54 protein-coding genes (2 of these 54 running past the window's edge) are annotated in these 56,028 nt (G+C 63.7%); 24 read left to right on the plus strand and 30 right to left on the minus strand.

All coding sequences use genetic code 11. The features are described from left to right. The 6 genes from M3I56_RS20950 to M3I56_RS20975 form a co-directional block, all read left to right on the plus strand. Positions 1-578, plus strand: the 3' portion of a protein-coding gene (locus M3I56_RS20950) for a hypothetical protein (RefSeq protein ID WP_254355639.1). Its footprint begins 13 nt before the window's first position; the window shows 578 of its 591 coding nt (coding positions 14-591); the start codon falls outside the window, past its left edge; the stop codon is at positions 576-578. Then, positions 579-2,828, plus strand: coding sequence for a type IV pilus secretin PilQ (locus M3I56_RS20955; protein WP_254355640.1), 2,250 nt, complete (start codon positions 579-581; stop codon positions 2,826-2,828). Between the two features lie 24 nt (positions 2,829-2,852). Continuing rightward, positions 2,853-3,380 (plus strand): type II secretion system protein, encoded by a 528-nt coding sequence (locus M3I56_RS20960; RefSeq protein WP_254355641.1) that lies wholly within the window; start codon positions 2,853-2,855, stop codon positions 3,378-3,380. A gap of 9 nt (positions 3,381-3,389) precedes the next feature. Then, on the plus strand, positions 3,390-3,779 hold the full coding sequence (locus tag M3I56_RS20965) for a type IV pilin protein (protein WP_254355642.1): 390 nt from the start codon (positions 3,390-3,392) through the stop codon (positions 3,777-3,779). Between the two features lie 95 nt (positions 3,780-3,874). Beyond that, positions 3,875-4,414: a type II secretion system protein gene (locus M3I56_RS20970; protein ID WP_254355688.1), complete on the plus strand. Its 540-nt coding sequence runs from the start codon at positions 3,875-3,877 to the stop codon at positions 4,412-4,414. Positions 4,415-4,580: 166 nt separating this feature from the next. Then, entirely contained in the window at positions 4,581-4,745 is a 165-nt protein-coding gene (locus M3I56_RS20975) for a hypothetical protein (RefSeq protein ID WP_254355643.1), read from the plus strand. A gap of 71 nt (positions 4,746-4,816) precedes the next feature. Here M3I56_RS20975 and M3I56_RS20980 read toward each other — a convergent pair whose 3' ends face one another. Then, entirely contained in the window at positions 4,817-5,659 is an 843-nt protein-coding gene (locus M3I56_RS20980) for an alpha/beta fold hydrolase (RefSeq protein ID WP_254355644.1), read from the minus strand. A gap of 164 nt (positions 5,660-5,823) precedes the next feature. On the opposite strand from M3I56_RS20980, the gene M3I56_RS20985 reads away from it, so the two are divergent. Further along, positions 5,824-6,195 carry a helix-turn-helix domain-containing protein gene (locus M3I56_RS20985; RefSeq protein WP_254355645.1) on the plus strand — a complete coding sequence of 124 codons (372 nt, stop codon included), beginning with the start codon at positions 5,824-5,826 and terminating at the stop codon, positions 6,193-6,195. A gap of 19 nt (positions 6,196-6,214) precedes the next feature. On the opposite strand, the gene M3I56_RS20990 is transcribed toward M3I56_RS20985, so the two are convergent. Further along, positions 6,215-7,081, minus strand: coding sequence for a LysR family transcriptional regulator (locus M3I56_RS20990; protein WP_254355646.1), 867 nt, complete (start codon positions 7,079-7,081; stop codon positions 6,215-6,217). A gap of 116 nt (positions 7,082-7,197) precedes the next feature. Between M3I56_RS20990 and M3I56_RS20995 the strand changes: the two genes are divergently transcribed. Continuing rightward, entirely contained in the window at positions 7,198-7,809 is a 612-nt protein-coding gene (locus M3I56_RS20995) for an NIPSNAP family protein (protein WP_254355647.1), read from the plus strand. A 51-nt stretch (positions 7,810-7,860) separates the two neighbouring features. Here the strand turns inward: M3I56_RS20995 and M3I56_RS21000 are convergent, their stop codons facing one another. From M3I56_RS21000 to M3I56_RS21010, 3 genes are all read right to left on the minus strand, one after another. After that, positions 7,861-9,138, minus strand: a complete 1,278-nt coding sequence (locus tag M3I56_RS21000; RefSeq protein ID WP_254355648.1) for an SUMF1/EgtB/PvdO family nonheme iron enzyme — start codon at positions 9,136-9,138, stop codon at positions 7,861-7,863. Positions 9,139-9,272: 134 nt separating this feature from the next. Further along, positions 9,273-10,031 (minus strand): helix-turn-helix domain-containing protein, encoded by a 759-nt coding sequence (locus tag M3I56_RS21005; RefSeq protein ID WP_254355649.1) that lies wholly within the window; start codon positions 10,029-10,031, stop codon positions 9,273-9,275. Positions 10,032-10,213: 182 nt separating this feature from the next. Beyond that, entirely contained in the window at positions 10,214-10,675 is a 462-nt protein-coding gene (locus M3I56_RS21010) for a universal stress protein (protein WP_028206374.1), read from the minus strand. 327 nt (positions 10,676-11,002) lie between these two features. On the opposite strand from M3I56_RS21010, the gene M3I56_RS21015 reads away from it, so the two are divergent. Further along, positions 11,003-12,565: an MFS transporter gene (locus M3I56_RS21015; RefSeq protein ID WP_254355689.1), complete on the plus strand. Its 1,563-nt coding sequence runs from the start codon at positions 11,003-11,005 to the stop codon at positions 12,563-12,565. A gap of 125 nt (positions 12,566-12,690) precedes the next feature. Here M3I56_RS21015 and M3I56_RS21020 read toward each other — a convergent pair whose 3' ends face one another. Then, complete coding sequence (locus M3I56_RS21020; RefSeq protein ID WP_028206373.1) at positions 12,691-13,281, minus strand: acyl-homoserine-lactone synthase; 591 nt, start codon at positions 13,279-13,281, stop codon at positions 12,691-12,693. Between the two features lie 168 nt (positions 13,282-13,449). Between M3I56_RS21020 and M3I56_RS21025 the strand changes: the two genes are divergently transcribed. Then, a complete protein-coding gene (locus M3I56_RS21025) occupies positions 13,450-13,764 on the plus strand; it encodes a helix-turn-helix transcriptional regulator (RefSeq protein ID WP_035514098.1) in 315 nt (104 codons plus the stop codon). Here M3I56_RS21025 and M3I56_RS21030 read toward each other — a convergent pair. Together M3I56_RS21030 and M3I56_RS21035 are read right to left on the minus strand one after the other, a co-directional pair. Beyond that, positions 13,748-14,452, minus strand: a complete 705-nt coding sequence (locus tag M3I56_RS21030; protein ID WP_028206371.1) for a LuxR family transcriptional regulator — start codon at positions 14,450-14,452, stop codon at positions 13,748-13,750. The genes M3I56_RS21025 and M3I56_RS21030 overlap by 17 nt on opposite strands. A 465-nt stretch (positions 14,453-14,917) precedes the next feature. After that, positions 14,918-15,358 (minus strand): DUF3005 domain-containing protein, encoded by a 441-nt coding sequence (locus M3I56_RS21035; protein ID WP_254355690.1) that lies wholly within the window; start codon positions 15,356-15,358, stop codon positions 14,918-14,920. A 325-nt stretch (positions 15,359-15,683) separates the two neighbouring features. On the opposite strand from M3I56_RS21035, the gene M3I56_RS21040 reads away from it, so the two are divergent. After that, positions 15,684-15,917 (plus strand): hypothetical protein, encoded by a 234-nt coding sequence (locus M3I56_RS21040; protein ID WP_028206369.1) that lies wholly within the window; start codon positions 15,684-15,686, stop codon positions 15,915-15,917. Between the two features lie 124 nt (positions 15,918-16,041). Next, a complete protein-coding gene (gene epsC, locus M3I56_RS21045; RefSeq protein ID WP_254355650.1) occupies positions 16,042-16,971 on the plus strand; it encodes a serine O-acetyltransferase EpsC in 930 nt (309 codons plus the stop codon). Between the two features lie 47 nt (positions 16,972-17,018). Here the strand turns inward: epsC and folE are convergent, their stop codons facing one another. Together folE and M3I56_RS21055 are read right to left on the minus strand one after the other, a co-directional pair. Continuing rightward, positions 17,019-17,711, minus strand: coding sequence for a GTP cyclohydrolase I FolE (gene folE / locus M3I56_RS21050; RefSeq protein WP_254355651.1), 693 nt, complete (start codon positions 17,709-17,711; stop codon positions 17,019-17,021). Between the two features lie 90 nt (positions 17,712-17,801). After that, positions 17,802-18,725: a LysR family transcriptional regulator gene (locus M3I56_RS21055; protein WP_254355652.1), complete on the minus strand. Its 924-nt coding sequence runs from the start codon at positions 18,723-18,725 to the stop codon at positions 17,802-17,804. Between the two features lie 305 nt (positions 18,726-19,030). Between M3I56_RS21055 and M3I56_RS21060 the strand changes: the two genes are divergently transcribed. The 5 genes from M3I56_RS21060 to pcaC all read left to right on the plus strand — a co-directional run bounded on the left by M3I56_RS21060 (position 19,031) and on the right by pcaC (position 23,119). Continuing rightward, on the plus strand, positions 19,031-19,738 hold the full coding sequence (locus tag M3I56_RS21060; protein WP_254355653.1) for a 3-oxoacid CoA-transferase subunit A: 708 nt from the start codon (positions 19,031-19,033) through the stop codon (positions 19,736-19,738). A 17-nt stretch (positions 19,739-19,755) separates the two neighbouring features. Next, complete coding sequence (locus tag M3I56_RS21065) at positions 19,756-20,415, plus strand: 3-oxoacid CoA-transferase subunit B (RefSeq protein ID WP_042260188.1); 660 nt, start codon at positions 19,756-19,758, stop codon at positions 20,413-20,415. Positions 20,416-20,544: 129 nt separating this feature from the next. Further along, a complete protein-coding gene (locus M3I56_RS21070) occupies positions 20,545-21,912 on the plus strand; it encodes a 3-carboxy-cis,cis-muconate cycloisomerase (protein ID WP_254355654.1) in 1,368 nt (455 codons plus the stop codon). Positions 21,913-21,941: 29 nt separating this feature from the next. After that, complete coding sequence (gene pcaD, locus M3I56_RS21075; protein WP_254355655.1) at positions 21,942-22,730, plus strand: 3-oxoadipate enol-lactonase; 789 nt, start codon at positions 21,942-21,944, stop codon at positions 22,728-22,730. After that, entirely contained in the window at positions 22,730-23,119 is a 390-nt protein-coding gene (gene pcaC, locus M3I56_RS21080; RefSeq protein ID WP_028206361.1) for a 4-carboxymuconolactone decarboxylase, read from the plus strand. The genes pcaD and pcaC overlap by 1 nt, the downstream gene beginning before the upstream one ends. Positions 23,120-23,156: 37 nt before the next feature. Here the strand turns inward: pcaC and M3I56_RS21085 are convergent, their stop codons facing one another. From M3I56_RS21085 to M3I56_RS21095, 3 genes are all read right to left on the minus strand, one after another. Further along, positions 23,157-24,224 (minus strand): NAD(P)/FAD-dependent oxidoreductase, encoded by a 1,068-nt coding sequence (locus M3I56_RS21085; protein WP_254355656.1) that lies wholly within the window; start codon positions 24,222-24,224, stop codon positions 23,157-23,159. Between the two features lie 44 nt (positions 24,225-24,268). Next, a complete protein-coding gene (locus tag M3I56_RS21090) occupies positions 24,269-24,517 on the minus strand; it encodes a hypothetical protein (protein WP_254355657.1) in 249 nt (82 codons plus the stop codon). Positions 24,518-24,781: 264 nt separating this feature from the next. Beyond that, positions 24,782-26,110: an aspartate aminotransferase family protein gene (locus M3I56_RS21095; RefSeq protein ID WP_254355658.1), complete on the minus strand. Its 1,329-nt coding sequence runs from the start codon at positions 26,108-26,110 to the stop codon at positions 24,782-24,784. 171 nt (positions 26,111-26,281) lie between these two features. On the opposite strand from M3I56_RS21095, the gene M3I56_RS21100 reads away from it, so the two are divergent. Further along, positions 26,282-27,685 carry a PLP-dependent aminotransferase family protein gene (locus M3I56_RS21100; RefSeq protein WP_254355659.1) on the plus strand — a complete coding sequence of 468 codons (1,404 nt, stop codon included), beginning with the start codon at positions 26,282-26,284 and terminating at the stop codon, positions 27,683-27,685. 21 nt (positions 27,686-27,706) lie between these two features. Here the strand turns inward: M3I56_RS21100 and M3I56_RS21105 are convergent, their stop codons facing one another. The 8 genes from M3I56_RS21105 to M3I56_RS21140 form a co-directional block, all read right to left on the minus strand. Further along, positions 27,707-30,082, minus strand: a complete 2,376-nt coding sequence (locus tag M3I56_RS21105; protein WP_254355660.1) for a DNA polymerase II — start codon at positions 30,080-30,082, stop codon at positions 27,707-27,709. Between the two features lie 72 nt (positions 30,083-30,154). Further along, a complete protein-coding gene (locus tag M3I56_RS21110; protein ID WP_254355661.1) occupies positions 30,155-30,772 on the minus strand; it encodes a LysE family translocator in 618 nt (205 codons plus the stop codon). Positions 30,773-30,950: 178 nt separating this feature from the next. Further along, positions 30,951-32,504 carry a phospholipase D family protein gene (locus M3I56_RS21115; protein WP_254355662.1) on the minus strand — a complete coding sequence of 518 codons (1,554 nt, stop codon included), beginning with the start codon at positions 32,502-32,504 and terminating at the stop codon, positions 30,951-30,953. Between the two features lie 61 nt (positions 32,505-32,565). Further along, positions 32,566-34,020, minus strand: coding sequence for a DUF2252 domain-containing protein (locus M3I56_RS21120; protein WP_254355663.1), 1,455 nt, complete (start codon positions 34,018-34,020; stop codon positions 32,566-32,568). 57 nt (positions 34,021-34,077) lie between these two features. After that, positions 34,078-35,811, minus strand: coding sequence for a SulP family inorganic anion transporter (locus M3I56_RS21125; protein ID WP_254355664.1), 1,734 nt, complete (start codon positions 35,809-35,811; stop codon positions 34,078-34,080). Continuing rightward, positions 35,808-36,608 carry a TrkA family potassium uptake protein gene (locus tag M3I56_RS21130; protein ID WP_028206351.1) on the minus strand — a complete coding sequence of 267 codons (801 nt, stop codon included), beginning with the start codon at positions 36,606-36,608 and terminating at the stop codon, positions 35,808-35,810. The genes M3I56_RS21125 and M3I56_RS21130 overlap by 4 nt, the downstream gene beginning before the upstream one ends. Before the next feature lie 472 nt (positions 36,609-37,080). Continuing rightward, a complete protein-coding gene (locus M3I56_RS21135; RefSeq protein WP_028206350.1) occupies positions 37,081-38,037 on the minus strand; it encodes a cation diffusion facilitator family transporter in 957 nt (318 codons plus the stop codon). A gap of 98 nt (positions 38,038-38,135) precedes the next feature. Next, positions 38,136-39,551 carry a basic amino acid/polyamine antiporter gene (locus M3I56_RS21140; protein ID WP_254355665.1) on the minus strand — a complete coding sequence of 472 codons (1,416 nt, stop codon included), beginning with the start codon at positions 39,549-39,551 and terminating at the stop codon, positions 38,136-38,138. Positions 39,552-39,844: 293 nt separating this feature from the next. On the opposite strand from M3I56_RS21140, the gene M3I56_RS21145 reads away from it, so the two are divergent. The 3 genes from M3I56_RS21145 to M3I56_RS21155 all read left to right on the plus strand — a co-directional run bounded on the left by M3I56_RS21145 (position 39,845) and on the right by M3I56_RS21155 (position 43,183). After that, positions 39,845-40,306, plus strand: a complete 462-nt coding sequence (locus M3I56_RS21145) for a membrane protein (RefSeq protein WP_028206348.1) — start codon at positions 39,845-39,847, stop codon at positions 40,304-40,306. An 87-nt stretch (positions 40,307-40,393) separates the two neighbouring features. Next, a complete protein-coding gene (locus tag M3I56_RS21150) occupies positions 40,394-41,818 on the plus strand; it encodes a basic amino acid/polyamine antiporter (protein WP_254355666.1) in 1,425 nt (474 codons plus the stop codon). A gap of 174 nt (positions 41,819-41,992) precedes the next feature. Then, a complete protein-coding gene (locus M3I56_RS21155) occupies positions 41,993-43,183 on the plus strand; it encodes an arginine deiminase (RefSeq protein ID WP_254355691.1) in 1,191 nt (396 codons plus the stop codon). A gap of 195 nt (positions 43,184-43,378) precedes the next feature. Here the strand turns inward: M3I56_RS21155 and M3I56_RS21160 are convergent, their stop codons facing one another. Further along, the gene (locus M3I56_RS21160; RefSeq protein ID WP_254355667.1) at positions 43,379-44,149 is read right to left on the minus strand and encodes an IclR family transcriptional regulator C-terminal domain-containing protein; all 771 of its coding nucleotides are present in this window, start codon (positions 44,147-44,149) and stop codon (positions 43,379-43,381) included. 97 nt (positions 44,150-44,246) lie between these two features. Continuing rightward, positions 44,247-45,560: a shikimate transporter gene (shiA, locus tag M3I56_RS21165; protein WP_254355668.1), complete on the minus strand. Its 1,314-nt coding sequence runs from the start codon at positions 45,558-45,560 to the stop codon at positions 44,247-44,249. 305 nt (positions 45,561-45,865) lie between these two features. On the opposite strand from shiA, the gene M3I56_RS21170 reads away from it, so the two are divergent. Continuing rightward, positions 45,866-46,993 carry a 4-hydroxyphenylpyruvate dioxygenase family protein gene (locus tag M3I56_RS21170; RefSeq protein WP_254355669.1) on the plus strand — a complete coding sequence of 376 codons (1,128 nt, stop codon included), beginning with the start codon at positions 45,866-45,868 and terminating at the stop codon, positions 46,991-46,993. A 31-nt stretch (positions 46,994-47,024) separates the two neighbouring features. Here M3I56_RS21170 and M3I56_RS21175 read toward each other — a convergent pair whose 3' ends face one another. From M3I56_RS21175 to M3I56_RS21205, 7 genes are all read right to left on the minus strand, one after another. Next, positions 47,025-47,999 (minus strand): LysR substrate-binding domain-containing protein, encoded by a 975-nt coding sequence (locus M3I56_RS21175; protein WP_254355670.1) that lies wholly within the window; start codon positions 47,997-47,999, stop codon positions 47,025-47,027. An 84-nt stretch (positions 48,000-48,083) separates the two neighbouring features. Further along, a complete protein-coding gene (gene hutC, locus M3I56_RS21180; RefSeq protein ID WP_254355671.1) occupies positions 48,084-48,833 on the minus strand; it encodes a histidine utilization repressor in 750 nt (249 codons plus the stop codon). Between the two features lie 13 nt (positions 48,834-48,846). Beyond that, the gene (gene hutH, locus M3I56_RS21185; RefSeq protein ID WP_254355672.1) at positions 48,847-50,460 is read right to left on the minus strand and encodes a histidine ammonia-lyase; all 1,614 of its coding nucleotides are present in this window, start codon (positions 50,458-50,460) and stop codon (positions 48,847-48,849) included. A 25-nt stretch (positions 50,461-50,485) separates the two neighbouring features. After that, the gene (locus M3I56_RS21190; RefSeq protein ID WP_028206340.1) at positions 50,486-51,277 is read right to left on the minus strand and encodes an ABC transporter ATP-binding protein; all 792 of its coding nucleotides are present in this window, start codon (positions 51,275-51,277) and stop codon (positions 50,486-50,488) included. Between the two features lie 25 nt (positions 51,278-51,302). Beyond that, positions 51,303-52,049 (minus strand): ABC transporter permease, encoded by a 747-nt coding sequence (locus M3I56_RS21195; protein ID WP_254355673.1) that lies wholly within the window; start codon positions 52,047-52,049, stop codon positions 51,303-51,305. 17 nt (positions 52,050-52,066) lie between these two features. Then, positions 52,067-52,798 (minus strand): ABC transporter permease, encoded by a 732-nt coding sequence (locus tag M3I56_RS21200; RefSeq protein ID WP_254355674.1) that lies wholly within the window; start codon positions 52,796-52,798, stop codon positions 52,067-52,069. Positions 52,799-52,869: 71 nt separating this feature from the next. After that, a complete protein-coding gene (locus M3I56_RS21205; RefSeq protein WP_254355675.1) occupies positions 52,870-53,721 on the minus strand; it encodes a transporter substrate-binding domain-containing protein in 852 nt (283 codons plus the stop codon). Between the two features lie 436 nt (positions 53,722-54,157). Between M3I56_RS21205 and M3I56_RS21210 the strand changes: the two genes are divergently transcribed. Together M3I56_RS21210 and M3I56_RS21215 are read left to right on the plus strand one after the other, a co-directional pair. Next, positions 54,158-55,453, plus strand: coding sequence for an MFS transporter (locus tag M3I56_RS21210; RefSeq protein ID WP_254355676.1), 1,296 nt, complete (start codon positions 54,158-54,160; stop codon positions 55,451-55,453). 58 nt (positions 55,454-55,511) lie between these two features. After that, positions 55,512-56,028, plus strand: partial view of a M20 aminoacylase family protein gene (locus M3I56_RS21215; protein ID WP_254355677.1) — the 5' portion only. Its footprint extends 695 nt past the window's final position; only the first 517 of its 1,212 coding nucleotides appear in the window; its start codon is at positions 55,512-55,514; its stop codon lies off the right edge, out of view.

The raw sequence follows: 56,028 nt of genomic DNA on the forward strand, positions 1-56,028 counted from the left end.
TGCCCATGCGTGTGCTGCTGGTGTTTTGCGCAATCGCGGCCGCCGGGGCAGGGTATCGCGTGCTGGTCGCGGCACGCCAGATGCCGGCGCAAGTCGCCGCGCTCGACAGCCAGCATCGCAACGACGCGCACGCGCGGCCAGATGCCAGGCGCCGCACGCACTCGTCCGAGGCGGCCGCGAAGGCTGCGCCAGCGTCTGCGGCGCAGGCCTCAGCGTCTGCGGCGGCCCATGCCAGGCTACTTTCGTTGCGCGCGCCGCTTTCCCTCGAATCGGCCCACGATCCCTTCACGGCGTCTTCGTGGCTTCCGCCGCCGCCCGTCGAAGTGCCGGCCGCGCCGGTGCGGCCCGCGCCGCCCACCGCGCCGCCCGTGCCTTTCGCCTACGTGGGGCAGCTCGATGCAAAGGCGGCGAAGCCGCAAGTCTTTCTCAGCAGCGGAGACCAGTTGCTGATCGTGTCGCCGGGCGACGTGATCGACAACCAGTACCGCGTCGAGTCGGTGTCGGAGTCGGACGTCGTGTTGACCTATTTGCCGCTGCACGAAAGACAGGTGGTCGCCATTCCACGAGAGGACAAGTAAATGAAAACCTCACGCACACGGGGTGCGGGCCGCGATGGAGACGGCGGCCCAGCAGCACGCCTCTCGCCTGTCATCCGGTTGCCCGCTCCGTGCCCGGACGCGATACAGGCCGCGAGAAGACGGGCGCTGGCCATTGCCGTGTCGGTGCTCGCCTTTAGCGGCTGCATGCACGTCCCGAACGTTCATGACGATCCGACCGATGCCCAGGCGAAAGTCGACTATTTGAACCAGCGCAACGCTCAGGTCAACACGCTGCTCGACCAGGCCGATCAGTACCGCAAGAACTACCAGTTCGACGAAGCGATCCGCAATCTCTTCCAGGCGTACGACATCGATCCGACCAATGAGCGCATACGCAAGATCGGCTTGCAGATCGATCAGGACCGCAAGGATCTGGCCATCCTGCAGGAGGCCGAACGCATGATGAAGCGCGGCGCGTATGCGCAGGCGGCCGAGCGGGTGCACCGTGTGCTGGTGGAGAACCCGACCAACACCCTTGCGCAGCAGATGCAGACGGAACTCAACGCCCAACTCAGTCAGCAGCGGGCGGATCGCGATGACAAGCTTGCGGCTTCGTCGATCATGCAGAAGCCCGTGACGCTGCAGTTTCGCGACGCGAACGTGCGCATGGTGTTCGAAGCGCTGTCGCGCACCACGGGATTGAACGTGATCTTCGACCGCGACGTCCGCGCCGATCTGAAGACGACGATCTTCGTGACGAACGCGTCGGTGCAGGACACGGTCGACATGATCCTCATGCAGAATCAGCTCGACAAGAAGCAGCTCAACGCGAACACGCTTTTCATTTATCCCGCCACGCCCGCCAAGCAGCTCGAATATCAGGAACTCAAGGTGCGCACGTTCCAGTTGTCGAACGTCGACGCCAAGCAGATCCAGCAGTTGCTCAAGAGCATTCTGAAGGTCAAGGAAGTCGTGATCGACGAGCGTGCGAATACCGTGACGGTTCGCGGCACACCCGACACGATCAAGGTGGCCGAGGAGATGATCGCCGCGCAGGATTTGCCGGATCCCGAGGTGATGATGGAGGTCGAGGTGCTGGAGGTGTCGCACGAGCGCCTCACCGATCTGGGTATCGACTGGCCTAATTCGTTCACGATGTCGACCCCGAGCACCGCGACGACATGGGGCCTGCTGCATCATCTGACGATCAATGAACTGAATGTCAGCAGCCTCTCGGCCACGGCGAACTTCAAGCTCACCGATACCGACGCGAATCTCCTTGCGAGCCCGCGCATCAGGACGCGCAACAACGAGAAGGCGCGCATCATGATTGGCGATAAGGTACCGGTGATTTCGAGTTCCAGCACGCCGAGCACGAGCGGCCCGTCTTATACGCAAATGATTCAGTACCTCGATGTCGGCATCAAGCTCGAGGTGCAGCCACGGGTCTATCGCGATGGCGACGTCGGCATCCAGCTGAATCTCGAAGTCAGCAACATCACGAATACGATTTCGAGCAGCAATTCAAACGGCCTGAATTCTCTCGCCTATCAGATCGGAACGCGCAGCGCCTCGACGAGTCTGCGCTTGCGCGATGGCGAAACGCAGATTCTCGGCGGCCTCATCTCGGACGAAGACCGTAGGAATGCCAACAAGGTGCCCGGTCTTGGCCAGTTGCCGGTGCTGGGGAGGTTGTTCTCCAACCACCAGGGCGACCACGTCAAGACGGAGATCGTCTTGCAGATCACACCGCACATCGTCCGGCCGCAGCTTGCCGCCGATGCGGATACGCAGGAATTGTGGTCGGGCACCGATGTCAATGTGCACGCCGATCAGCTTCGGCTCGACCCCGTCGTGGCGAACGCGGCGACGTCCGTGGCGCCTCCGGTGAAGCCGATGCCAGGCATGGTCGGCGGCGGCACGGTTGGAGGGGCGTCTTCGCGAGGAGGCGCCGAGGCGTACCCCGCACTGCCGTCGCCTTCGAATGGCGCGTTCGGGCAGATGGCCCCGCCGCCGCGCACGACGCCGCCGCCCGAACCGTACGGTGGACGCTTCTCGCGAACGCCCACACCGCAAGCGGTTCCCGCGCCGCAGTCCGGCCAGAGCGCGGCGCCGGCGCCAGCCGAACCATCGGCAGCGGAGCAGGCGGGCGGCGAAGCTGCGGCCGCAGCGCCGCCGCCTGCGCCCGCAGCGCCTGCAACGTCCGCCGCACCGCCGCCGATGTTGACGATGCCGCCAGGCACCATGCCGAGCGATAACCCGCTTCGCCCGGTCGAGGGTGGGTACTGAGCCGTGGCTACCGGAAATAGCACGATGCGCTTGCGCGTCACACGCCAGCTCGATCAACGTGGATTTACGCTGATCGAGCTGGTGGTCACGCTCGCGCTCGTCGGCATTCTCGCGCTCGCGATCATGCCGTTTTCGGAACTGATGGTGCAGCGTCAGAAGGAGCAGCAGCTGAGCGACGCATTGCGCGAGATCCGTACCGCGCTCGACGCCTACAAGGAGGCGAGCGATACCGGTCTCATCGACAAGGATGCGGAAGCGTCCGGCTATCCGCCGACGTTGAGCGTGCTCGTGACGGGCGTAAAGAACGCCAGGGATCCGAAAGGCGGACTGCTGATGTTCCTGCGTCACGTGCCGCGCGATCCTTTCTTTAGCGGCGACCCGGACACGCTTGCCGAAGAGACGTGGAACGTGCGCTCTTATGGAGAGCCGCCGGATCAGGCAGCAGGCGGCGACCCGGGCATGAGCGGCGAACAGGCTGGCAAGGATGTGTTCGACGTGTCGTCGAAATCCGATCGCGTCGGCATTAACGGCATCCCGTACAAACAATGGTGACGATGCATCATGAAATCCGCTTGCACGCACAAGGCCCGCGGCTTCACGCTGATCGAACTCGTCGTCGTGATGGCCATCATCGGCCTGCTTCTGACAATAGCGGTGCCGCGCTATATGCACAGCATCGAACGCGGCAAGGAGCAGGTCAGGCAGCAGAACGTCGCGGTGATGCGCAACGCGATCGATCAGTACTACGGAGATAACGGCCAGTATCCTGAGACGCTCGACGAACTGGTGGCGAAGCATTACTTGCGCGCCGTCCCGGTAGATCCGGTCAATGGCGATGACAAATGGGCGGTGATTGCTTCGCCGGACGAAACCAGGCCGGGCGTCTACGACGTGGCGCCGGCGAGTGCTCCTCAGGGAGCGCCACCGCGCGCGGACGGGAGCGCCAAATGAGCCACTCGGCAGGCACGCGGCGCGTCGGCTCGCGCGCAAAAGCGCGGGCGCGGCGACGCTCGCGGCGGCGTGCCGCGCGTGAGGGCGGCCTCGTGCTGCTGACGCTCCTGATTGCGCTGATGCTGATGTCGATCGCATTGGCGGGCGCACTCGACGTGTGGTCGCTGCAACGCCGCCGCGAACAGGAGAAGCAACTGCTGTTCGCTGGCAACCAGTACCGGCTGGCGATTCTGCGGTATTACCGCGTCGGCCGCGCTTATCCCGCATCGGTCGACGAACTGCTCGACGACAAGCGGTTTCCCAAGTCCTTGCATCATCTGCGTTTTGCGTATCCGGATCCGATTACGGGCAAGAATGACTGGGTACCCATGCTGCAGGGCGATCGATTCTACGGCGTCTTCAGCCGGTCAGACGAGGCCACGATCAAGCGCGCAGGATTTCCGCGGCAATACGAGGATTTCGAGGGCGCGGAGACCTATGACGGGTGGAAGTTCCTGTTTCTGGCCCCGGGCCTGCGAACCGCACAGAGCAATGCTGGCGGCCTCGCCGCGCCTGGCAAATCGACCGGTTTTCCTGCGCTGTCTGGCTTCGATGGCGGTTTCCTGCCGGGGCAGCGGATGCCCGGGTCGCGGTAACCCGATCCTGCTCGCTAACGCGTTGCGATGGCGGCAACGAGCGAACATGCCGAGAACGTAAATCGCACCGCCTGACAGCGTGGAAAGCGCACCGGGCTGACCCAAGCGGAACAAGGCGAGAATCACGAGCGCGGCCGCGGTGAGCGTAGTACCGAAGAAGACCGCCATGAACGGCGACTTCACGATCTGCGTGTTGATCGTGTTCATCGCCGCTATGCCGGCTGCCGGTGGTGTGCGTGCGAACGACGCCATGAGTCCACGGGACGCACGTCGGCTCCTCACGCTGTTCAAAAGAACGCTTTCGACCGACCTGTCGATTCTGGGTGCATAGCGACGGCCGTCCAGAATCCGGGATCGCGCCAAAGCAGGGCGCGCCTGGCGAAGTCAAATGGCGGCGTTCGGCTAAAGCGAATCTATCCATGAAGCCACGGCGGCGTTCACGTCGTCCGGGCGGTCCTGCATGATCCAGTGACCCGCGTTGGGCCATGCTTGCACTTTCGATTTTGGGTGGGAGAACCACGGCCGCATGGCGTCGGCCTGGACTGGGTCGACACACAGGTGATAGAAGGGGACCTGCAAGCCTGCACAGAATCTTGCGCTCGCGTCTCCGATGCCTATCTGATCGTCGCCGAAGAACAAAGGGGCGAAGGATTCGCGAATGACGTGCAGCGGCATGCCTTGCAGCCGGATCGCGTGCCGACGCTTGTGAGCCGGATCGGTCGCGGGCCCGTAGACGCGCTGGAATAACGCGGCGGCGACGGCGCGAGGGTCGCCTGCGTTCAGTTCATGGGCCGTTTTGTCGAAGACTTCAGCGGCATCGCCCGAAAATCCAATTGCCCCGTCAACGGAGACGACGGCGCTGACCAGATCGGGCCGGCGCGCCGCGAGACGGGCTGCGATCTGGCCGCCCATCGAATGTCCCACGACGATGAATCGCTCGTTCGGGTAGCGCGTCACAATCAGCGCCTCGATGTCGGCAACATAGTCCTTGGGCGAATAAGCGCCGGACGGCGGAACCTCGGACGCACCGTGCCCGCGCAGGTCAACGGCGACGACGTGATACCTGCTCTCGAAGAAGGGCAATTGCCCACTCCAGTCCTGGGAATCGCAGGTCCAGCCGTGCAAAAACATCACGTTCTTCCCGGTGCCGCGGTCCGATGCAGAAAGTCGTGCAGTGGAGACGTTCGTTGGAACAGCGAAATCGGCTACATTGAGTAATGCCGAACTGCTCTGGACTGCTTCCATTCTGTATTCTCCGTGGTGATCGAGCCGATCGGGCGCTTTGCGCCCAGGCAGAGCCGTTCAGGCGCCAGGGCTCGAAGCAATATGCGTGATACTCATGGTATACGTTGGAGATCTACGGTCAATTACGCACCACGAAGTGCGTAGATATACAGGAGGATATCTGCATGGCTTGCGAGGTTGACGCAGTATTCTTTGCGGACTGTGCCGCGCGTTCGTTTTTCGATCAGGTGGCCAACAAGTGGTCGGTAATGATCCTGACGCTGCTCACGGAGAAGCCGACACGGTTCAATGAAATCAAGCGGCGGCTGGAAGGCATCACCCACAAGGCGCTCACGCAGGCCCTGCGGCGTCTCGAGCGCAATGGTCTGATTGCGCGCGAAGTGATCCATGCCTCGCCGGTGGCGGTCGAATATTCGATTACCGAATTAGGGCGCACGCTGCAAGTGCCGTTTGGCGCCGTATATGATTGGTCGATCAAGCATCTGGACGAGATTGAGCACGCCCGGGATGCCTACGACCGAAGGGAAGGTCAGTAACATCGATTAAACAGGATCTCTAAGAATCTGAGAAATGCGGTTCGCGGCCAACACATTCCACCAGAAATGCCATGACGGCCTTGACGGCCGGCGTGCGACGGAGGTCGGGATAGGTCACGAGCCAAAGCGGCGTTTCCTGCGGCGCCGCTGCGCCGCCGACCCTGACGAGTGCCGTGTCGCCATCGCCGATCATCGTCGGCAGGAGTGCGACGCCGACACCGTTTCGAGCCGCCGCCTGCTGGCCGATCACATCGCCTGTTTCGAATACGATGGGGCGCCCGTCGAGATAAGCGCGCAGCCAGCGCTGATGACTCACATGGTCCAGTGACGCGTCATAAGCGATGAACTCCCATTGCGGCGCGGGGCGCGAGGCGTAGTCATGGCTGGCATACAAGCCGAAGCGGATCGCCCCGATCCGCCGCGTGACCAGACTGCCTTCCTTGGGCTCGACCATCCGGATGGCAATGTCGGCGACACCGCGATCCAGTGGTGCGATGCCGGCGGCGCCTTCCATGACGATCTTCACAGTTGGGTTGGCTTCGCGGAACGCGCGCATGTGCTGCGCGATGCAATGGCTGCCGAGAGTAGGCGGCACGCTGATACGTACCGTGCCGGACAACGAGGAGGAAGCACGCAACGCATAGGCCTCGACCGCCAGCGCGCCTTCGACCATCGGTGCTGCCAGCGCGGCGATCGCTTTGCCGTCCTCGGTCAGGCGAACGCTGCGAGGCAGGCGATAAACAAGCTTCAACCCGAGTGCCGTCTCCAGCGACGCGACACGTCGCCCGATAGTCGCATGTTCGACCGACAGCGTGCCCGCGGCGCCGGAGAGCGTCCCCACGCGCGCGAGCACGACAAAGTAGCGTAGATCCTGCCAGTCGAACATGGCTATTTCCAGACAGAGTGTGTGAGCAAAGAGGGAATTCTCTTCTGAATGGGACCAGTCTAAGCTCGTTCGTCAAGGACGTCCGAAGGGGCGTTCATGGACTCAGGAGATTCGCTATGCATTACGAACTGACTACGCTGTCGTCGCACATTTTGAAGCTTCCGCAGGTGATCGCGAATGCGCAGACGTGGCTCGATCGTCCGGTGGCCACGGGACGCAGGCTCGGGGTCTGGACCTCGGAAAACGGCCGGCTCGGAAGCGTGCGCGTTCTGCGCGGCTTTGCCGATGCGGAAGAACTGGCGCGCGAACGGTACCGCGAGTTGCACCATCCCGATCCGTTCGGGGCCGCCAGCAGCGCGTGTACATTCGAGAGCGAGAGCTACGCCGGTTTTCCGTTCCTCCCGATTGTCGAGCCGGGAGTCTTCGGCAAGTATTACGAGTTCCGCACCTACTGGCTCAAGCCAGGCGGACTGACGCCGACCATCGAGGCATGGGAGGCCGCGATGCCCGAGCGCTCAAAGCGGTCGCCGCTGACACTCAACATGTATGCGCTCGATGGCGCGCCACGCATCACGCACATCTGGCCTTGGAACAGCCTCGATGAGCGCATCGCGATTCGCGCCAAATCGTTTGCCGACGGCATCTGGCCGCCGAAAGGCGGACCGGAGCAATTCCACGAAGCGACTTCCACGATCTGGATTCCGACCGTCGACTCGCCGCTTCGTTGACTTCGCCCGGTAGCTTGCCGATCGCGCTCTGTGTCGGGTTCGATTGGCGAGTCAGTTGCGAACGCAACGAAATCCCGCATAAACATACTGATAACGCGGCTGAAACCAGTTGCGGAACGTTGGCCGCAACATGCACTGGGCGGTGCGCGGCGAGCCGCCTTTCATTGCGTAGTGCTGACCGTCGAAGAAGTTTGCCGAATACCCTTCGTAGAACGGGAACGCCTTGAAGCCCGGCAGTGGACCGAAGAGCGTGGAGGTCCATTCCCAGCCGTTGCCGTACAGGCCTTCCACGCCCCACGTGCTGGCGCTGTCCGGTGTGGCGTCGACGGCCACCGGGTTCCAGTCGCGGAAGTCGAAGTTGTCGCTGCGGCCGGGCAGCGCGCCATGCGCCGCGCGCTGCCACTGCGCCTCGCTCGGCAGCGCCATGCCGCGCCAGCGCGCAAAGGCGCTGGCTTCGGCGTGGCTCACATACACGGGCCATGCAAGCGGCAATGCGATGTCTTCGAACATCGTGCGCAGCGTCCAGCCTTCGGCGCCGCGCGACCAGAATACGGGGTGCGCCACGAGTGCGCTTTCCTTCCAGGCCCAGTCCGCGTCGTTCCAGAGTTCGCGCTTCTGGTAGCCGCCGTCCTCGATAAATTCGAGAAACGCGGCATTCGTCACCATGTAGCGGTCGATCTCGAAGGCCGGCACGTCGACCTGCTGCTCGCCGAACTCGTTGTCCCAGCCGAACAGGCCTCGCTCGGCGCTCATGCCGAGTTCCGTGCGGCCCGCGGGCACCGGCACCGTTCCGGCCTTGACCGTATAGAGCGGGTCGGCGCGCGCGCCCGTAGCGGCGGGCGCCTGCTTTTGCGCGAACGGCAACTGGTGGAGCATGTAGGCGAGCGTTTCGACGTGCATGAGCCGATGTTCGATCGCGACGTTCAGCAACTGCCCTGGCGTGTCGTGATTCGAGGCATCGGGCGGCAGGTCGAGCGTCGAGAGCTGTGCGTCGATGCGGCTGCGTGCGTCGCGTCCGTAGGCCAGGACTTCGGCGAGGTCGGGCCAGTCGGCAGGCACATCGGTCGGCAGGCCGCCATCGACCGGATCGATGCCGAACGCGAACAGCTGGTCGAGGCGCGCATCGGCGGAGGGCACGTCGAACAGGCGCTTGTCGAAGAGGTTGCGGTCAAATGCTTCCAGATGACCGATATAGAACACGATGCGGTGCCGCTCGCGAATGGGCCGCTCGTACAGAAACTCGGGCTTGACGACGTTGAAGAGCGCGTCGCTGGCGGTGCGCGCCGCTTCGAGGCGGGCCGCGAGCGTGGGGGATTGCGCGAGATGCATTTCGGCGATTCTCCTTGCGTGGGCGTAGTACGAAACTTTAACCCTGCGCAGGAGTTGTGCCAACGGTGTTGCCGCGCCAGCGAGGCGCGGCGCCGGCACCCCGGGCGGGCCGCCCACCCGGGGTTTGCCGCGAATTACAGATGCCGCAGACCTTCGATATCGATGATACGGATCAGCTTGCCCTGTGCGTCGATCAGGCCGCGCTTTTGAAATCGCGACAGGGTGCGGCTCACCGTTTCGAGCGTCATGCCGAGATAGCTGCCCATGTCCTCACGCGTCATGCGCAGGTTGAACTCCGCATGCGAATAGCCGCGCTGGCCGTTGCGTTCGGAAACGTCCAGCAGGAACGCGGCGACGCGTTCGTCGGCAGAGAGCGAGCCGAGCACCATCATTTGCGACGATTCGCGGATGAGTTGCTCGCTCATGAGGCGGAGCAGCCGGTCTTGCATAGCGCCGGTTTCGCGGCACAAATGCTTGAGGGCCGAGTAGGGAATGAGGCAGACCGAGCTGTCTTCGAGCGCCACGGCACTGCAGGTGTGGAAGCCGGTGCTGATGCCGTCGAGGCCGAGCGGGTCGCCGGCCAGACGCAGGCCGGTGACCTGCTCGCGGCCGTCGCGGTGCGCCATGACCGTCTTGAGCGAGCCAGAACGCGCAACGTAGAGATTGTCGAATGCGTCGCCGGCGCGATACACGGCTTCGCCGCGCCGCACACTGCGCGCGGAGCAAATCAATGCTTCGAGTTTCGGCAGGTCGTCGAGCGTGAGGCCCTGAGGCATGCACAGGTGCCGCATGGCGCAAACCGAACAGCGCGTGGACGTGCGCGGCGCCGTCGTCAGGGGCGTGCGATTGCTGCGGCGCACGGTGGCTTGAGAAGCGACGGTATGGTTCAGCATGGACAATGCTCCTTTGATTTCTGTCCAGGCATTGTCCACCGGGGTCGAATCTCAGATTAGTGACAAAGCGACGCGCATTTAAGATGAATCGTTTTGAGCCTTGTCAGAAGCCGCTCGCGCGGCGTCTGACGGCGCGCAAGCGACTCTCCAATAACAGGCAAAACGGCCTGTGCTCAATGCGACTACTGCCCGGCATTTCCGGCGGCAGACGGGATGAGGAGGACGGGCAGCGTGGACTGCCGCACGCAGCGTTCGGCAACGCTGCCGAGGATGAGGCGCTGGAAGCCCCGGCGGCCGTGTGTGCCCATTACGATCAGGTCGGAGCCTGCGGTTTTCGCGGCGCTGAGCACGAGTGTCGGCACGTCGTCGAGCGAGGAGGCTTCGCCCGTGAGCATGGCGCCCTGCACGCCATGCTCTCCCATGGCCTTGTTCATTTCTTCCGCGAGTTCGTTGCCCTGCGCGATCATCTGGTTGCGCAGGATCGACGGGTCGTAGCCGGGCGCGTCGAAATACATGGGCGTGTTCTCGATCACGTAATACGGCTGCAGCGTCGCGCCCATCGCCTTCGCCAGATCGAGCGCGGCTTCGAAGGCGCGGCGCGAGGTGGCACTGCCGTCGACGGCGACAAGGATGCGTGTGTACATAAGACCTCCTCTTTGAGTGGGATCGAGAATCGCGCGGCCCCGGGCGATGCTGCGACGAGGCGGGCGCGGCGTGTCGTGACTGGCGAGAAGCTTAATGGATCGCCAGTAAACACGCAGCCGGACTGTATGAAATGTGGAAGGTGCAGGAAGGAAGATCAAGTGGGTTGCGTCGGAATATCGCAGCGCCGCCTGGTTTCATTTGCTATGTCGTTATGTTGCACGCGCACCGGCATACCGCTATCGTTGCCTCTTTTTCGCTCCGCGCAGTCTTCCCCTCCCGTGAAACCTTCCTCCGCTAACCTGCCGTTTCGCGACGCGTTGCTGGCCATGCTCGGCATCGGCCTCGTCAACATGCTCGTCGCACTCGATCAAACCGTCGTCAGCACCGCTTTGCCCTCGATCGTCGCCGAACTGCACGGTTTCGAGTTCTACGCGTGGATCGCGAGCGCCTACCTGCTGGCCTCGGTCGTGACGGTGCCCGTGTTCGGCCGGCTCGGCGACTACTTTGGCCGCAAGCGCTTCGTGATCGCCGCGGTGATTGTGTTTACGGCGGCCTCCGTGCTGTGCGGCCTCGCGACCGACATGCGTTTTCTGGCGGCGGCGCGGGCGCTGCAGGGCGTTGGAGGCGGGATGATGGTGGGCACGGCGTTCGCCTCGATTCCCGATCTCTTTCCCGACCCGCGTGCGCGGGTGCGCTGGCAGGTCGTCATGGCGGCCGCCTACGGCATCGGGACGGCGGCGGGGCCTTCACTGGGCGGCTGGCTCAGCGAGCACTTTGGCTGGCGCTCGACCTTTCTCGTCAATCTGCCGGTTGGCGCGCTTGCACTTTATTTCATCTGGGCGCATCTGCCGCGCTACCAGCCGGGGCGTACCGGCGAGGTGCGCATCGACTGGACGGGCGCCGCGCTCGTCGCACTGGTGCTGGGCGGTTTCCAGACCCTGATCGAGGCGGTGCCCCGGAGCGGCCTGACGACCGGCAACGGCGTGCTCGCGCTGGCAGTGCTCGCCGGCGCGGCGGCGCTGCTGGCCTGCGAGCGCCGCGCGACGCACCCGATCATCCCGCTTGACCTGTTTCGCGACCCGCAGCTCGTCACCTTGTTTACGCTCTCGACGCTCTCGGGCTTCGTGATGTTCTCGCTGATCTTTTTCGCGCCGCTCCTGCTGCAGGGCGGTTTCGGGCTGTCGCCCCAGGAGGCGGGGCTGCTCGCCACGCCGATTGCCGCCTGTATCGCGCTAGGCAGCCTGATCAACACGCGCATCGTGATCCGGCTACGCAAGCCCACGACGATTCTGACGGCCGGCTTCAGCTTGCTGGTCGCGGCTTCCGCCGGTCTTGCCTTCGCGTCCCGGCACACGGCGCACCTCTGGCTCGAGCTGGCGATGTCGGCGGTGGGTATCGGGCTCGGCTTCATCCTGAACAACCTGAATATCTTCGGTCAGGAGATTGCCGGGCGGGAGCGTTTCGGTATCACGACCGCCTTGCTCCAATCCACGCGGATGGTGGGCGGCATGCTCGGCACCAGCGTCGTGGCGACCATCGTCAACCATCGCTATGCGGCCGGAGTGGGGGACGCGCTGGCGGTGATCGGCGCGCCGCTGCAGCAGCGTTGGCAGCCCCAGCTCGCCGATCCGCGCGTGCTCATCGACCCGTCGTTGCGCGAGGGTCTCGTCGCGCAGATGAAGGCGGCAGGGCTCGACGGCGCGGCGCTGATCGATGCGGTGCGCCACGTACTGGTGGATGCGATCCATCTGGGCATCGGCCTGACGGGCTGCGCGGCGCTCGCGGCGGCCCTGTGCGTGGGGCGGATTTCCCATATCCGCTTCAGCCGCAGCGCCTCGGCGGCGCAGAAAACCGCTGAAGCGCGCGCCGACGAGGTCAAGGCCGATTAGGGGCCGCCGCGTTCGGGTGTACGCAGTCGGCGCAGGTTTTCGCGCTATATTTGTCTGACAAAAACAACAGCGTGTCTGGCTGAGCGAGAAGGGCAGCGCGTATTCGTCTCTGCGCGGCGTCGCCCTCAGGCGGCGTGGGCCATCGCCCCGAACAGCGCGTGGTGCGTTTGCTGGCTCATGGCGATTTCCAGCGCGACGGCATTCTCCACGCCGATGCGCATCGGCGCGCCAAGCCGCGTCAGCTCGATGCCCGTACGGCGCAGCAGGCGCTCCATCGGCGTCGTGGTCACCGTCACGTAGCTGTTGATGCCCGCCCGGTCGGCGAACGAGACGACCGCGCGCATCGCGCTCATCGTCACGTCGGCGAAGCCGAATGCCTGGTCATTGCCCGACTCGATGGCGAAGCGGCTCAGTTCCCAGATGTTGCGGGCCGTGGGCGCAGCCTTGCCCTGCAGCAGTTGCGGGAAGGTGTCGCGCAACATGTTGGGGCCTTCGGTGGGCATCAGGCGCCAGCAGCCGCGCACGTGGCCCGTGCCGTCCTGAATCAGCATGTAATGGGGCCCGAGCGCGTCGTAGCCGTCGATTTCCATCCCCGCGATGGTGGGAATGTCCCAGCCGAGGCGGTCGCGGAACACCCGCGCGCGCAGCCGGTACATTTCATTGATGTCCTCGTTGTCGAAGTCCTGTCTCAGTCCGATCCGTATCGCAGCTTGCATGACAACTCTCCCGATTTGTGTGGAAGCGCGGCAGTACGGTTCGAAAGCTATGCGTTATGAATATAAAAAAACACCTATCTAGATAGGTAGGTGCGCAGATAGGGCCTCTTAAGGAGAATCACTTCCGCGGCAGTCACTCATCAGGCATATCTGACAGCGAGAGTCATCATGGAACTTATGGGCAATCAATGGCACTCGGGTGCGAATACCATGTCGTCCCCCGGGGATCTGTCCTCGGTCGTCGACCGCGTCCTGATCATTGCGTATCGGAAGAAGAAGAAAGAGAGCCAGCGCCGCTTCTGGGCGCGTTTCGGCGTGACGCAGTCGCGCGGCAGCCGGTTCGAGTCGGGCGCGGAGATTCCGCCGCCGGTGTCGATCCTGCTCGGGCTGTATTTCAACAAGACGATTTCGGACGGCGACCTTGGGCGTGCCGAGCGCGTGTTGCGCGGCGAAGCACCGATGGTGCTTAGCCCGGGTCAATAAGACCCATCTGGGTCGCAATCACGGCTGCCGCTCGCCGTGAGTTAACGCCGAACTTCCCGCGAATGTTCTTCATGTGGAAGTTCACGACGGCCTCAGAGCAATTCAGGATGTGAGAAATTTCCCAAGTGGACTTGCCTAGCGCAGTCCACTTGAGGCATTCCTTTTCCCGTGGCGTGAGCTTGGGAATCAGCGACTGAACGTGGTCGTTCAGGTGCCGCTGGCTCGTGTCCAGCACGAGATCGCGCAGCAGGACGAGATTCGGCAACGCGCGGTTCACGTCGTCCCAGAACTTGTCTGTGGGATTCGCGTCGTTGACGAAGCAGAGCATGCCGATTTCCTGGCGTGGGCCATGGATCGGCAGGGTGATGCCTGCGCGCAGCCCGTACGAGCGGGCCTCCTCATACATCGATTGTTGCTGCTCGGTCGCGAAAAGCTCCGGCGACCAGATGAGCGGCGCCGAACGCGTGGTGCAATGCGACACGGTCGGGTCGAAGTAGGCCATTCCGTGGTCGTTGTACGTCTGCCGCCAGGCGGCCGAGTAGTTCGTGCGAATGAACGCGTCCTCGAGCCTCATGCCCGGGCGCGGCAAGATAGCCAGCATGAGCTGGCTGAATCCCCACGAGCTGGCGAGCTTCGCCACCGCGTCGAACCACGCTGCCTCTTCGGGCGCGTCGAGCACGGGCGACATCTGCTCAATAAAATGTAGAGGCACGTTCAACACTCTCCATCAGCGCTGGGCGAGATCGCGGGGCAAGCCCTCAGACACTCGCTCCTCGCTTCTTATGATGTAAGAATTTATCACTAAATTCCTATCTGATCCCCCCTCGTCTGCAATCCTCCCGCTTTGTGGGGTCATTTCTGTCAGATTTCGGTGACATCGGAGAGAGTTCTGCGGCTCCTGAACAAGCGCAGGTCTGCACGAAAAAAGTGCACTGCACCGAAGCTGAGACAAAGCCAGACGGCATTTCGAAAGCGGCAAAAGCGTGCAATTCGCCGGGACAATGCCGTTGATTTATCGGCTTTCATTAATTTTCAGGCTTTTCATTTCGAGTTTTAACTGCACTCGACTGGATACTGTCTATATCCGCCATTGCTACGAAATCGCCTGGATAATCGCAAACGATTCGCCGCGTCGTGAGCGGCGAATCGTTGTTCAGGGCTTGCGCTGCAACTCGATCACGCGCGTCGGTCGCAGGTGGTTGAGCGCGAAGTGCAGGCGTCCCGGGCTGCGGCGCACGCCCGCTTCGCGTGCGGCGTTGCGCTGCCAGTCGGCGTCGCTGGGCCCTTCCGGCGCGCTCATGCCGAGGTCGACGGCCTCGTATCCGGACTCCAGCGCGATCGGCAGCCGGTGTACGCCCTTGCGACTGTCGAAGCCCGCCAGGCCGTCATCGGCTTCGGCCACGCTGTTGACGAGCGTCGCATTGCTGGTCGTCACTTCATCGGGGCCGATGCAGCCTTCGCCCGCCAGGCGTGCCGCCTCGCGGTTTTTGCCGTCGGTGTCGACCGAGCTGTCGTGCGTGCGGTCGTTGTGGAGTTCGGCGCTGCGCGGCCGCGACGTCGACGCGCTCACATCTCCCACATTCGATTTTTGCATGTCGTCGGGACGATTCATGATGCTTCCTCCTTGGAAGATCTGGGTGCCTGCGTTCAGCAGGCCATTCCGCAAGCGCCGTTCCGCTGCAGCGCCGCACCCTTGAATCGGGATGAAAAGCAAGCCGGTTCGCCAGGAGAACGCCTCCAGCGATGTTGCATTTTTTTCGTTGGTTTGCGCTTTTTCCCAGGAGTATGATCCTCTTTCAACGAGTTGGCGCGCTTTCGATTAATGGGCCGGGCGAGGGCTCATGCTGTGGCTTTGCCGCACGATCTTGAATGCACGCGCCAAATAAAATGGACGAGGCAGTCAGGGGCGGGTGACACACATGCACTTCGACGCTGCATTTACGCATCGTGGCTATTTGCTGAATTGCGCACCGGCGCGTGCCGGTGACGGCACGTATCAACCGTATGTCGTGATTTCGCGCTCGAGCGACGGCGAACTCGTTGCCAACCGATTTTTCCCTGCCGAATTGCGCTTTTCCGATGAGGCGGCCGCGATCGCCCATGCGCGCGACTGGGCCGTGCGCTGGATCGACGCGAGCACGGTCACGCTTTGAGCGCGCGCGCCCCGCGGGCATAGCCCGACTTCGAGGGCGCTTCGGCGAACTCCCGCAAAACGCGGTAATCTCTGGGGTCGATACACCACTCCCGCACAGACCCTGCGTCTGCTGCCGCATCACCATGTCCAAAGCTGCTTCCCCCGACTGGGGTCTCGAACAGATCGTCGCCGATCTGCGTGCGTCGCGTGAAGAGCGGCACCGCACGCGCCATCCACTCGGTATCCGCGAACTGCCGTCACGCGATGCGGTCGTCAACATCGTGGCCGGCCTGCGCGCCGCGCTCTTTCCAACGCATTACGGCGCCCCCGACCTGACCGACGAGAGCATCGACTACTACGTGGGCCATACGCTCGACAGCACCTTGCGGCTGCTTGCCGAGCAGATTCGCCGCGCGTTGCGCTTCCTGCCGGAAAGCTCGCAGGCGAGCGACGACGAACTGCGCGCGCGCGCATTCGACGTGGCGCGCGAGTTCGGCCGGCAACTGCCCGACATTCGCGCGCTACTCGTAAGCGACATTCAGGCAGCGTTCACGGGCGACCCGGCCGCGCAGCACATCACCGAGATCCTGCTGTGCTACCCGGGTGTGTGGGCGATGACGCATCATCGGCTCGCGCATGCGCTGCACCGTCTCGGCGTGCCGCTGCTCGCCCGCTTCATCAACGAGATCGCGCATTCGGCAACGGGCATCGACATTCACCCAGGCGCACAGATCGGTTCGAGCTTCTTCATCGACCACGGCACGGGCGTCGTGATCGGCGAGACGGCGATCATCGGCGAGCGCGTGCGCGTGTATCAGGCCGTGACGCTCGGTGCGAAGAGTTTCGCGGCCGACCTCGACGGTACGCTCGTGAAGGGCAATGCGCGCCATCCGATCGTCGAGGACGATGTGGTGATCTACGCGGGCGCGACGATTCTCGGCCGCGTGACGATCGGGCGCGGCTCCGTGATTGGCGGGAACGTGTGGCTCACGCATAGCGTGCCGCCGGGCAGCAGCGTGCGCCAGGGCAAGATTCGCGAGATCGAGCGGGGCGACGAAGGTCCGCTCAAGTAAGGAGGGGAACGGGACACGCGGTCCCGTTCTTTATCGGCTGGTTGCGTTCAGGTATTCGCGACGCTCATTGCACCCGGATTGCCGACGATCGCGAGAAACTCGCGGCGCGTGGAAGGATCGGTGCGGAACGTGCCGAGCATGCGCGACGTCACCATCGCCACACCCGCCTTGTGCACCCCGCGCGTGGACATGCATTGATGCGCTGCTTCGAGTATCACGCCCACGCCCTTGGGCTGCAGGATTTCATTGAGCGTGTCGGCGATCTGCGCGGTCATCTTCTCCTGGATCTGCAGGCGCTTCGCGAACGCGTCGACGAGACGCGCGAGCTTCGAGATACCCACCACGCGATGCTCGGGCAAATACGCCACGTGTGCGCGCCCGATGATCGGCACCATGTGATGCTCGCAGTAGCTCTCGAAGCGGATGTCCTTCAACACGATCATTTCGTCGTAGCCGTCCACCTCCGAGAAGGTGCGTGACAGGATTTCGCGCGGATCGATCTCATAGCCCGCGAAGAATTCCTCATAGGCGCGCACGACGCGACCCGGTGTATCGAGCAGCCCTTCGCGAGCGGGATCGTCCCCGGCCCAGCGCAACAGCACGCGCACGGCGTCCTCGGCTTCGGCGCGCGACGGGCGCGTGGCGGTCGTGCTCGTCACGCTCTTGCGTTGCTTCGCACCTTGGGTCGCGCTTTGTTTCGCGCCTTGCTTCGATTTCCCGGCCTTTTTTTCTTCGCTCATGCATGGGCTCCTGACAGGTGGGAGGACGCCGCTCTGGCGTGCACCACGAGCGCCCATTGTTTCATGTTTTGCCGTGCTTGGCGCGAGGGCTCATTTGGGCCATTCGTCCATGGCGTCGTTGAACAGTTCTGCCACGATGCTTCGCAGCCATTCGCCACGCGGCGCATTGTGATACTTGCGATGCCAGTGCTGCTTGAGATCGAAACGCGGCAACTGCAGCGGCGGCTCGACGAGCGTGATCGATGCATGCTCGGACACATAGGCGAAGCCGATGGCATGCGGCACGGTCGCGATGAGGTCGGAGCGCGTGAGAATGAACGGCAGGCTCATGAAGTGAGGCGTTTCGAGCACGGCGCGGCGGCGCATGCGCCTTTTCTCCAGATACTGTTCCAGCACTTCCTGACTGCGTCCCTCGGCGCGCACGACGGCATGGCCCATGGCGAGAAACTGCTCGATCGTCATGGCCTTGCCCGCGAGCGGATGCCCGCTGCGCATCATGCAGATGAAGCGGTGCGTGAAGAGGCGCTGCTGGAAGAAGTTGTTGCCGCCGAGGTCGGGGAAATAACCGACCGCGAGATCGATGTCGCCCGATTCGAGACCGCGCTCGACCTGGTTTGGCGGCAGCGACACCGAGCGCAGGTTCGCGTTGGGCGCGCGCTCGGCGAACACCTGCAGGAGACGCGGAAGAAACACGATCTCACCGACGTCGGAGAGCGCGATGGAGAACGTGTGCGTGCTGGTGGCGGGATCGAAGTCCTGCGCCTGCAGCATGCCTTTCTCGATGCGCACCAGCGCGTCGCGCGCGGCGGGAATGAGGCCGAGCGCGCGCGGCGTGGGCTCCATGCCGCGCGAGGTGCGCACGAAGAGCGGGTCGCCGAAGAACTCGCGCAGCTTGCCGAGCGCCGTGCTCACGCGCGGCTGGCTCACGCCGAGGCGCTCGGCGGCGCGGCTCACGTTGCGCGTTTCCTCCATGGCCACGAGAAAGGGGATGAGATTCAGATCGAGGTCTTGCATGAAAGGCGGCGGCGCTGATTATGTCGAAATCGGATAAAGACTAGTCGATGAATCGGAATTCCGGATATTGGGGTATGTGCCCACGGGCGCGCCTCGCCTGAAGGACGGGCCGCGCGTGCGATCCGGCGTGCGCCGGCGCCGATTTGAAGTAGATTCCTGTGTGGGTAGACCCGCCTTGACAAGCGCTGGAATCCGCTCCGATAATGCGCTTGACGTTCGCTAAACGAATCAGTGTTCGTATATAGAACTTTTCGCGATCGAGTGACGTGGACCTTCCGCGATGCGCATCGCTTTCAGGAACAGGCATGATCAACAAGATTTTCGACTCGCTTCAAGCCGCCGTGGCCGATGTGCATGACGGCGCCACGGTGATGATCGGCGGCTTCGGCACGGCCGGTATGCCCGCCGAACTGATCGACGCGCTCATCGAGCAGGGCGCGCGCGACCTCACCATCGTCAACAACAACGCAGGCAACGGCGACATCGGCCTCGCGGCGCTGCTCAAGGCGAAGCGTGTGCGCAAGATCATCTGCTCGTTCCCGCGCCAGACCGACTCGTATGTGTTCGACGCGCTCTATCGCGCCGGCGAAATCGAGCTCGAACTCGTGCCGCAAGGTAATCTGGCCGAGCGCATCCGCGCCGCTGGCGCCGGCATTGGCGGCTTCTTCACGCCCACGGGCTACGCCACGAAGCTCGCCGAAGGCAAGGAAACGCGCCTGATCGACGGCCGTCACTATGTGCTCGAAGCGCCGCTGCACGCCGACTTCGCGCTCATCAAGGCGTACAAGGGCGATCGTTGGGGCAACCTCGTCTATCGCAAGACGGCGCGCAACTTCGGGCCGATCATGGCGAGCGCGGCGAAGGTCGCCATCGCGCAGGTTTCGGAAGTCGTCGAACTCGGCCAGCTCGATCCGGAAAACATCGTGACGCCCGGCATTTTCGTGCAACGCGTCGTGGCAGTGCCGCAAGCGGCGCATCAAGCGCACGCCGACCAAAGCGGCCAGGCAGCCTGAAGGAACGGAGAGAGGCAATGAAACGACTGAATCGCGATGAAATGGCCAAGCGCGTGGCCGCGGACATTCCCGAAGGCGCGTATGTGAATCTCGGCATCGGCGTTCCGACGCTGGTGGCCAACCACCTCGATCCGAGCAAGGAAATCTTCCTGCACAGCGAGAACGGCCTGCTCGGCATGGGCCCGGCGCCCGCGCCCGGCGAGGAAGACGACGAGCTCATCAACGCGGGCAAGCAGCACGTCACGCTGCTCACCGGCGGCGCCTTCTTCCACCACGCCGACTCGTTCGCGATGATGCGCGGCGGCCACCTCGACTACTGCGTGCTCGGCGCGTTCCAGGTGTCGGTCAATGGCGACCTCGCGAACTGGCATACCGGCGCGCCCGACGCGATTCCGGCCGTGGGCGGCGCGATGGACCTCGCACTCGGCGCCAAGCAGGTGTTCGTCATGATGGAATTGTTGACGAAGCAGGGCGAAAGCAAGCTCGTGAGCGAATGCTCGTACCCGGTGACGGGCGTGGGCTGCGTGGGCCGCATCTATACCGACCTCGCCGCGTTCGACGTCACGCCCGAAGGCCTCGCTGTGCGCGAGATCTATTCGGACATCGATTTCGACGCGCTGCAGAAGCTAGCCGGCGTGCCGCTGATCGACGCGACGCAAAACCGCCGCGCAGCGTAAACTGTTCGTAGACGTGCGCATCGTTCGCACGTGAGTGGCGCGGCAACCGTCGGCATTCGTCGACGGTTGCCGCGCCCGCTTCATTCCGTCTGTATCTGAACGCCTGCTTTTTTCCGCGCGCCACTCTCCATGATTGAACGCCTCACGAGCCTGATCTGCGGGACCGAACCGATGAATGCGGTCTGGTCTCCCGATGCCACGCTGCAACGCATGCTGGACGTCGAAGCGGCGCTCGCGCGCGCCTCGGCAGCGCATGGCGTGATTCCGCAGTCGGCCGTGGCCGCGATCGTCGAGGCCTGCGCGGCGGATCAGCTCGATGCGCCGGCGCTCGCACGCGACGCCGCGCTGGGCGGCAACCTGGCGATCCCGCTCGTCAAGCAGCTCACGGCGCGCGTGAAGACCGCCGACCCCGAAGCCGCCAAGTACGTTCACTGGGGCGCCACGAGCCAGGACATCATCGACACGGCCACCGTGCTGCAGTTGCGCGACGCGCTCGCGCTGATCGAGCGCGGCATCGACGCGCTCTGCGCGACGCTGGCGGACCTCGCGCGCACGCATCGCGCGACGCCGGCGGTCGGGCGCACGTGGCTGCAGCAGGCGCTGCCTATCACGCTCGGCTTGAAGTTTGCGCAATGGCTCGACGCGATGCTGCGCCATCGCGAGCGCGTTGCCGTGCTGCGCGAGCGGGCGCTCGTGCTGCAGTTCGGCGGCGCGGCCGGCACGCTCGCGAGCCTGCGCGACGCCGCCCCGGCAGTGAGCGCCGCGCTCGCGCAAGAACTCGGGCTCGCGCCGCCTGCCTTGCCGTGGCACACGCAGCGCGACCGCATTGCCGAAGCCGCGTCGTTCTTCGGCATGCTCATCGGCACGCTCGGCAAGATCGCGCGCGACATTTCCTTGCAGATGCAGACCGAAATCGGCGAGCTGGGCGAACCGGCGGTGGCAGGCAAGGGCGGTTCCTCGACCATGCCTCACAAGCGCAATCCCGTCGGTTGCGCAGCCGTCCTGACGGCTGCCGCGCGCGCGCCGGGCCTCGTCGCGACGGTGTTCGCGGGCATGGTCCAGGAACACGAGCGCGCGCTCGGCGGCTGGCAAGCTGAGTGGGATGCGCTGCCCGATCTTGCGCGCCTCGCTGGCGGCGCGCTCGCGCAGATCGAACAGATCACTGCCGGACTCGAAGTGCGGCCCGAACGGCTCACAGCGAATCTCGACTTCACGCACGGCCTCATTCTCGGCGAAGCCGTGATGCTCGCGCTCGGCGACCAGATCGGGCGTCTGGACGCGCATCATCTCGTTGAGCACGCATCGAAAGCGGCGGTGCAAAGCGGCCGGACTCTGTATGAAGTCCTCGCGGCGGATCCCGCCGTTACCCGGCACCTGGACGAAGCGCGCCTCAAGGCGCTGCTCGATCCGGCCAATTACGTGGGACAGGCGCACGCGTTCGTCGACGCGGTGCTCGCGTCGTATGAAGCGAAAGCGAAGCAACGCACGTCCCATTGATCATAGAAGACACACGAGGAGTAACACGCATGCCTTACGCAGCCGTCAACGACACGCATTTGTTCTACCGCATCGACGGTGCGGAGAACCACTCGGCGCCATGGGTGGTTCTGTCGAATTCGCTCGGTAGCGACGTGTCGATGTGGACGCCGCAGATCGTCGAGTTCACGAAGCATTTCCGCGTGCTGCGCTACGACACGCGCGGCCACGGCCACTCGGCGGCGCCGCTGGGCCCGTACACCATCGAGCAACTGACTGGCGACGTAATCGGCCTGATGGACCAGCTTGGCATCGAACGCGCGCATTTCGTGGGTGTTTCGATGGGCGGCCTGACCGGCGTCGGCCTCGGCGCGCGTTACGCCAACCGCATCGATCGCCTCGTGCTGTGCAATACGGCCGCGAAGATCGGCTCGCCGGAAGTGTGGGTCCCGCGTGCGGCGAAGGCTCGCAGCGAAGGCATGCTCGCACTCGCCGACGCGGTGCTGCCGCGCTGGTACACGCCCGAATTCATCGCGAACAATGCGCTTGTGATGTCGCAAGTGCGCGACGTGTTCGTGCATACCGACAAGGACGGCTATGCTTCGAACTGCGAAGCGATCAACGCTGCCGACCTGCGCGGCGAGGCGCCGTCGATCAAGGCGCGTACGCTCGTGATCTCGGGCACGCACGATCTGGCCGCGACGCCCGCCCAAGGACGCGAACTGGCCGAATCGGTGCCGGGCGCACGCTATGTCGAGCTGAACGCCGCGCACATCTCGAACGTCGAGCAGGCGGACGAGTACAACAAGATCGTGGTCGATTTCCTGCTGGGGGCGTGATGAACGACGAAGACCGCTACGAAGCCGGCATGAAGGTGCGCCGCGCGGTACTGGGCGACGCGCACGTCGATCGTTCGCTCGCCAACCGCACCGAAGTGACCGAAGAATTCCAGAACTTCATTTCGCGCTACGCGTGGGGTGAGATCTGGACGCGTGATGGCTTGCCGCGCCACACGCGCAGCCTGCTGACGATCGCGATGATGGTCGCGCTCAACCGCAGCGAAGAACTTGCGCTGCATCTGCGCGCCGCGCGCAACAACGGCGTGACGCGCGACGAGATCAAGGAAGTGTTGCTGCAGACCGCGATTTACTGCGGCGTGCCGGCGGCGAACTCGGCGTTCCATCTCGCCGACCGCATCTTCCGCGAGCAGGACGCCGAGCAGGCCTGATCGTGCGGTGACAACACGCGGGGCACTCGCCCCGCGTTCAGTCGAACACCGGCGACTCCACGCCGAGCACCTTGTGCAGGCGCGTGCTGGTCGTCGTGTACTGCAGATGAATTTTCTTTTCGGGAAACACATGATGCGCCGCGCCGAACGCAGCGAGCGCGGCTTCGTGAAAGCCGGAGAGAATCAGCTTCTTCTTGCCCGGGTAAGTATTGATATCGCCGACGGCAAAGATGCCCGGCACGCTTGTTTCGAAGCGCGCCGTATCCACCGGCAACTGCTTGCGTTCGATTTCAAGACCCCATTGCGCGATCGGCCCGAGTTGTGGCGACAAGCCGTAGAAGACCAGCAGGTAATCGAGATCCAGCGAGCGCGTGACGCCGTCGCCCCCGGTTACCTTGATGCGCATGAGCTTGCCGCGTTCGTCGTCGAAGCCGGTCAGTTGGCCGACGATGGACTGCATGCGCCACTCCTCGCATAGCGCGTGCATCTTCGCGACCGTTGCCGGCGCCGCGCGATAGCCCTCACGCCGATGCAGCAGAATCACGCTCTGCGCGACGTCCACGAGTTGCAGCGCCCAATCGAGCGCCGAATCGCCGCCGCCGCACACCACGACGTCCTTGTCGCGAAAGCGCTCGAGATCGCGCACGCGATAGAACAACTGCGTGTCGCGGTAACGCTCGATACCGCTCAGCTTGAGCGTGCGCGGCTGAAACGAGCCCACGCCCGCCGCGATGAACACCGTCTTCGTCAGAAACTGCGTACCCTTGCTCGTCTGCACGAAAAAGCGGCCGTCGGCGCGCGGCTCGACGATTTGCACTTCCTGGCCGAGATGGAACGTCGCGCCAAAAGGCTCGATTTGCTGCATCAGCGCATCGACTAGTTGTTGCCCGGTGCACATCAGCACCGCCGGAATGTCGTAGATCGGCTTGTCGGGGTAAAGCTCGGCACACTGGCCGCCCACCACCGGCAGCGAATCGACCACGTGTGCGTGGATTTCCATCAGGCCGAGTTCGAACACCTGGAAAAGTCCCACCGGCCCGGCACCGATGATGAGCGCATCGGTTTCGACAAGTTGGGGCGGGAAGTAAACGTTGCGCTCGTTCATCGGCGAGCTCTCCTTGCAAGAGGCAGGGATAATGATCAAGAGTCCTATTCTTCGGGCTGCACGTCGGCTACATAACGGCGCAGGCAGGCGAGCAGCGCGGCCTCCTCGGCGCGGCTCGCCGCGTCGCTGGCCGAACCCGCGTCGCGTTCTTCGCCGAACATGGCCGCGGGCGCGGGGATCGTGTCGACCACGCGGCCGTCACGGAACACACGGATTTGACGGGTCGCTTCCCCATACTCGGCGATCCAGTGGACGCCCTCGATATGCGTGCCGATGCGGACTGGCATCTTCATGAGATTCCCTCCTGGCCAGCGCACGTCGGTCGATGCGCGCTCGCCGCAATCGCGTTTGTTATGGCGGATAGGGCAACGATACGCCGATGGCGCGCGCTGTGCTTGAACCCGGTCCTCGCGCGTACGGCTGCGCAATCCTGCTGCCTGCGTATTGCATGGGTCGAACGGCCGAAAAAAGAAAAGGCGGCCCGACCCCGGGCCGCCTTTGCGGCGGATTACCAAATGAAAGCAGGCGCGAGTGTTGGTTCGCTCGTGCCTCGCGCGTTACTGCACGGTGGCGAGCACGTCGCGCACCGTGCCGAACAGGCGAGCGATTTCCTCTTCGGTCACGATCAGCGGCGGCGAGAACGCGAGAATGTCGCCCGTGAAGCGGATCAGCACGCCCGCCTCGAAGCACTTTACGAAAACCTCGTAAGCGCGCGCGCCCGGCGCGCCGTCGCGGGAGTCGAGTTCAACGCCGGCAACGAGGCCGAGATTGCGCACGTCCTTCACGTGCTTCTCGCCGCGCAGCGCATGCGCGGCGGCCTCGAACTTCGGCGCGAGCGCTCCGGCGCGCTCGAACAGGCCCTCGCGGCGATACAGGTCCTGCGTCGCGATCGCGGCCGCGGCGGCGAGCGGGTGTGCCGAGTACGTATAGCCATGGAACAGCTCGATTGCGCCCTGCGCGCCGCTGTTCACGATCGTGTCGTGAACCGTGCGGCTCGCGGCCACGCCGCCCATCGGCACGGCGGCGTTGTTGATCGCCTTGGCCATGGTGATGATGTCGGGCGTCACGCCGAAATACTCGCTGGCCGTGGCCTTGCCGAGGCGGCCGAAGCCTGTGATGACCTCGTCGAAAATCAGCAGGATGCCGTGCTTCGTGCAGATCTCGCGCAGACGCTGCAGATAGCCTTGCGGCGGAATCAGCACGCCGGTCGAGCCCGCCACGGGCTCGACGATCACTGCGGCGATGGTCGAGGCGTCGTGCAGCGCGACGATGCGCTCAAGGTCGTCAGCGAGATGGGCGCCCCAGGCCGGCTGGCCCTTCGAGAACGCGTTGTGCTCGAGATCATGCGTGTGCGGCAGATGATCGACTGCGGGCAGCAGCTGGCCCGAGAACGCCTTGCGATTCGGCCCGATGCCGCCCACCGAGATGCCGCCGAAGCCCACGCCGTGATAGCCGCGCTCGCGGCCGATCAGCTTGGTGCGCTGGCCTTCGCCGCGTGCGCGATGGTAGGCGAGCGCGATCTTCAGTGCGGTGTCGACCGACTCCGAGCCGGAGTTCGTGAAGAACACGCGGTCGAGCCCGGCCGGCATGATTTCCGCGATCTTCTGGGCCGCTTCGAACGCGAGCGGGTGGCCCATCTGGAACGTGGGGGCGAAGTCGAGCGTCGCGGCTTGCTGGGCGATGGCCGCGACGATTTCCTCGCGCGCATGGCCTGCGTTCACACACCAGAGGCCCGCGCTGCCGTCGAGCACTTCGCGCCCATCGGTCGTGCGGTAGTACATGCCCTTGGCCGATTCGAGCAGGCGCGGCGCGGCCTTGAACTGGCGGTTGGCGGTGAAGGGCATCCAGAACGACGAGAGATCGTCGATGACGGGGCGCGAAGTCATGCGTGCTTCTCCTCAGGTGGGTTTGGTTCAACTGTAGCGCCGAGGCTTGAACGACGGCATAGACAGTCTCTATACTGCTCTGCAAACCGTGCTGGACAATTCTCGCCAACTGTATTGGTCGGCGCCCCGAATCGTACGGGTTTTCCCTCGCACTATACGCTTGCTTTCCCGATGATCGAACTCGAACTGGAGCGCGGCCGCGGCGTCACGACGACGCTTGTCGAGCAGCTCGTGCAGGGCTTCACGCGCGCGATCGAAGCGCAATCGCTGCGCGCCGGCGCGCTGCTGCCTTCGGTGCGGCAGCTCGCGCAAACCCACGAGCTATCCACCTATACAGTGACCGAGGCGTACAACCGTCTCGTTTCGATGGGCTTCGTCGTTGCGCGGCGTGGCTCGGGCTACCGCGTGGCGCCCCGCAACGACTCGGCGCGCGCGAGCGCAGCGGGCTGGCAGCCGCCCACGCTGACGGCGACCTGGCTGCTCTCCGACGTGTTCGCCGATCATTCGGTGCCGATCAAGGCGGGCTGCGGCTGGGTGCCGGGCGAGTGGATCAACGAAAGCGGCCTGCAGCACGCGTTGCGCGCCATGAGCCGGGTGCCGGCCGTGCGGCTTGGCGACTACGGGCACCCGTACGGTTACGCGCCGCTGCGCGAGCGCATCGCGGCGCAACTGGACCGGCAGGGGCTGCCTGTCGAAGTGTCGAACGTCCTGCTCACGCAGGGCGCGACGCAGGGGCTCGATCTCATCGTGCGTACGCTGCTGCGGCCCGGCGACACGGTGCTCGTGGAAGACCCCGGCTACTGCAATCTGCTGCAGATACTCAAGCTCGCGGGGCTCACGGTGCACGGCGTGCCGCGCACGCCCGCCGGGCTCGACATCGAGGCGCTCGAGCGCCAGGTGGCGGCGCACCAGCCGAAGGCGATCTTCGTGAACACGACGCTGCAGAATCCCACCGGTGCGACGTATGCGATGTCGAATGCCTTCCGCTTGCTGCAGATCGCCGAGCGCCAGCGCATGTGGGTCGTCGAGGACGATGTGAGCCGCGAGCTTGCGCCGCCTGGCGCGCCGCTGCTCGCGGCGATGGAAGGCTTGCAGCGCGTGCTGTACGTCAGCGGCTTTTCGAAGACGGTCACGCCTTCGCTGCGTTGCGGCTATGTGGTCGCCGAGCGCGATGTGCTGCGCGAACTGGCGCGCGCGAAGATGGCGGTGGGGCTCACCTCGTCGGCGACCATCGAGCGCATGGTCGACAAGGTCTTGCTCGAAGGGCGCCACGCGCGCCACGTCGAACTCGTGAACGAACGGCTGAAGGCCGCGCATGCCTGCGTGGAGGAGCGGCTCGACGCGCTGGGGCTCGAGATATTCCACCGGCCGCGCGCGGGGCTGTTCGTGTGGGCGCGGCTTGCCATCGAGCCCGAACGGTCCGGCGCGATCGCCACGGCGGCGCTGCGCGATGGCATCTGGCTCGCGCCTGGCTCCTATTTCAGGCCGGACGACGAACCGAGCGCGTGGTTTCGCTTCAACGCGCCGTATTCGACCGACGATGCGCTGTGGCGGTTTATCGAGCGCGCGCGCTAGGGCGTGCGAGAGGGCGCATGGTTAAAACAGACTCTGCTGCCCCGACATCAACGTATCGAAATCCTCGCGCAGGAAAGGCAGGATCGCGTCCGCAACGGGCTGTAGCTGCCGGCTCACATAGAACGCGTAATCGAGCGGCGAACTCAGCGTTTCGAGCGGCTCGGGGCCGGCCGTCGTTATCACGTAGCTGATCCAGCCGCCGTTCTGATACTGCAGCGGTCGGCCTTTCGCGCGATTGAACTCGTCCGCGACACGAGCCGCCCGCACATGCGGCGGCACGTTGCGCTGGTACTCGACGAGCGGCCGCCGCAGGCGCTTGCGATAGACGAGCTGGTCGTCCAGCTCGCCGTTGAGCGTGCGCCGCACATAGTCGCGGATGTACTCCACGTAGGGCTCGCGCTGGAAAATGCGCCGGTACAGTTCGCGCTGGAATTCCTGCGCGAGCGGCGTCCAGTCGGTGCGCACCGTTTCGAGGCCCTTGAACACGACTTCTTCGCCGCCGTTCCTGGCAAGCGTGAGGCCCGCGTAGCGCTTTTTGCTGCCTTCTTCCGCGCCGCGCACCGTGGGCATGAGAAAGCGCGAGTAATGGCGTTCGAACTGCAGTTCCAGAGCGCTTTGGAGACCGAAGCGTTCCTGCAGTTCGGCCTTCCACCAGGCATTGACGTGCTCGACGAGTTGCTGGCCGGTTCGCGTGGCGCCGGCTTCGCTGTGCGCGTGCTTGAGCCAGACGAAGGTCGAGTCGGTGTCGCCGTAAATCACGTCGTAGCCTTGCGCCTCGATGAGCTGACGGGTTCTGCGCATGATCTCGTGCCCGCGCATCGTGATCGAAGAGGCGAGGCGCGGGTCGAAGAAGCGGCAGCCGGTCGATCCGAGCACGCCGTAGAACGCGTTCATGATGATCTTGAGCGCCTGCGAAAGCGCAGCGTTGTGCTGCCGCTTCGCATGTTCGCGGCCCTCCCAGACCTGTCGCACGATTTCCGGCAGACAGTGCTTCTCGCGGGAAAAGCGCGCGCCGAGAAAGCCGGGCACGGACGCGTCGTCGCCGGGGTTGCCCAGACCTTCGATGAGCCCGACGGGATCGATCAGGAAGGTGCGGATGATCGAGGGGTAGAGGCTCTTGTAATCGAGCACGAGCACCGAATCGTAGATGCCGGGGCGCGAGTCCATGACGAAGCCGCCGGGGCTGTTTTCGCCCACCACGTCGCCGAGATTCGGCGCGACGTAGCCGAGCCGATGCATTTTCGGCAGATACAGATGTGTGAACGCGGCTACCGAGCCGCCGCTGCGATCCACGGGAAGCCCCGTTACGGATGCGCGTTCGAGCAAAAAGGCCATCAGTTCGGTTTTCTCGAAGACGCGCGTAACCAGCTCGCAGTCCTTGAGGTTGTAGCGGGCCAGCGCGGGTTTGTCTTCGTCGAAGCGGCGCTGGATCTCGTCCATGCGCTGATACGGATTGTCGATCGACTTGCCTTCGCCGAGCAGCGCCTGAGCGACGTATTCGAGGCTGAACGACGGAAAGCTCCAGGTGGCCGAGCGTAGCGCCTCGATACCATCGATGATGAGGCGGCCCGCGGCGCCCGCGAAGAAGTGATTCTCCCGCATGCCGTGCTCGCGCCACTCCATGACCTCGCCGCCGCGTCCAAGACGCAGGGGCACGCCGGTTTGCTGGCCGTGCGCGTGCAACACGCGCAAATCGAACTGCACGAGATTCCAGCCGATGATCGCGTCGGGATCGTGCTGCGCCATCCATGCGTTGAGGCGTTCGAGCATCTGCGCGCGGCTCTCGCAGTATTCGAAGTCGAAGTCGATCTGGCTCGCGTCGCCGTTTGCGGGGCCGAGCATGTAGACCTGGCGTTGTCCGCAGCCTTCGAGCGCGATGGAATAAAGCTCGCCCTGGGCGCTCGTTTCGATGTCGAGCGACACCAGTCGCAGGCGCGGGCGATAGCCGTTGGCGGGTTTCATCTCGCCGTCGAGCAGCACGCCGCTTTCGTCAGGGCTATCCACATCGCCGCGGAACAGCACGGGCGCCGTGATGAAGCGCTCCATCATGTAGCGCTCCGGCGGCTGGATGTCGGCTTCGTAGACGTCGACGCCCGCTTTGGCGAGGCGCTTGGCGTGCCCGGCCAGAGCGCGATATTGCGGCGAATAGAGCCCCAGCACCGGGCGGCGCTGGAAGTCTCGCAGATTGAGCGGGCGTAACTCGGTGCGTGCGTCGCCCTTTAGCGCGGCGCGGGCCGCGGCTTCCTGGGCGGCCGGCACGAATGCGACAGAAGGTTGGGGGCGCAGGCGCAACTGGCGCGGCCCTGCGTCGGTCGCGAGCCAGAAGTCGACCTCGGTGTGTTCGCCCGTATCGCGCCAATGGCGGGTGAGAATAAAGCCCGCTTCAAACTCAGACAAAGTGTGACCCCGCCGCCCATGTTTCCCGCTTGCGATTGTAGCGTTTGAGCCGGAGTATGGCGGCGGGTCGTTTTAACGTTGAAGCAGGTGCACGAACATCGGATACAGCGAAACGACCAGCGAAAGCGCCATAAAAATATTGAACGCGCGCAGCCGCCGCGGATTCGACAGAAAACGCCGCATGCTGGTGCCGAACGCGGCCCAGATGCAGATGCAGGGCAGACCGATCACATAGAACAGGAAGGCCATCGCCATCGTGTTGGTGCCGAAGTTCGCGCAAAGGCGGATCGTGGTGGCGGCCGTGAGCACCATCATCCACGCCTTGGGATTGACCCACTGGAACGCGATGGCTTCGTGAAAGCGCATGGGCCGGTGCTCGCCGCTCTTCACTTTGATGTCGCCCGAGGTGCCGATTTTCCACGCGAGATACAGCAGGTACGCAATGCTCGCGATCTCCAGCACGGTATAGAGCGACGGGACATGCCTGAACACCTGGCCAAGCCCGAAGCCCACCGAGAGCATCAGCACGACCACGCCCGCGCTAATGCCGAGAATGTGCGGCACCGTGCGACGAAAACCGAAGTTGACGCCGGAAGCGAGCAGCATGGTGTTATTGGGGCCGGGCGTGATGCTCGTGACCACGACGAAGAGCATGCCGGCGGGCAGCGCGCTGAGCATTTCGGGCAGCATGATGCGAGGGGCTCCGGAAAGAGAAGACAGAATCGACGGAACCAGTTTATCGACAGTAATCGGTACAGTACCGGTACAGTTGTGAGGACGCTGAGCAGTACGGATTGGGGGCGTGAAGGCGCTGAGTGGCATCCACGCAACCGGCGCGCAGGGCGCGAGCGGCGCGCGCCACGCGAGTTCATAGCTCGGATTCGATCGGCAGAAGGCCAAGGAACCAGACGCTTGTACGCCGCATGAACGAGACGTCGGGTTCCGAGTCGAGTGCTGTTTCTGTCCCGTTTGCGGCGGTATCAATCCAGACAATCCGGCTTTTGCCGTTCGTGTCAGTGCGTAATTCCACTCGCCAGGCGATCTGGTCCAGATGCGGCTCGACGTCATCGATCACCTGGCCCGCAATCGCCGGACTGTCGCAGAGTACGCCAACTTCCGTATTGAGTTTGCTAGAGCGAGGGTCGAGATTCATCGAGCCAATGAAGATGCTCTGTCGATCGAATACATACGTTTTCGCATGCAACGAGGCCCTTGAAGAGCCAAAGAACTTGCGTTGCGATTTGACGCTGGTCGACCCCACCGGCTTCAGTTCATAGAGGCGCACGCCTGCCGCTAGCAGGGCTTCACGATAGTGTTGGTATCCGGCATTGACGGCAACGACGTCGGTTGCAGCCAGCGAGTTTGTGAGCACCGTGACGTGTACGCCATGCGCGGTCAAGTCGCTTATCCACGCAACGCCCTCTTTTCCCGGCACGAAGTATGGCGAGATGATGAGCATCTCGTGCGTGGGTTTGAGATTCAGGGCCGCAAATTGCGTCATCAGGTGACCTTGCGGGTCAGTCGGGGCGCGTGTCACCTTGGAAGGGTCGTCGTATAGAAGCGTGGCTTTTCCCCATGAAAAGGCGGTATCGCCAGGTATCAGGACCGTGGCCAACTGCTCTCTCGCTTGCACGACGTAAGGCGCGTCATGTTCGGACTTGATATATTCGTCCAGCTTCGCGCGGTAGGCGGCTAGCGCGGACGGATCCGCCGGATGCCCCACCAGCTGTTCTATCGAATAACTCGATTCGGAATTCCAGAACGCATCGAATGCTCCGGAGACTTTCCGGACGATGGGACCATGCACCAGCACGTCGAGATCGCCGAACGCCACCACGTTCGAAGCGCCGAAGTATTCGTCGCCGATATTGCGTCCGCCTAGAATGGCGGCTTCATTGTCCGCAATCATCGCCTTGTTGTGCATGCGCCGGTCGACGCGGGAAAACTCCAGGGCAGTCGCGAGTGACTTGAAGTGACGGCTCGCGACCGGATTGAATAGCCGTACCTTTACGTTGGGGTGCGAGCTGAGTGCGAGCAGAACCTGGTCATCTGCGTTCGTGCCAAGGTCGTCGAGCAGTACACGAACGCGTACGCCGCGGTCTGCCGCCTTGAGCAACGCGGCCGCCAGTTCGCGGCCCGTCAGGTCGTCGTGCCAGATGTAGTACTGCAGGTCTAGCGAACGCTCTGCCGTTGCCGCGAGTACGATGCGGGCCACAATTGCATCGGTGGGGTCGGGCAGCAAGTGGAACGCACTGTCTCCCGGGTGCTTCTGCTCTTCAGGCACAAAGAGCACGCCGAGTCGAGTGGATTCCGTGTTCTGAAGGGCAAGCGTTTGTGGTTGGTTCGTCTGCGGCGGCAGACTGGCGCACGCAGCCAACAGGAAAGCAAGAACAATGGCGATAAGGCGCCTGAGTTTTGTCATGTCCTCACCTTGCTGTCGGGCCCAGTCGGATCAACCGCGTTCGGCGAAGGGCGCCCGAATCCTATTGACGAATGACCTGAATGCGTCCCGCCTTGACTGCCGCTTTCAAAACCGCCCAGTCTCTCTCATTTTGTTCTGCGTAGGCGAGCGAGAATCGCACGATGGCTTCGTCGAATGCCGCCGACTTGCCGGCATAGCCGCTGAGCAGCGCGGGATCGCCTGCCTTCGCCATCGAATGGGCTAGCGCGTGAGCGCAGGAAATCGCATACTCGCCGAGATCTTCAACGTCGAATGCCGTGAAGTCGAATGCGCCTTTCATGTCGCGCAACTGCCTCACATAGAAGTCGTTGCCGGTGTGGCGCATCTTGGACCACCCGAGGAAGATGTCACTGGCCGACTGCAGCAGACGCTGCCCGTTGACCACACGTTGACCATGATTGGGATAACGGCTCGGCGGCAGATAACCCTCCAGCACGGAAGCGCGCGCCTCCTTGAGCTGAAGGAAAAGTGGGCACTCGCCGTCGGCCATGAAAAGTGCCTCATAGCAACGCGTTCCGACCGACCCGATGCCCACGACACGAATGGCGACATCAACCAGTTCATATCGATCGAACAGTGCGCGCCTGTCGTCGGGAAGCGTCAGCCGGTAATCGGCGAAGAAGCGCCGTACCATCGCGTTGTACTGCTTGCTGTCACTCGCGCTCTCCAGCGGTACGTGATACACGAGCGGCGGTTCGTCCTTGATCCGCAGCTTGCCATTGACTACCTCGGTTGCATGAGTCAGCACGGAACGCGACGACTGTTGTCTTGCCTTTTCGATGACGGCCAGTTCCTTGTTCCTTTCCTCGACCGAATCGGCAATGGCCAGCATGGTCGCCGCCTTGAACTGGCAGTACCAGACATCGAGCGTGTCCATGCGGCTGAAGTCGGCGAGCCGTTGGCGGAACGTTGCGCACAACCGGCGCACGATGCCTTGCTGGTCGCGCAAGGCAAATCCGCGTTCGCGCGCAGCGATCACGAACGATGTCGCGAGTCTGCGCACGTCCCAGTCGAATGGTCCAGGCAGCGTCTCGTCGAAGTCGTTGGGGCCGAAGAGAATGCGCCGCTCCGGGCTTGCGAACAGACCGAAGTTGGCCAGGTGCGCATCGCCACCCAGTTGCACGATCACATTGGAATGCGGCAGCTTCGACAGATCGTGCGCCATGAGCGGCGCTGCGCCGCGATAGAACGCGAACGGACTCGCGACCATCCGTCCGTAACGGATGGGTATCAGTTCCGTCACCCGACCCACATTGGAAGCGTCGAGCAGTGCGATGGGGTCGCGATCGCCAATCCTGCATTCGGCGAGCTTCTCGCGCGGCACTTCTCTGCGAGCCGTCTTGCCCCGTCTGACGCGATCGGCCAGCGAGCCACGCCCCGCAAAGAGTGTGGATGGGTCTTCCTGGACCGCCGGTGTACCCGGCGCAGCGAGATCGGCGCCAGGCGCGGCGCGCTTTGTGTTAGCGGAATCAGGCACGCATTACTCCTTTGATCGATGCCAGGCCGAACCGGACCTGTGTCATTTCAGGTCGCTTCATTGCGGTTTGGCATCCTGGGAAGTTGAGGACGTAGATGGCGAAATATCCCGCAGCGCCTCGATTGCGGCATCGACTGTGGCAAAGACCTCGCGATGCACGCCGGTCACACGCAACGCCTTGTACCGCTCGATTTCGTGTCGCACGCCCGAGGGGAGGGCGACCGCGGCGATGCCCACGCCGTGCTTGTCGAGCTCGCCGCCCAGCTGGATCAAGGTCTTGGCCGCCGTGTAGTCGATGTTGTTGATCTCCGACGCGTCGATCACCACCCAGCGCAGCCCCGGACTCGCTTCGTTGACAAGCTTCAGCACCTCTTCCGTGAATCGGCCGGTGTTCGCGTAGAACAGGTCGGCTTCAAAACGGTAAACGACGATACCGGGCGCGGCGAGCAGATTGGGCTCGACATGTCGCGCGATCCAGCTGTCGCCGGGGCCTCGCGTCAGCACCCGAGTCCGCAGGCGGTAGCTGTGGCGTGCATGCGCGATCAGCGAAAGCACGACGGCAGCAAGAATGCCGTGCATCACGTCGACGAACACGACGACGCCGGCAGTCAGCAACGCCACGACGAGCTCGTCCTTCTGCATCCGGTACAGTTCGATCATGCCTTTCACGTCGATCAGCTTTACGCCGATCATGAAGACGATGGCCGACAGCACTGCGGCAGGCAGAAGACTCAGCGGTTTCGTGAGAAATAGCAGCACCAGCAGCACGATGGCGGCTGTCGTGAGGTGGGCGACCTGGGTGCGGCCGCCCGCATCGTCGAGCATCTCGGTCTTGGTCGGGCTGCCGTTCACGACGAACGTTCCCGTGAAGGCCGCTGCTGCGTTGGCGGCCGCGAGCCCGATGATATCGGCGTTGTCGTCGCCCCGCTCGTTATAGCGATTGGCGTACGCACGTGCCGTTGCAGCGCTCTGGGCAATGATGACGATGAAGCATGAGGCGGCCGTGACCAGTACCTGGTTGATCTCGCCCATATGCAATGGCGGGAGGAACCATGACGGGAGTCCACCCGGCACTTCGCCCGTGACCGCAATGCCATGTCCGGCGAAATTGAACACGCCGCTTGCCACAATGGAGCCGATCACGGCGATCAGCGCACCCGGTGCGCGCGGCACGAAGCGCTTGCAGCCGATGATCACCACGAGCACGCCGATTGAGAGCATCGTGGTCGGATAGTTCGCCTCGGCCACGCGTTGCAACACGGATGCGATCTGCATCAACGGCCCATGCCCTTGCTTGGCGATCCCGATCAGTCCGGCAAGCTCGCCCGCTGCGACCTGGATGCCGACGCCGGTCAGGAATCCGATCAACGCACTGCGGGAAAGAAAGTCGGCCAGAAAACCCAGACGAAAGACACGCGCGATCACCAGCATCACAGCGACGGTCAAGGCAACGGTACTCGTCAGGGCGACATAGTCCTTGCTGCCGAGCGCGGCGACGGCCGTCAACGTACCCGCGAGAATGGCGGCAGTAGCCGAGTCGGCGGCGACGACCAGTTGACGCGACGCACCAAAGAGGGCGAACGCCACGAGCGGCAGCAGGATCGTATAGAGGCCCGTAACGGTGGGCGTGCCGGCAATTTTCGTATACCCCATCACTTCGGGAATCCCGAGTGCCGCCAGCGTGATCCCGGCGATGATGTCGTGCGGTAGTTGCGCGGGATTAAAGGGCAGGAGCCCTTGCAGGAAAGGTAGATGAGGCAGGCGGTGCGGTGTAGGAGTGGCGGGTTTCATGGTGCGGTCCCCGCTACAGTCGCAATCTTGCTGATCAACGCTTTGGCAACGATATCGTCGGCAATGACGACGTTGGTCGCGCCAGCGTTCTCCAGCAGTTCTTTTCGCAAGGGGGTCTCGCCAGGTACTGCAATGGCGAGCGACGGGTTGAGCGTATGGGCCAGCAGTGTGATTGCCAGATTGTTATTGCTGTCCGGTGTCGTGACGAACATGGCTTTCGCGCTATCCAGTCGCGCACGCTTGAGCACGTCGTCAAAGGCGTCCGGCGAGCCGAGTACGACCAGATGCCCGCAATCCGTTGCCCGGTTGGCCTGATCCTGATCGCCCACGAGTACGAGCACCGTGCTCCCCGCTTCATGCAGGTAGTTTGCGACCCGTTCGCCGAGAGCATGGAAGCCAACTACCACGACATGATTGGCGAGCTGTTCGAACTTGCGTTCCATGATCCTGTTCTCCCGATAAGCCATCACGTCATCGCCCGATAGCATGCCTGTGAGTCTCGAAACTGCGAATCCGCCGACCAGCAGCGTCGCGACCATGGCCAGAAGCATGAAGACCTTTTGAGGCGGACTGAATTCGCTGAAGGCGCCGAGTGTCGTAATGAGATTGACTCCGTTCCAAAGAGCCGTAAACAGTTTGTCGGGGAAAGAGTTGCCGGACTGATCGAGAGCGACCAGCCCGATGGTGGCGCCGCCCAGCAGCATGACGAGAAGGCCGATTGTGTGGTGCGCGCGACGGCGCCATTCTCGAATACGGATGACCCCAAGACGAGGTTCATCGACACGGAAGATCCACATGGTTACCTCGGATTGTTGGTCTGATCGAGACAACAGCGAACCTGATGCCAGGCAGATACGCTCTCCCTTTTTGTGTCCGTAGTCAATAGTAAATAATCAGGACCCCAATATATCGGGCAGGCGAGCGACGACGCCGTACGGCAACCTGTTTCAGACGGTAAAGCACGTCGTAAGTGAAAAGAAAAACTTTGTAGCCGCGACAGTGCATGTCGTAGTAGTTAGCCGATTTAGAAACGTTAGCGAACCTGTGCTGAAAACACTTGCTGGGGGCGCATTCGGTCGCGATGACGAGACAAGTCGCGGACTTGCGCTTGAGGCCTTCGGCCAGTTGATTGTATTGGGTCGTCAGTCGCCGAATCACGTCAGATGCGCAGTTCTGGCGCGTGGACTTGCAGGCGCAGTAGGAGATCGATGTATTCGGACGCGCTTACGCGGCTATCGCGGCAGGCGCAACGCCAGACGGCGCCGCGCGTCATCCCGGCTGGCGTCCGTCTTCCCAGCGCGGATCCGCGGTGATCTGCACGGTGAGGCGGTTTTCCAGCGGATTCGCGCCGAGCGTTTCCCAGATGCGTTCGCGCAATCTGTCTTGCGAGGGGAGATCGCTTAACGCGGACGTCGCGCCGACAAGCACGCTGACTTCGACAAAATTGCGCCGGCCAGCCTGAATGACATGCGTGTGATGGCGCAGAATGCCAAGCTCGCGTTCGAGCTTCGAAAGCGCTTTCTCGATCGCCGAACGCGGATTGTTCTCTTCGGGGCTCATGTGCAGTAATTCAGCAAAGCTGGTGCGCACGATTTTCACGGGCACCGAGAGAAATATCAGCGAGAGCCCCGCGGTCATTGCACTGTCGATATAGCGCGCCCATACTTCGTGAAAGCTTTCAGGCAATATCGAATACACGAAAAAGCCGAGCAGCGTGGCCGCGCTGAACGACAATTTCATGATCCATTTCCAGCCGTCGGTTTTGAGCAGCTTGGAATTGATTTGCGCGGCCGCGCGCTTTTTGTAGACCACCATGGCAAGGCAGATCACGCAACTCGCGACGCTGATCAGCATAACGCCGCGCGCGTTCACCACGTGGCCGCCTGAACGTATCCCTTCAATGCCGTTCACGAAGCCATACACGCATACCAGCAGCATCATGAGACCGTTTATGCCATTCACGAGCGGCTCGAGGAACCAATACCCATATTCGAAGCGGGTCGTCGCGGGCCGGGTGATCACGGAGGCTGCGAGCAATCCAAGCGCGGCACTCACGAGATTGAGAAGATAGAAAATGGCGGTCAGCAGCAGCGTATCGGATTTCACGAAGAAGCCATAACCGACGTTGGCCGCGAAACCGAGGCACACGACGTAAATGGAAATCTTCATCGCGCGCTGCTCGACCGCTGCGAGCTGCGCCTTGCGCAGAGCGTAGCTGATAGGCATGGTTCCTCGCTGTCGAACGGTGGAACGTTTGAATGGCGGCGGTGAGGGGAATAGCAGTCACGAGACCGATGGATGCGGGCAGGCGCAACGGCACGCGGCTAACGCCATGCGGAGGCGCTCCGCCCGAATATCGCAACGAGTCCGCCGCCCATCACCACGAGAAACGCGCACCACTCGGGCCGGGAAAAGAGCGCCTCGCCACGCTCGCGCCGCGCCCACATGTAGAGCAGGCTGCCAGGTCCATAGAGCAGCGCGGACATGACGAGCAGTTCCACTCCGCAAGCGTAAAGCAGGAACAGTGTATAAATCGTGGCGATGATCGCTGTGGCAAAGCTCAGCGTGCGCTTTCGCGCGCTCATTGCCGACTGCGGCAGTGCGCGAATGGCCTTGAGCCCGAAGGTCGCCACAAAAAAGTAGGGGATGAGCGCCATGGCGCTCGTGAGGCGCAGCATGAGCGAGAAGGCGTCGGAGGACCAGTACGTGCTGATGACGAAGGCCTGCACCACACTGCTCGTGAGCCAGATCGCGGCGGTGGGAAGCTGCCGCGCGTTGCGGCGCGCGAAGATGGCTGGCATGGCGTCCGCTTTCGCGCTGGCATACAGCACTTCCGCGCAGATCAGCGACCATGCGAGGTAGGCTCCGAGAACGGAGACGATAAGCGCGCCGCCGATGAACACCACGCCTGGCGAGCCGACTACGGCGCCAAGCACCGATGCCATTGAAGGTTGCCGCATGGCGGCGATATCCGCGCGCATGAGATGCGCGTAGGGCAGCAGCGTCACGAACACAAGTAGCAACAGCACGAAGGCGAAGCCGAGTATCGTGGCAGCGCCCACGTCCGAGCGCTTTTTCGCGTAGCGCGAATACACGCTTGCCCCTTCGATGCCGAGAAACACGAATACCGTCACGAGCATGGTTCCCTTGACCTGCGAGGCAAGCCCGTGGGCGCTTTCCGCGAGATTGTCCGTGAATGGCTCCGCGCTCGCATAGACACTCAAAATGCCGATAAAAACGAAAATGGGCAGAATCTTGACGACAGTGAGAATCGCATTGATGAGCGTGGCCTGCTGAATGCCCCGCAACAGCATCCAGTGAAATGCCCAGATGCCGAACGACGAAACCGCAATGGCAATCGGCGTATTGCCGTTTCCAAATGCCGGCACGAATGCGCCGAGCGTGGATTTGATCAGCACCCAATAAGAGACATTGCCGAAGCAACCGGCCATCCAGTAGCCGAACGCGGAGAGAAAGCCGGCGTAGCCGCCAAAGCCGTCACGCGCATAGGCAAAGATGCCGGAGTCGAGGTCGGGCCGGATTTCGGCGAGAAACTGGAAGACCCGGGCCAGCATATACATGCCGCCTCCCGCAATGCACCATGAGATGACGGCGGCCGTCGGGCCCGCTTCGAGCGCGAAGTTACGCGGCAGCGAATAGATGCCGGCGCCGACCATGGAGCCCACAACCATGGCCGTCAGTACCGGCAGCGACAACTTCTGGTCATCCGTCGATTTCATGTTCGAGCCTTTTTCTGATCGTTGACCGGTCGTAATGCGAGCGCGGGAAATCGCGGATAAAAAATGCGCGCCACATTGAATTGCTGAACTATTCTCGAACGAATGTCACGTTGAATACCTCATGTGCGAATCGTATTCCATAATGTTCGTCAGGTGTCCGGAGGATGGATTGGGAAATGAGAATCGCCGGGCACGTATTGGCTAAATGTTCGCTAATGACTATACGTGGAATCGTTAGCAAACAGGCCGAATGAATTAGCGAATCCGCAATGCGCCGCATTAGGGGGAATGTCATGCGATATCTCGCTGCAACACTTCTTGGGTCCGTGGTTGTCTCGGTCGCACTTTCCGGCTGTGAGGCACCGACTTCAGGCTCTGTCTTCACGCCGGCCCAGGCTCAGCAGGTGTTCGTGGTCGAACTCGGCGCGGTCGAATCCGTGCGGCCCGTCACGATTCAGCCGGGTCCAACCGGCATCGGCGCGATAACGGGCGGCGCGCTCGGCGGCATCGCGGCAGGCAGTAACATCGGGCGCGGCACGGGCTCCGTCGCGGCGGGCATCGGCGGCGCGGTGCTGGGCGGCGCGGCAGGCAATGCCGTGGAGCAGCGCGTCACGCAGCGGCAAGGCCTTGAAATCGTCGTGCGTCTGGATTCGGGGCAACTGATGTCGGTGGTCCAGGATGCGGATCAGCAGTTCGTTCCCGGCGACCGCGTGCGTGTGCTGCTCGGCAACAACTCGGTGCGCGTGACCCGGTGACACCGCAGACGCCTGAAGCTTAAGCGGCGGCGCAGAAGTGCGCTGGCCGCCCGATAACGCGAAATTCCGAACAAAGCGAGGAAACCGATGGCCGATACCGGGCAAAAGATGAGTCGCGTGCAGTTGACCGCGATGGTAGTCGGAGGCATGGTGGGCGCCGGGATCTTTTCTCTGCCGCGAACCTTCGCGAATGCAACGGGGCCGGTCGGCGCGGCGATTGCGTGGCTGGTGGCGGGCGTGGGCATGTACACGCTCGCACGCGTCTTCCAGGCGCTCGCGGAGCGAAAGCCGAACCTCGACGCCGGTGTGTTCGTGTACGCCAAAGAGGGCTTCGGCGATTACCCCGGCTTCCTCTCCGCATTCGGTTACTGGATCGGCAGTTGCATCGGCAACGTTTCGTACTGGGTGCTGATCAAGTCCACGCTGGGCGCATTTTTCCCGGTTTTCGGCGACGGCAATACGGTCACGGCCATCATCGTCGCTTCCATCGGCATCTGGCTGTTTCACTTTCTTATTCTTCGCGGCGTGAAGCAGGCCGCGTTCATCAACACTGTCGTGACGTTCGCCAAGGTCATTCCGATCGTGGTGTTCATCGTCATCCTCCTGTTCGTATTCAAGTACGGGACCTTCCACCTGAATATCCAGTCCGCCGCGCAAGAGGGCGGCCTCGTCCAGCAGATTCGCGCGACGATGTTCGTGACTGTGTTCGTGTTCATCGGCATCGAAGGGGCGAGCGTGTATTCGCGCTACGCGAAGGAGCGCACGGACGTTGGGCGTGCAACGATCTTCGGCTTCGCCGGCGTTACCACGCTCATGGTGCTCGTTTCCATGCTGCCTTTCGCCGTGCTGCCGCGCGCGGACGTGGCGGGTATGCGCCAGCCTTCCATGGCGGCCGTGCTCGAAAGCGTGGTCGGTCCGTGGGGTGGGATCTTCGTCAGCATTGGTCTGATCGTTTCCGTGCTGGGCGCGTACCTGGCGTGGTCGCTCATCTGCGCCGAGGTGATGTTCGCGGCGGCGCGCAATCAGGATATGCCAGCGGTGTTCGCGCGCGAAAACGCCAACAACGTGCCGGCCAATGCGCTCTGGATCACCAACATCGTTGTACAGATTCTGGTGGCGAGCACGTATTTCTCGCGCGACGCGTTCGCACTGATGCTCAACCTCACGAGTTCGATGTCGCTGATTCCTTATCTCTTCGTCGCCGCATACGGGTTTATGGTTTCGAACCGTGGCGAGAGCTACGAGGTGCGGCCTGAAGAGCGCAAACGCGATCTCGCGCTGGCCTCGGTCGCCGTGATCTACACGTTGTTCATGATTCTTGCCGGTGGTCTCAAGTTCATCCTGCTATCGGCGATTCTTTACGCGCCTGGCACGGTGCTGTATTTCCTCGCGCGGCGCGAGCGCAAGCTGAAGGTTTTCCAGCGTACGAGCGACTGGGTCATTTTCATCGTGGCGGCCGTAGCGGCCATCGTAGGCGTCGTTGCGCTGGCCACGGGCGCCATGGCGGTCTAACGAGAACGAGCGGAGATCGATATGTCCAAGGCGAAGGGCGGTGGCAAGAGTGAGAAGGGAGAAAAGGTAGAGAAGGTAGAAAAGGCGGAGAAAGCCGCGAAGGGCGGCAAGGCCAGGGCGAAGGAAGAGAGCACGCTCGGCGTGTACTCGGAGGTCGGGCAACTGCGCAAGGTGATGGTGTGCGCGCCCGGCATGGCGCACTCGCGGCTCACGCCGAGCAATTGCGACGAGTTGCTGTTCGACGACGTGCTGTGGGTCGACAACGCGAAGCGCGACCATTTCGATTTCGTCACGAAGATGCGCGACCGCGGCGTCGAGGTCGTGGAAATGCACAACCTGCTCGCCGAAACCGTTGCCGTGCCCGAAGGCAAGAAGTGGATTCTCGACAATCAGATCGTGCCGAACCAGGTCGGGCTGGGTTTTATCGACGAATTGCGCAGCTATCTGGAAGGGCTCGACGATCGCAAGCTGGCCGAGACCTTGCTTGGCGGCCTCTCGATCTACGATTTCCCGGAATCGCATGGCGGCGCTGCGCTCAAGGTCGTGCGAGAAGCGGCCGGTTCCACCGAATATCTGCTGCCGCCGCTGCCGAACACGATCTACACGCGCGACACCACCTGCTGGATTTACGGCGGCGTGACGCTCAATCCGCTGTACTGGCCCGCGCGGCACGAGGAAACGATTCTTGCCGCGGCGATTTACCAGTTTCATCCGGACTTCGCGGGCAAGGTCAACGTGTGGTGGGGCGACCCCACGCAGGACCACGGCATGGCGACGCTCGAAGGCGGCGATGTCATGCCCGTCGGCAACAAGACCGTGCTGATCGGCATGAGCGAGCGCACCTCGCGCCAGGCGATCAGCCAGCTCGCCGCCACGCTGTTCAGGAAGGGCGCCGCCGAGCAGGTGATCGTGGCGGCAATGCCGAAAATTCGCGCGGCCATGCACCTCGATACGGTCTTCACGTTTGCAGATCGCGACTGCGTGCTGATCGCGCCGGATTTCCTCGCGCGTACGCGCACCTTCACGTACCGGCCCAGCGATCATCCGGCGGGTGTGGAACTGCACCAGGAGAAAAAGTCCTTTGTCGAGGTGGTGAGCGCGGCGCTCGGCATCAAGAAAATGCGCGTGGTCGAAGCGGGCGGCAACGACTATCAGCGCGAACGCACCCAGTGGGACAGCGGCGCGAACCTCGTGTGCACGTCGCCCGGCGTGGTGTTCGCTTACGACCGCAACACCTATACGAACACGCTGCTGCGCAAGGCCGGCATCGAGGTCGTGAGCATCGTAGGCGCGGAACTGGGGCGCGGGCGCGGCGGCGGCCATTGCATGACGTGCCCGATCATTCGCGATGCGGTGGACTTCTAGCGTCGAAGTGCGATGGAATCGTTGCGGGCGCAAGCAACGGCGCGCAATAGTGCCGGATCAAAGGGAATGCGCGCGAAGCGCTCGCCACGGCGGGACTCGCCGTGACGGGCAACGCGCGCATGTCGGGCGATCATGCAGCGCTAACGCGCTCGTGAGCCGTTGTTCAACCTTGGCGCCAGAGCACGTCAATCCGCGTCAAAGCACGTTGAGCATGGCGAGCGCGCTTTCCTGCAGATGCGGCAGGACGCGCTGGAGAGCGGCCTCGGGGCTTTCTTCGCCCATCGGCATGTTGGTGCTGAGCGCGGCGACCACCTCGCCGTTGCGATTCCTGAGCGGCACGGCAATGCCGCGCACGCCCACCTGCAACTGCTGCTCGATGAGCGCATAGCCGTCCACACGCGCGCGCCCGATTTTCTCGCGCAGGCGCGCGCCGCTCGTGATGGTATGCGGCGTGAAGGGCGACAGTTCGACCGTATCGAGCCACGCCGAAACCGCGTCCTGGTCGGCCTCGTGCGCGAGCAGCACCACGCCCGGCGAGATGAGCGGCGCGGGCACGCGCGCGCCGAGCACGAAGCCCGTCGTCATCACGCGCGACACGCCATTGCGCGCGATCACGACGAGCTCCCAACCGTCGAGCACGCTCACATAGGCCGATTCGTTGAGCGTCGCGCTCAGCTGCTGCAGATAGGGCTGCACGGTGCGCGGCAGACGCGCCGAATCGAAGTAGGACCAGCCCACGCGCAGCACACGCGGCGTAAGGCCGTACAGACGGCCGTCCGTGTACACATAGCCCAGCGATTCGAGCGTGAGCAGATAGCGGCGCGCGGCGGTGCGCGAGAGGCCCGTGCGCTCGGCCGCCTGGGTGGGGGTCATGCGCGCGTGCTCGCTGTCGAAGGCTTCGAGAATCGCGAGGCCTTTTTCGAGCCCGGCGATCCAGTCGCGCCGGTCCAGTGGCGGTTTCTTCATCGGCGTGCCAGACCCTGTGCTGCACGGTGGCTCAAACAACGGAAAAAGCCGCAGGCGCGGGACGCCTGCGGCTTGCGCGCGAACGATATGCGCTTGCTCACTCGGGCTTCATGCGCGCTGCCACGATCAGCGAGATCAGGCAGCCAATCGCGAGGTATGCGGCGACGAGGTGCCACGAACCGCCGCCCACGCCCACCAGCGCCACGGCGATGAACGGTGTGAAGCCGCCGCCCACCACGCTCGCGAACTGGTAGCCCACGCCCGCGCCGCTGTAGCGGTATTCCGCGCCGAACAGTTCGGTGAAGAGCGGCTGCTGCACGCTCACGACCATGTCATGGGCGATGTTCGCGAGCATCACGGAGAAGATCACGATCCAGACCGTGGCCCGCGCTTCGAGCGCGAGAAAGAACGGCACGGCGCTCACGAGACCGATGCACGCGCCGATCAGATAGATGCGGCGCAGCCCGAGGCGGTCGGCGAGCCAGGCGAAGCAGGGGATCGTCACGCAGGAGAGCGCGCCCACGAAGAGGCCGATGCCGAGAAAGAGATCGCGCGACAGGCCGAGGTTGCTGGTCGAATAGCTCAGCGCGAAGGCGGTCACGATATACATCGTGAAGAGTTCGGCAAGGCGCAGCGCGATGATGTAGAGGAAGGCCTTCGGGTGGCGCGTGAGCGCTTCCAGCACCGGCATCTTGAGCTTGCGATGACCGTGCTCGACCTTCTCGACGAACTCGCGCGACTCGTCCATGCTCGAGCGCACCCACAGGCCCACGAGCACGAGCACGACGCTGAAGAGGAACGGCAGACGCCAGCCCCACGAACGGAACGCCGCCTCGCCGAGCAAATGGCTCAAAAGCGCGACGAGGCCGGTGGCGAGCACGAGGCCCACGCCGTAGCCCACCTGCACGCCGCTGCTATAGAACGCCTTTTTGCCGCGCGGCGCGCTTTCCACGGCCATGAGAGCCGCGCCCCCCCATTCGCCGCCCACGGCGAAGCCTTGCAGCGCGCGCATCGTGACGAGCAGCACGGGCGCCCACCAGCCGATGGTCGCATAGGTCGGCAAGAGACCGATTGCCACTGTGGAAAGGCCCATCATCATGACGGTCAGAACGAGCATGCGCTTGCGGCCGAGCCGGTCGCCGAAGTGGCCGAACACGACGCCGCCAAGCGGCCGAAAGAGAAAGCCCACGCCGAAGGTCGCGAACGCGGCGAGCGTGCCCATCGTCCTGCCGACCTGCGGGAAGAATGCCACGTTGAACACCAGCGCGGCGACAATGCCGTAGAGCAGGAAGTCGTACCAGTCGACGACCGCGCCGACGAAACTGCCGAGCGCCGCCTTGCGGGCCTGACTGCGCGACGGCGCGAGAGGGGCGGCGTCGGGCGAGCCGGTGGTGTCGAGGCTTGGGGTCATGAGTTGTCTCCAGACTTTTGCGCATGTGCCATGCTGCGACATGCGCGAAACGTGAGACGCAGCATAGGGCGGCCCGCGCTCTCCGGCAATGCGTGGCGGCGCCGTTTTGCGCGATTATCGCCCAACTGCGTGCGATTATCGAACGCTTTGCGGGTTTGCACCGAGATGGCGCGCGGAGCGCCCACGTGCGGCGGTCTTCGTCTAAATGAACGAACTGGTTAAAATCGGCCTGCTTTGCGCGCCCTCCAGGTTTGCGGCGGGGCGGCGAAGTGTCCGTTTCAGCGCTTGCGTCAGGAGCCTATTGCATGTCCAGCCCCAGTAATCCTCCGCCGCTGGCGGACAATCCGCTCGGCATGGCCGGTCTCGAGTTCGTCGAGTTCGCCGCGCCCGAGCCCGCCGATCTCGGCCGCCGTTTCGAACAATTCGGGTTCAAGGCGATCGCGCGTCACGTGAGCAAGGCGGTCACGCTCTACCGCCAGGGCGAAATGAATTTCCTGCTGAACGCCGAACCCGATTCGTTCGCCGCGCGCTACGCGCAGGAGTACGGCATGGGCATCTGCGCGATCGGCGTGCGCGTCGACAATGCGAAACGCGCGTTCAAGCACGCCATCTCGCTCGGCGCGTGGGCGTTCGAGGGCGAGCGCCTCGGTCCCGCGGAGCTGCACATTCCCGCGATCCAGGGCATTGGCGATTCGCACCTCTATTTCATCGACCGCTGGCGCGGCCGCGGCGGCCAGCGCGGCGGCGTGGGCGACATTTCGATCTTCGACATCGACTTCCGGCCCGTCGACGTCGCCACGGCGCATACCGATCTCGATCACGGCGGCACTGGCCTCACGCGCGTCGATCACCTTACGCAAACGGTGGGGGCGGGGCGCATTGCGGAATGGCTCGACTTCTATCGCGACCTGCTGCATTTCCGCGAGATCCACGAGATCAACGCGAACTGGCATGTGTCCGAGGAGTCTCGCGTGATGGTGTCGCCCGATGGCGAACTGCGCATTCCTGTTTATGAGGAGGGCACGCGGCGCACGCAGCTATTGCACGACTATCTGCCCGAGCACCCCGGCGAAGGCGTGCAGCATATCGCGCTCGCGAGCAACGACATCCTCGCGAGCGTCGATGCGCTCAAGGCCAACGGCGTCGAGTTCGTCGAACCGCCGGCCGCGTACTACGACAGCGTGGATGCGCGTTTGCCCGGCCACGGCGTGGACCTGGAAGCCTTACGCAAGCGTCATGTGCTGATCGATGGCGAGATTGGCGAAGACGGCGTGCCGCGGCTCTTTTTCCAGACCTTTGCCAAACGCCTTCCGGGCGAGATCTTTTTCGAAGTCGTGCAGCGCAGCGGCCACCACGGTTTCGGCGAGGGCAATCTCGACGTGCTCGCGCGGGCGCGCGAGGCGGGCGCAAAGCCGGGCCAGGCACCCGGTTAAACCGCGCAGTCCGACGTCAGCGCTCCAGACGTCACTTCGCGGCTGCGCCCGTTGTCTTGCGCGTGCGCGCCGTGCCGGGCGCGGCGGCGCGCGGCGAGACCATCGTGCGGCAGCGATGGCGCACCTCCTTGCTGAACTCGGTGCACACCTGAGTCATCAGGTCCGTGGACCGGTACACCATGAACACATGGAAGTCCGGCAGCTCGTCGCGAATGGGCAGCGTGTGCAACGCGTCGCGCCTGAGGACGAGCGGCCCGCTCATGCCGTAGAACACGAAGTCCGACCAGATGCTGATGACATCCGTGCAGGTCGCGAGCTGCAGGCCGAGCAGGTTCGACACGCTGTGCACGATGCGCCTGGGCATCTCGAGGCGATTCAGGCGCATGAGGCTCGCGAGCGGGCTGCCGGGATCGTCCAGCGGGTCGAGCGTGAGCCAGTCGGCCTCGAGCAGATCGCGCAGGCGCGTCGTGCGGGCAAGCGGATGGCCGGGACGCGTGGCGAGCACCATGCCCACCGAAAAAAGCGGCTCCCACTGAAACGCGCTCGTGCCGGGGCCGCTGTTCGTCGAGATGAGCGCGAGGTCGAGGCGGCCTTCGCGCAACCCTTCGAGTATCTGCTGCGGCCGCATTTCATAGGCGTGCACCGCCACGCCCGGAAAGCGCGCGCGAAATGCCGCGATCGATTCCGGCAGCGGCCCGCTCGATGCAACGGCGGAAAAGCCGATGTTCAATTGCGCCTCGGCATGGCCGCGCATGCCTTCGATATCTTCCAGCGCGTGGCGCAACTCCTGTTCGACCACGCTCGCGCGCTTCGCGAGCGCGCGCCCATAATTCGTGAGGCTCACGCCGCGCACCGAGCGCGACATGAGCGTCACGCCCAGTTCGCGCTCCAGCTCCGCCACCGCCTTGGAAAGCGCCGGCTGCGAGATATGCAGGCTGCGCGATGCCTCGTGCATGCTGCCGTGCTGCGCGAGCGCGAGCAGGACGCGCAACTGGTGCAGTTTCATCTGTGGTGCTCCAACGTTCTCCGATCGGAAGTGATTCTAAACGTTGCGAAACGCGGCGAGGATCTGAGCGCGGTGCACCCGGTGTTATGTCGATACTTTGCCGACCAGATGAAAACGTGATGAGGGATGCCAAAGCTCGACGGCGGTCGCAACGGCGCTGCCGACCCACGTACGCCGCCACATCAGCAGGCAGGGCTCGCCAATATTCATCGAAAGATGGCGTCGTATGTCCGCGTCCGGTTTTTGCGCGTAGATCCGGAACTCCGCCCGTTGAACCGGCGCGAGCCGCATCATGTAGTGATTCGGTGTTTCCCGTGTGAAGTCCTGCTCGAGATAGCCCGGAAACACATGGGGGTTCACGTAGCGGTCCTCGTACAGAATCGCTTCGTCTTCCTCGTAGTGGACGATACGCGAATGGAACACGGAACCGCAGCCGAGCTCGAGTGCGGCCATCGCCTGATCGTTCGAGCTTGTCCCCAGCGTCAGCACCCGCGCGCTGTGCCGGTGACCCCGCGCGGCGATTTCGTCGGCAATGTTGCGAACCTCGAGGACGGTCGATTCGACGTCGCGCGAGGCAACGAACGTTCCCGCGCCCTGAACGCGTCTGAGCACGTGCTCGGCCGACAGTTCGCGCAGCGCGCGCGATACGGTCATTCGCGCGACGCCGAATTCCTTGACGAGCTCGGTCTCCGACGGAATGGCCTCACCCGGCTTCCAGGTCCCGTCCGTGATTCGATCGACCACGTAGCGCTTGATCTGCTCGTACGCCGGAGCGACCTTTTGCGCTGTCGCGGCATGCGTCGAGTTGTCGATGAGCGAAGATGGCGCGTTCATACCTGACCTCGCTTCAGACGCCGACAGTGCCGGGAACCGCGCTGCTCGCCGAGGCCGCCGTACTGCGCGCGACTGGCGGCATGTCCAGCTCCGTTTCCCGCGAGACGGTCCTGGTGCCGTCACATGCCGGGCCGGGAAGCGGCGGTGGGGCGCCGTCGGCAACGAGGCGAAACGCGAAAGTCATGTCGTCGGAGAGCGGGCGGTCGTCGCGATAGGTCGGCAGCGTGGCGCGCACGCTGGCGTAAAGCGCATCCGTGTAGGGCGCGCGCGCCGCGTTGAGCGGCTGCAGATCGTAGGCTTGCGCCGTAGCGAGCAGTTCGATGCCGAGAATGCGGTTGCTGTTCTCGATCACCACAAGCGCCTTCAGCGCGGCCGGCGTCGCATGGCACAAGTGATCTTCCTGCAGCCCCGATGTCACGCCGCCGTCGAGACTCGCGGGAGCGGCTTCACGGCGGTTCTGCGCGACGAGCGACGCGGCCGTGTACTGCGCAATCATGAAACCTGAGCGCGTGCCGGATGCGTGAGCGAGGAAGGCGGGCAGGCCGCTCACGAGCGGGTTCACCAAACGGTCGAGACGGCGCTCGGCCATCGCCGCAACCTGTGCAATCGCGGTTGCGAGACTGTCCATGGCGAGCGCGATCGAGGCGCCGACCGCATGCGCCTGCGAGTACACCTGGGGCGACTCCGGCGTGCCGGCAACGATCGGATTGTCAGTCACCGAGGCAAGCTCGCGGTTCACGACTTCGGCCGTTGCAGCGAACGTGTCTCGCGCGGCGCCGTGCACGTGCGGAATCGTGCGTACGCTGAGCGGGTCCTGTGTGCGCCGCCCGAGCGAGACCTCGAGCAGCGAGCTACCGGCGAGCGCCGCGCGCAGACGCTCGCCCACGCGGGCGAGGCCCGGCGACACGCGAAACGCAAGCGAACGGGTGTCGAACGCCGCGATCTGGCCGCCGAGATTCTCGAAGCTCATCGCCGCAACGACGTCCGCCCAGTCGAGCAAGCGCTCCGCGCGGTGAAGCGCGAGCGCAGCGAGCCCGGTCACGCACGGCGTGCCGTTCACGAGGCTCAATCCCTCCTTCGCTTCGAGCGACAGGGGCTGCAAGCCGAGCCGCTGCAGGGCTTGAGCGCCGCTCACGCGCTCGCCGTTCCAGCGCACATGTCCCGCGCCCACGCAAACGAGCGCGATATGCGCCATATGGCTCAGATAGCCGACGGAACCGAACGCGGGCACCTCCGGCAGGCAATTCGCCTCCAGCAGCGCGGCAAGACGCTCGACGACTTCGAGGCGCACACCCGAGTGTCCATGCGCGAAGTTGTTAATGGCCGCAGCCATGATCGCGCGCGTTTCTTCTGCGTCTAGCGGCTCGCCCACGCCCACTGCGTGGCTCATGAGGATGTTGTGCGACAGGTCGTGCTGTTCGTCTTGCGAGACGACCACGTCGCACAGCGCGCCGACGCCCGTGTTCACGCCATACGCACGGATGCCGCGCGCGACGATCTGTTCGACGAGCACACGGGCGCTACGAATGTTTGCCTGCGCATCGGCGCAGAGTATCAGCGGCTCGCCTGCGGCGACGGTGGCGATCGCGCGCCAGTCGAGCGGACTCTGGGTACGGGTGATGGCCATGGGAGTGCGTGTGCGTGGTGCGGGTTTAGTGAGCGTTGCGATCCTGGTGGCTCGACACGAACTGGCGGAAGCGGTCCGATTTCAGTTCGCCGAATACCTCGTCTGGCGTGCCATCCGAATCCACCTGGCCCTGGTGCAGGAACATCACGCGATTCGAAACGTGGCGCGCGAAGCCCATCTCGTGCGTGACGACGAGCATCGTGCGGCCTTCGTCGGCGAGTGTGCGCATCACGCGCAGCACTTCGCCGACCAACTCGGGGTCGAGCGCCGAGGTCGGCTCGTCGAACAGCATCACCTTCGGATGCATCGCGAGCGCGCGCGCAATCGCCACGCGCTGCTGCTGGCCGCCCGACAGATGTGCGGGGTAGTGGCCGCGCTTGTCGGCAAGGCCGACCTTGGCGAGCAGCGCCTCGGCTTCTTCGACCGACTCGGCGCGGCTGCGCTTGAGCACGCGCATGGGGCCTTCGATCAGGTTGTCCAGCACGGTCATGTGCGACCACAGGTTGAAGTTCTGAAACACCATGCCGAGCTGCGAGCGCACGCGGTCGACCTGACGGCGGTCGCCCGGTTGCAGCTTGCCGTCGCTGCGGCGCTTCATCTTGAGTTCCTCGCCCGCGAGCGCGACCGAACCGTCGTCCGGCGTTTCCAGCAGATTCAGGCAGCGCAGGAACGTGCTCTTGCCCGAGCCGCTCGCGCCGAGAATCGAAATGACGTCGCCCTCGTGAGCGTCGAGCGAAATGCCCTTGAGCACGTGATGGTCACCGAACGACTTGTGGATGTTGCGCACCGACAGCGCAACGGGTGCTGACGTATTCATCAATCTCTCCAGGTAGGGCGGCGGGTCACGACGCGGCACGCGTGGCTTCGAGCGTCGCGGCGGGTTTGCGCGGGGCGGGCGGCGCCGCGCGCAGGTGGCGCGACAGCCGCTGCTCGACGAAGCCGATCACGCGCACGACCACGAAGTTCAGGAACAGGTAGATCAGCGCGGCGCACGTAAACACCTCGGTGGTGCGATAGGTCTGCTGAATGATCTGCTGCGCAACCCCCGTCACTTCCCAAACGGTGACGAGGCTTGCCAGTGCCGTCGACTTGACGAGCAGCACGGCTTCCGTCGAATACGCGGGCAGGCACTGGCGCAGCGCGATTGGACCGATCACGCGGCGCAGCAGGGCGAAGCCGGAAAGGCCGATCGAGTAGCCGGCTTCGATTTGTCCGACGGGCACCGCCATGAGGCCGCCGCGGATGATCTCGGCCGTGTATCCTGCCGTGCACAGCGCGAGCGACAGGACCGCGCAGACATAGGGTTCGCGCAACACCGGCCACAGAAAGCTTTCGCGAATCACGCCGAACTGCCCGAGGCCGTAATAGACGAGGAACATCTGGATCAGCAGCGGCGAGCCGCGAAATACGAGGATGTAGGCGCGCGCAAAACGGTTCGGCAGCCAGTGCGGCGAGACCCGCATCGTGACGATCACGAGCGAGAGCAAGCCGCCCAGCACGAGCGACGCGAAGAAAAGACCGAGCGTTGTCGGCACGGCGCCGATGAGCTGGCGCATCGTGTCGAACAAGAACGCGAAATCGATATTCATGAGTGTGCGCTCCCCGATCAGTTGCGCGCAAAGTTGCGCTTGAACGAGCGGCCGACGACCGCTTCGGCGCGACCGAAGACACGGTTCGACACACCCGTCATGGCGAGATAGAGCAGACCGCCGACGACGAAGAAGAGGAAGTACTGGTGCGTCGAGCCCGCTGCGATCTGGCTCGCCCGCAGCAACTCGGCGAGCCCGATGACCGAAATCAGCGCGGAATCCTTCAGGCTCAGTTGCCAGACGTTGCCGATGCCGGGCAGCGCGTAGCGCAGCACCTGCGGGATCAAAATCCGGCGAAACAGCGTGAGCGTCGGCATGCCTATCGCGCGAGCGGCTTCGAGTTCGCCGCGCGCAACGGCGAGCACGGCTGCGCGATAGACCTCGGCCTGATAAGCGCCCGAAATCATGCCGACCGCGAACGCGCCGACGGCGAAGGGCGGCACGCCGACGAATCCTTCGGCGCCGAACCACTGACCGACGGTGGTGACCAGAGACGAGCCGCCGAAGTAGAACAGATAGATGACGAGCAATTCGGGCACACCGCGAAAGACGGTCGTGTAGAAGTCGCCGAACACGCGCAGCACGCGCAAGCGCGAGAGTTTTGCGGCGGCGATGAGCGCACCGAACACGGCGCCGATTGCTAGTGCGGCAAGCGTGAGCACAACGGTCATCAACGCGCCGAGGAGCAGAACGCTACCCCAGCCGTCCGGCCCGAGGCCAAGTGTGTTGAATAGCGATAACAGAGACATGGCATGGATCCACGCGGGTCGGGAAGCGAAGGCGCGCGTCAGGCGCGGCGCGCGCAGTCAGGATGCGACGCTTACGGCGTCACGTCGGTCTTGAACCACTTCAGTGCGAGCTTCTTCACGGTGCCGTCGGCAAGTGCCGCCGTGATCGCGCTGTCGAACTTCGCCTTCAGGTCGGCGTCCTGTTTGCGGAACGCGAGGCCTTCGCCCGGACCCCAGATCGGACCGGAAATCATCGTGCCGGCAATCACGACGGGCGACTTGTCGGCGTTGGCGGTGTAGTAGGTCACGTCGTCGAACGTGGCGTCGATGCGGCCGTTGGTGAGATCGAGATCACGCTCGGGCGCGGTCTTGTACACGCGCACTGACGCGACGTCCTTGAAGTTGGCGTTGATGAAGCCGGTGTACACCGTGCCCGACTGGATGCCGATCGTCTTGCCCTTGAGCGCCTTGCGCATCGACTCGATGGCGGGCGCGTTGCTGCGCGAGTCGGCGTCGAGCTTCAGAGGCGGCGTGTTCGGGCCGCCCTTCGGCAGGATCTTCGGGTCGGACACGGCGAAGCTTGCCGGGGTGGCCGCATAGGGCTTCGAGAATGCAATGATTTTCTCGCGATCCGGCGTGATCGAGATCGCATCCATCAGGACATCGAACTTGCCCGCCTGCAGGCCCGGAATCATGCCGTCCCAGTCCTGGGCGACGAGCTTGCACTGGATTTGTGCACGCGCACACAGGTTTTCGACGAGTTCGGGTTCGAACCCGCCAAGCTTGCCGCCGGGCAGTGTCAGGTTCCAGGGCGCATAGCTGCCGTCGAGCGCGATCGTCACGCTTTTCCATTCCTTCGCGCCGGCACTGCCGCTTCCAAGCAGCGTGACGCCGAGTGCTGCGCCAATCAGCGCTTTTGCCAGCCGGGTGTACTTCGCCTGCATGACCATGCTCCTTTGTCGGTGGGTACCGTGGACCCGTGGGGACGTTGTTTCGTTCGTGCGACTTGCATAGACAAGAATGGAGAGAAAAGAATTCGAGCGCAAGAGAATTTCATAAATCCGGGCTCATGGAAAACCCTGTGATCGGGCGTGGATTCTCGATGAATCCGTGTTCGTGGCAAGGCGAGACGTGGTTGCGGCATGGATTGTTGCAGTCATTGGTGTGCCTCATTAATTTGTCTAGTCATGTTGAGGGCTGTGAGCCGCAATGGAGAGGAGACGCGCAATGGCGGCCATCGCTCGATGGCCGTTGCGCGTTACTGCGATTCCATCCGGTTATCAAGATGAAAATTTGTGACTTCTTTCAAAAGTGAGACCTGCCTGAATATCGACCGGCCACTTCCTGTTCCCACCGCTCCACGTCTCGCGGAGATCCGCCATGAACGACGCCACGCTCAGCGCCACCGCCCCGCTTGCGCTGCCGGCGGCCACTCGCCAGAGCCAGTTGCGCCTGATCGCCGCGTGTTCGATCGGCAATGCGCTCGAAATGTACGACTTCACGGTCTACAGCTTTTTCGCGCTGCTGATCGGCCGGCTCTTTTTCCCCTCGGACAGCACTTACGGCTCGCTGCTGCTAGCCGTGGCGACGTTCGGCATCGGTTTCGTGATGCGGCCGCTGGGCGGCCTCGTGATCGGCAGCTATGCCGACCGGCGCGGGCGCAAGGCCGCCATGACGCTGACTATCGCGCTGATGGTGGCGGGCACCCTGTGCATCTCGCTCGCGCCGACCTATGCGCAGGCCGGCGTGCTGGGCTCGCTCGTGATTCTCGCGGGGCGGCTCCTGCAGGGCTTCTCGCTCGGCGGCGAAATCGGCGCGTCCACGGCCATGCTGATGGAGTCCGGCGAAGTGGGGCAGCGCGGCTTTCGCGTGAGCTGGCAGTTGGGCAGCCAGGGCATCTCGGCGCTCATCGGCGCGCTCACGGGCGCGGTGCTCTACGCCACGCTCTCGCCGCAGGCGCTTGAGAGCTGGGGCTGGCGTCTGCCGTTCCTGGGGGGCCTGCTGATCGCGCCGGTGGGCCTCTATATCCGCTCGAAACTCGACGAAACGCACGAGGCCGAGGCCGACGCGCCCAGCCCGCTCGCCACGCTCATGCGTGAGCACGGCGCGAAAGTGGGTCTCGGCATTCTCTCGATCACAGCGGGCACCGTGGGAATGTATCTCGTGGTGTTCTTCATGCCGACCTACATGATTCGCGTGCTCAAGATGCCGCCGTCGCTCTCGCTGCTTTCGGGCTGCGCCACGGGCTTCACGATGCTCGTCGCATCGCTCGTCTCGGGGCGTCTCGCGGACCGCCTCGCGCGCCGCAAGCGGCTCGTACTCGGTGCGCTGCTCTTCAACATCGTGGCCATCGTGCCCGCGTTCTGGCTGATGACGCGCATGCCGGGCGTGCCGCTCGTGCTCGCGCTCTCGGTCATGATCACGGCCGCGGCGAATCTCGGCTCCACCCCCATGCTGCTGATGCTCATGGAAATGCTTCCCGCCGGCGTGCGCGCAAGCGGTCTCTCGGTCATCTATAGCGTGGGCGTGACAGTGTTCGGCGGCAGTTCGCAGTTCATCGTCACGTGGCTGCTCGCGAAGACCGGCAATCCACTTTCGCCTGCGGTCTATCTCGTCGTTTGCGGGCTCATCTCGCTGTGCGCCGTCGGCGCGATTCGCGAGCGGCGCGTCGGCTGACGATGCGTTGCGCGCAGCTTTTCGCCTTTCGATCCTTCACACGATTAACGGAATCCTCATGAAACGTGAACCGTCGCTCACGCCGTTCCAGTTGCTGCCCACTTTGCTGCCCGAGATCGAGATCGACGCCGGGACCTTCATCGACATTCGCCGCCAGATTCATTCGCAGCCCGAACTAGGCTTCGAAGTGGGCGCTACGGCGAAGCTCGTCGCCATGCTGCTGGAGAAGTGGGGCTACGAGGTGCATACGGGCATCGGCAAGAGCGGCGTGGTGGGGCAGCTCAAGGTGGGCGACGGCGAGCGGCGCCTGGGCATTCGCGCCGACATGGACGCGCTGCCGATCGTCGAGAACACGGGTCTGCCGTACGCGAGCCAGACGCCCGGCAAGATGCACGCGTGCGGCCACGACGGCCACACGGCCATCCTGCTCGCCGCCGCGAAAACGCTGGCGGAGCGGCGCGATTTCGACGGTACGCTCAACCTGATCTTCCAGCCCGACGAAGAGAACCTGTGTGGCGCGAAGGCGATGATCGAAGACGGTCTGTTCGAGCGCTTTCCCTGCGATGCGCTCTACG

Origin of the sequence: Paraburkholderia sp. CNPSo 3281 (assembly GCF_024206515.1) — a bacterium.
GTDB classification, from domain to species: Bacteria; Pseudomonadota; Gammaproteobacteria; order Burkholderiales; family Burkholderiaceae; genus Paraburkholderia; species Paraburkholderia nodosa.

Excerpts from the sequence above, each read along its gene's own strand:
- M3I56_RS20955 (WP_254355640.1), top strand. The coding sequence starts at position 579 with ATGAAAACCTCACGCACACGGGGTGCGGGCCGCGATGGAGACGGCGGC.
- M3I56_RS20960 (WP_254355641.1), top strand. The coding sequence starts at position 2,853 with ATGCGCTTGCGCGTCACACGCCAGCTCGATCAACGTGGATTTACGCTG.
- M3I56_RS20965 (WP_254355642.1), top strand. The coding sequence starts at position 3,390 with ATGAAATCCGCTTGCACGCACAAGGCCCGCGGCTTCACGCTGATCGAA.
- M3I56_RS20975 (WP_254355643.1), top strand. The coding sequence starts at position 4,581 with ATGAACGGCGACTTCACGATCTGCGTGTTGATCGTGTTCATCGCCGCT.
- M3I56_RS20980 (WP_254355644.1), bottom strand. The coding sequence starts at position 5,659 with ATGGAAGCAGTCCAGAGCAGTTCGGCATTACTCAATGTAGCCGATTTC.
- M3I56_RS20985 (WP_254355645.1), top strand. The coding sequence starts at position 5,824 with ATGGCTTGCGAGGTTGACGCAGTATTCTTTGCGGACTGTGCCGCGCGT.
- M3I56_RS20990 (WP_254355646.1), bottom strand. The coding sequence starts at position 7,081 with ATGTTCGACTGGCAGGATCTACGCTACTTTGTCGTGCTCGCGCGCGTG.
- M3I56_RS20995 (WP_254355647.1), top strand. The coding sequence starts at position 7,198 with ATGCATTACGAACTGACTACGCTGTCGTCGCACATTTTGAAGCTTCCG.
- M3I56_RS21000 (WP_254355648.1), bottom strand. The coding sequence starts at position 9,138 with ATGCATCTCGCGCAATCCCCCACGCTCGCGGCCCGCCTCGAAGCGGCG.
- M3I56_RS21005 (WP_254355649.1), bottom strand. The coding sequence starts at position 10,031 with ATGCTGAACCATACCGTCGCTTCTCAAGCCACCGTGCGCCGCAGCAAT.
- M3I56_RS21010 (WP_028206374.1), bottom strand. The coding sequence starts at position 10,675 with ATGTACACACGCATCCTTGTCGCCGTCGACGGCAGTGCCACCTCGCGC.
- M3I56_RS21015 (WP_254355689.1), top strand. The coding sequence starts at position 11,003 with ATGCTCGGCATCGGCCTCGTCAACATGCTCGTCGCACTCGATCAAACC.
- M3I56_RS21020 (WP_028206373.1), bottom strand. The coding sequence starts at position 13,281 with ATGCAAGCTGCGATACGGATCGGACTGAGACAGGACTTCGACAACGAG.
- M3I56_RS21025 (WP_035514098.1), top strand. The coding sequence starts at position 13,450 with ATGGAACTTATGGGCAATCAATGGCACTCGGGTGCGAATACCATGTCG.
- M3I56_RS21030 (WP_028206371.1), bottom strand. The coding sequence starts at position 14,452 with ATGTCGCCCGTGCTCGACGCGCCCGAAGAGGCAGCGTGGTTCGACGCG.
- M3I56_RS21035 (WP_254355690.1), bottom strand. The coding sequence starts at position 15,358 with ATGCAAAAATCGAATGTGGGAGATGTGAGCGCGTCGACGTCGCGGCCG.
- M3I56_RS21040 (WP_028206369.1), top strand. The coding sequence starts at position 15,684 with ATGCACTTCGACGCTGCATTTACGCATCGTGGCTATTTGCTGAATTGC.
- epsC (WP_254355650.1), top strand. The coding sequence starts at position 16,042 with ATGTCCAAAGCTGCTTCCCCCGACTGGGGTCTCGAACAGATCGTCGCC.
- folE (WP_254355651.1), bottom strand. The coding sequence starts at position 17,711 with ATGAGCGAAGAAAAAAAGGCCGGGAAATCGAAGCAAGGCGCGAAACAA.
- M3I56_RS21055 (WP_254355652.1), bottom strand. The coding sequence starts at position 18,725 with ATGCAAGACCTCGATCTGAATCTCATCCCCTTTCTCGTGGCCATGGAG.
- M3I56_RS21060 (WP_254355653.1), top strand. The coding sequence starts at position 19,031 with ATGATCAACAAGATTTTCGACTCGCTTCAAGCCGCCGTGGCCGATGTG.
- M3I56_RS21065 (WP_042260188.1), top strand. The coding sequence starts at position 19,756 with ATGAAACGACTGAATCGCGATGAAATGGCCAAGCGCGTGGCCGCGGAC.
- M3I56_RS21070 (WP_254355654.1), top strand. The coding sequence starts at position 20,545 with ATGATTGAACGCCTCACGAGCCTGATCTGCGGGACCGAACCGATGAAT.
- pcaD (WP_254355655.1), top strand. The coding sequence starts at position 21,942 with ATGCCTTACGCAGCCGTCAACGACACGCATTTGTTCTACCGCATCGAC.
- pcaC (WP_028206361.1), top strand. The coding sequence starts at position 22,730 with ATGAACGACGAAGACCGCTACGAAGCCGGCATGAAGGTGCGCCGCGCG.
- M3I56_RS21085 (WP_254355656.1), bottom strand. The coding sequence starts at position 24,224 with ATGAACGAGCGCAACGTTTACTTCCCGCCCCAACTTGTCGAAACCGAT.
- M3I56_RS21090 (WP_254355657.1), bottom strand. The coding sequence starts at position 24,517 with ATGAAGATGCCAGTCCGCATCGGCACGCATATCGAGGGCGTCCACTGG.
- M3I56_RS21095 (WP_254355658.1), bottom strand. The coding sequence starts at position 26,110 with ATGACTTCGCGCCCCGTCATCGACGATCTCTCGTCGTTCTGGATGCCC.
- M3I56_RS21100 (WP_254355659.1), top strand. The coding sequence starts at position 26,282 with ATGATCGAACTCGAACTGGAGCGCGGCCGCGGCGTCACGACGACGCTT.
- M3I56_RS21110 (WP_254355661.1), bottom strand. The coding sequence starts at position 30,772 with ATGCTGCCCGAAATGCTCAGCGCGCTGCCCGCCGGCATGCTCTTCGTC.
- M3I56_RS21115 (WP_254355662.1), bottom strand. The coding sequence starts at position 32,504 with ATGACAAAACTCAGGCGCCTTATCGCCATTGTTCTTGCTTTCCTGTTG.
- M3I56_RS21125 (WP_254355664.1), bottom strand. The coding sequence starts at position 35,811 with ATGAAACCCGCCACTCCTACACCGCACCGCCTGCCTCATCTACCTTTC.
- M3I56_RS21130 (WP_028206351.1), bottom strand. The coding sequence starts at position 36,608 with ATGTGGATCTTCCGTGTCGATGAACCTCGTCTTGGGGTCATCCGTATT.
- M3I56_RS21135 (WP_028206350.1), bottom strand. The coding sequence starts at position 38,037 with ATGCCTATCAGCTACGCTCTGCGCAAGGCGCAGCTCGCAGCGGTCGAG.
- M3I56_RS21140 (WP_254355665.1), bottom strand. The coding sequence starts at position 39,551 with ATGAAATCGACGGATGACCAGAAGTTGTCGCTGCCGGTACTGACGGCC.
- M3I56_RS21145 (WP_028206348.1), top strand. The coding sequence starts at position 39,845 with ATGCGATATCTCGCTGCAACACTTCTTGGGTCCGTGGTTGTCTCGGTC.
- M3I56_RS21150 (WP_254355666.1), top strand. The coding sequence starts at position 40,394 with ATGGCCGATACCGGGCAAAAGATGAGTCGCGTGCAGTTGACCGCGATG.
- M3I56_RS21155 (WP_254355691.1), top strand. The coding sequence starts at position 41,993 with ATGGTGTGCGCGCCCGGCATGGCGCACTCGCGGCTCACGCCGAGCAAT.
- M3I56_RS21160 (WP_254355667.1), bottom strand. The coding sequence starts at position 44,149 with ATGAAGAAACCGCCACTGGACCGGCGCGACTGGATCGCCGGGCTCGAA.
- shiA (WP_254355668.1), bottom strand. The coding sequence starts at position 45,560 with ATGACCCCAAGCCTCGACACCACCGGCTCGCCCGACGCCGCCCCTCTC.
- M3I56_RS21170 (WP_254355669.1), top strand. The coding sequence starts at position 45,866 with ATGTCCAGCCCCAGTAATCCTCCGCCGCTGGCGGACAATCCGCTCGGC.
- M3I56_RS21175 (WP_254355670.1), bottom strand. The coding sequence starts at position 47,999 with ATGAAACTGCACCAGTTGCGCGTCCTGCTCGCGCTCGCGCAGCACGGC.
- hutC (WP_254355671.1), bottom strand. The coding sequence starts at position 48,833 with ATGAACGCGCCATCTTCGCTCATCGACAACTCGACGCATGCCGCGACA.
- hutH (WP_254355672.1), bottom strand. The coding sequence starts at position 50,460 with ATGGCCATCACCCGTACCCAGAGTCCGCTCGACTGGCGCGCGATCGCC.
- M3I56_RS21190 (WP_028206340.1), bottom strand. The coding sequence starts at position 51,277 with ATGAATACGTCAGCACCCGTTGCGCTGTCGGTGCGCAACATCCACAAG.
- M3I56_RS21195 (WP_254355673.1), bottom strand. The coding sequence starts at position 52,049 with ATGAATATCGATTTCGCGTTCTTGTTCGACACGATGCGCCAGCTCATC.
- M3I56_RS21200 (WP_254355674.1), bottom strand. The coding sequence starts at position 52,798 with ATGTCTCTGTTATCGCTATTCAACACACTTGGCCTCGGGCCGGACGGC.
- M3I56_RS21205 (WP_254355675.1), bottom strand. The coding sequence starts at position 53,721 with ATGCAGGCGAAGTACACCCGGCTGGCAAAAGCGCTGATTGGCGCAGCA.
- M3I56_RS21210 (WP_254355676.1), top strand. The coding sequence starts at position 54,158 with ATGAACGACGCCACGCTCAGCGCCACCGCCCCGCTTGCGCTGCCGGCG.